This is a genomic window from Arthrobacter sp. ES3-54 (genome assembly GCF_029504395.1).
Taxonomy (GTDB): domain Bacteria; phylum Actinomycetota; class Actinomycetes; order Actinomycetales; family Micrococcaceae; genus Arthrobacter.
Genome location: NZ_JAQFIF010000008.1, coordinates 115,344 through 168,897 on the forward strand (window position 1 = coordinate 115,344; position 53,554 = coordinate 168,897).

Consider the following 53,554-nt stretch of genomic DNA (forward strand, 5'->3'; position numbering starts at 1 on the left):
CGCGGTGAGTGAGTATGCGGGACGGTTGTTCGACTACCACCGTCAGAATCCGGCGCTTGTTCGCCTCCTGCTGTGGGAGGCGCTGGCCTACCCCGAGGAGGTACCCGAAGAGCACCTGCGACGCGACAGCTATGGCGTGAAAACGGCGGTCTTCGAAGCCGGCCAGAACGACGGCACACTGACCGGGTCCATCCCTCCGGACGTGATGAACTTCCTCCTCCTCGCCGTCGCCGGCTACTGGGCAGCCCTACCGCAGGTGGCCCGGATGATCACCGACACCAACGCGAACGACGTGGACGAGACCGCCCGTCGGCGGACCGGTGTCGTGGAGGCCGCACGGCGCCTCACCGCGACCGACTCACCGAATCTCATCCAGGAGACCTCATGAGAATTCTCATCACCGGGTCAGCAGACGGGCTCGGACGCGCCGCGGCCGAGACGCTGCTCACCGCAGGGCACGACATGGTCGTCCACGCCCGCAACTCCCGCCGCACCGCGACTCTTGACCCGCTCACACGCCGCGGCGCCACGCTCGTCGTCGGCGACTTTACCGACAGAGAGGCCGTCCATGCGATCGCATCCGAACTCAACGAGCAGCCGCCCCTCGACTCCGTCATCCACAACGCCGGCGTGTGGAGCGGACCTGCGGTCATGCCGACCAACATCATCGCGCCCTACCTCCTCACCGCGTTGCTGAACGGGCCGAAACGGCACGTGTACCTCAGCAGCAGCTCCCACTTCGGCGGTCACGCCTCACTCAAGGACGTCGACTGGGAGGGCCGCCGGGCGGGATCGTACGAGGACAGCAAGCTGTTCGTCACGACTTTGGCCGTAGCACTGGCGCGCCTGCGCCCCGACGTGCTCAGCAACGCCGTCGATCCCGGCTGGGTTCCCACCAGAATGGGCGGGAAAGGCGCTCCCGACGATCTCGAACAGGGCCATCGCACGCAGGAGTGGCTCGCCACCAGCGACGACAAGGAGGCTCTGACCAGCGGCAGGTACTGGTACCACCGGCAACCACGTCAACCGCATGAAGTAGTCGCCGACGAGGCATTCCAGGATCGCCTGTTACAAGCACTGGCCAAGGAAACCAGCGTGACTTTGCGAGACCGAGATCAGCGGTAGCAACCACCGCTGCCCCCAGCGCGTCGAGCAATGCACTGCAGGTCGCGAAAGCACTGCGCTTAGATGACCGACTGGCCACTTAGCGCAGCAGTTTCCCGGCCTATTACCGCTGCGACTCACACCTTAACCAGACACCGCTAACTGTCTCATAACCCAAGTGTCGCAAAACCCATGCGATGCAAGACGACTCAAAGACCGTGCCGCAAGACTGGTTGCGGAAAGTGCCGTCCTGGCAGCACAACGCGGGGTCACGCAGCGCCCCTAAATGCTCTCTCGGAATGGGCTGTACGTGACCCCGCGTTGCTGTTAGCGCGGGGCTACTTCTGCAGCACCGGGCTCGGCGACATCTCCGCGGCCTGGCGCAGGGCCTCGATCATGCTGCGCACGTCCACGATGCCCTTACCCGCGATGTCGAAGGCCGTGCCGTGGTCCACGGAGGTGCGGATTACCGGCAAGCCCACGGTGATGTTGACGCCGGCCTCGATGCCCAGGACCTTCACCGGGCCGTGGCCCTGGTCGTGGTACATCGCGACAATCAGGTCGAAGTCGCCGCGGCCGGCCAGGAAGAACGCCGTGTCCGCCGGGAGCGGGCCGCGGGCGTCAATGCCGTCGGCCTGCAGCTTTTCGATGGCCGGGGTGATCTTCTCCGCTTCCTCGCCGTAGCCGAACAGGCCGTTCTCCCCCGCATGCGGGTTGATGGCGCAGACGCCGATCTTGGGGTTGGCGATGCCGGCGCGCTGCATGGCGCTGTAGCCGCGCCGGACGGTGCGCTCCACCAGGCCGGGCTCGATCTTGTTGATCGCGTCGATCAGGCCGATGTGCGTGGTGACGTGGATGACCTTGACCTTGGGCGTGGAGAGCATCATGGACACTTCCTCAATCCCCATGAAGTGCGCCAGCAGCTCCGTGTGGCCCGGGTAGACGTGCCCGGCCTTGTGCAGCGCGGCCTTGTTCAGCGGCGCGGTGCAAATCCCCTGCACCTCCCCCTTCATGCCGAGCTCGCAGGCGATCCGGATGTAGTGGTAGGCGGCGTTGCCAGCCTCGGCGGATTCCACACCCCAGGGCAGGTCGTGCGAGAGCAGTTTCGGATCAATCACGTTGATGCGGCCCGGTTCGAAGACGGCCTCGGCCACGTCCTGGATCTCCACGATGTCCGCCTGGACACCCAGCGCCTTTGCACCAAGTTCCAGCCGGTACACGTCCCCAATCACGATGGGGCGGCAGTCCCGGTAGGCGTTTTCGGCCAGCAGCGCGCCCACCGTGACTTCGGGGCCGACGCCGGCGCCGTCGCCCATGGTGACGGCGATGACGGGGCGGGTGTCCTGTGCTGTTGCCTTCAAATCGGTGGCATTCAACTCGGCTGCTTTCAAGACTGAATTCATGGTTTCTCCAGATTTTGCGGAAGGGTCGAGTGGTTTTTGGCGTGCGGTGCCGGCCGGTTCGGTGGCCCGGCGGCTTTGGATCGAGTGGTAGAGCTGCAGCAGGGCCTGGTCATCGCCGAAGCTGCCGGGTTTGGTGCCCACCAGCCTGCCGTCGTCGGCCAGGCTGACTACTGCCCCGTGCTGTTCGGCGCCGAGCGGCTCCAGCGCCCGGATGCCGAGGCGCTCCAGCACCTCGCGGGCCGTTTCGCCGCCGGTCAGGATCAGATCGGTCAGGACGACGGCGGCAGCTGGGCTCTGCAATTGCGTGTCCAGGACGTTCGAAACGAAGCGCCCCAGGTTGCTGACGATCGCGCCGGCCTCACGGGGATCCATCGTCTCGGCGAAGACGGTCAGGACCACCGGCTCGCCGGCGGCCAGCGCCTCACGCACAATACGGAGCTTGGGGGCCGTCCCGGGACCACGCAGTTCCTCCGGGCTCAACCCGATGAGCGAGAATCCTCCGGTCTGCAGCTCCCGCAGTTGCCTGCGTGCGGCCTCGGACGCGGAGCCGACGACGGCGAGCACCGGCCGTGCAGCACCGCTTTCGGCGGGGCCTGCGGTACTGGAGTCTCCTGCGGCAGCCTGCGCGATTCGCGCAGGGACCGGGAGTTCTGTGTTGGCCGCAGAGCGCGCCGCCGGCCGCACCGTTTGCGCGAGCACAGCGGCGATTCCGCCCGTGCCCACCAGAACGATCCGCCGGCCGCCGGCGGCATAGTCCATCTGCGCCAGAGCTGCGACCACGGCTTCCAGATCCGCCTTGGTTTCGCCGTCGGCCGCCACGGTCACGGCGTCGTCATTAGAGAACAGCTGCACGAGCCGATCGGCCAGGTTCGGCGAGCGCACCTCAGCGAGATCCAGTCCCTGAACGGAACTTTCCGACAGTGCGTCCGCCACGCGGGAGGGCGGCGCACTCGCCTCGGCCTTCCAGAGTCCGGCGTCTGCCAGCGACACTCCGTCCACGTAAGGACGTCCGTCCACTACGGTCCGCCGCAACTGCGGGAGTGCGCCGGCAATCAGTACGTGGTAGCCGAGGTCCGTCAGGGACGCCACTTCGGCGCCCACGTTCCCCCGCCACAGCGAGTCGATCTTCTTGAACAGCACCAAATTCTCGGACAGCAACGGCGAGCGCGCCGCATCCGGGCCGGCAATAGCCCCGGCAAAGACCCGGGCCACGGCGGCTGCGGCCTCCTCCGCGGAGGAGGACCTGGAATGCGTGTCAACGACAAGCACGTCGGAAGTCCCGGGAGACGAACCGTCCCGGTCTCCCGAAAGAACGTCGCCTGAAGGAAAGTCACCCGAAACAACGGCGTCCGAAAGATTGGCCCCCGAAAGAAGAGAGCCCACGAGGGCAGGATCCAGGAGAACCCGGGTGCTGAGCCCCTGCCGGGCAAAGCACTCCCCTACTTCAGCGGCGCCGGAAAAGTCGTCGGCCTGTATGAGCACTGTTGCCATGTCCCCTCCTCCCTTGGATCGAACTGGACGTTGATTTGGTATTGGAACTGGCACTTGAACTGGATTGCGGGCCAGCAAATGAGCTGGCAATAAAGCTGGCTATCGAGCTCTTCATCAAGCTGTCGATGTCTTCATCATGACACAACTGCGCGAATCGCGCTACGACTGTTGCGCAAAACGCGCATCCGTGGCAAGGTGATCCATGTAACACGGCGCAGGCCATCCGGTCCCCAGCCGTCCCCGTTCTACCGAGAGGTCAACGATGACCGTTCTTCCTCAAGGAAGTGAGATTTCCCGGCGCCGCCTGCTGCAATTCGGCGGATTGGCTGGACTTCTCCTGGGCACAGGCACCGTCGCCGGATGTGCCGGCCCCACCGGCCTGCCGGGCCCCAGCACCCTGACCCTGGCGCTCAACCGGTCCCTGGTCAGCCTGGACAACAAACTCAACCAGTTCGACGCCGCCGTCACGGTCCAGCGCGCCGTACGCCAGGGCCTCACCGCCATCGGCCCCGAAACCAAGCCAGTGCTGGTCCTGGCCGAAAGCTTCGTGATGACCTCGCCCACCACCTGGACGGTCCGGCTCCGCGAAGGCATCAAATATTCCGACGGCACTCCCCTGAAGATCGAGGACGTCGCAACGGCCCTCAAGATGTACCAGCAGGTCCAGGGCTCGTTCGTGGCCGGCTTCTTCCCCGAGTTCCCCACCGTTGTCCCCGTGGATGACCGGACGTTCCGGATGGAATCCAAGAAGCCCATCCCCATCCTGGATTCGCTCATGAGCATGATCCTGATCAGCCCCGCGGCCAAGAACAAGCCCGAAGAACTCCAGGACGGCGTGGGCACCGGCCCGTACGTCGTGACCAAGTTCAACCGCGGCGCCGGCACCTACAGCCTGCGCCACAACGAGAATTACTGGGGCCCGGCCCCCAAGGTGGACAACGTCGAGGTCAGGTTCCTCCCGGAGGAATCCAGCCGCGTCATTGCGCTGCGCAGTGGCGAGGTGGATGTCATCGACTCCATCACGCCGGACTCGCGCGAACAGCTGGCCGGACTTCCCGGCGTCGTCCTTAAAGAGGCATCCAGCCTGCGGCTGAACCAGATCTTCTACAACTTCCGCAAGCCGGCCGGGCACCCGTTGGCCGATGCCCGGGTCCGTGAGGCCCTTAGTTGGGCCATCAACGGCGAAGCGCTGGTCAAGGACGTGCTGGTGAACTCCGTCAGCCAGGCCGAGGGCGTCACTCCGTCCAGCCTGACCGGCTTCGCCAAGACCGGCACCTACATCTACGATCCGGAGAAGGCCAAGGCCAAGCTCAAGGAGCTCGGCGTCAACGACCTCAACCTGAAGATCATCTGGGAAACCGGCGAATTCGCGTCCGACACCTCCGTGATGGAGGCCCTGGTGGAGATGTTCGGCAACATCGGCGTCAAGGCTCAGCTCCAGCAGTTCGAACCCGGCGGCAACATCCTGGCCTGGCGCCAGGGCAAGGAAGGCGACTGGGACCTGCTGGGCAACGGCTTCAGCAGCCCCACCGGCCTGGCCATCACCATGATGCAGGGCATGTACGCCGGCACCGCGGAGAAGGAAAAGACCCGCGACACGTACCAAGGGTACGTGGTTCCCGCTGTGCAGGCCAAGATCCAGGCCGCCGCGTCCGAAGTTGATCCCGTCCGCCGGCAGCAGCTGATGGAAGTTGCCCAGCAGGCCATCTGGGAGACCTGGCCGTGCGCCTGGGCGTTCGTGCCCAAGTCCGTACTGGCCCACCGGGAGCGGGTGGGCGGCCTTTCGCTGGCGCCCACCAACTCCTACCCGCTTGCTGACGTCCGGCTGGAGGCCTGAATCATGACCAAGTACATCCTCAAGAGGCTCGGGCAGGGCCTGCTGACCGTGTTCCTCACGGTCTCCACCGTGTTCATCCTGGTCCGGCTGGCCCCGGGCGACCCTGCCGTGGCCTACGCGGGACCGCTGGCCACCACCGAAGAACTCGCCAAGGTTCGGGCGCAGTTCGGCCTGGACCTGCCCTTGATCCAGCAGTACTGGATCTTCCTGCAGCAGCTGTTCACCGGCAACCTCGGCACCTCGTACTCCTTCCAGGCCCCGGCCATTCAGGTGGTGCTGGAACGGCTGCCGTACACGCTGACCCTGGCCACCGCCTCCATCCTGCTCACCGCGGTGGTCGCCATCCCGCTGGGCGTCTGGATGTCCCGCAGGCCGGATACCAAGAAGGAATTCGGCGTCAACGTCCTGACCATCGCCGGGCAGTCCATGCCGGACTTCTGGACCGGCATCATGCTGCTCACCTTCTTCGCAGTGCTCATCCCGATTTTCCCGGCCTCCGGCTTCGCCACCTGGAGCGCGCTGGTCCTGCCGACCGTCACCATCGCCATCCTGCAGATTGCCCTGATCTCGCGGATGGTCCGGCGGGAAATGACCACGAATTTCGCCGCACCCTACCTGACCGTGGCCCGTTCCCGCGGCGTCCGGAATTCCCTGCTGACGTGGCGCTACGCCATGGGCAACTCCGCCATCCCGGTCTTCACCGCCCTCGGCACCCGCTTCGCGGCCATGCTCAACGGCGTGGTGGTGGTGGAAGTGGTGTTCGCGTGGCCCGGCGTCGGCTCCCTGATTGTCCGGGCGCTGGAAACCCGCGACTACCCGCTGATCGTGGCCACCGTTCTGGTTACAGCACTGCTGGCGGTCGGAGTCCAGTTGCTAATCGACCTCGCCTACCCCCTGCTTGATCCCCGCATTCGTCTTGGAAAGGCGGCCACCGCATGAGCCTCAGCGACACCGCAGTGCCCCCTGCAGGGGGACCCTCGGGCCTCCCCGACGAGCCTCCGGCCAGAAAGTCCTCCCCCAGCGCCGTCACCAAAGAGCTGATCGCCAAGGCCGGCGCAACCCGCCGTCGGGCCGGCGCCAAGTTCAAGATCCGCACCGGCGTCATCTGCACGCTGCTGGTGGTCGTTCCCATCGTGCTGGCCGCGTTCCTGCCGCTACCTGACCCCAGCCACCAGGACCTTGCCCAGCGCCTGCTTCCCCCGCTGTCCGAGGGACACCTGTTCGGTACCGACCAGCTGGGCCGCGACCTGCTTTCCCGGATCCTGCACGGCGGGCAGGTTTCGCTGACCATCGGCGTCCTGGCCGTGCTGGTGTCCGGCACCATCGGCATCATCTTCGGCGCGGCCGCGGGCTACTTCGGCGGCAAGCTGGACAGCGTGGTCTCCCGCCTGATCGAGGCGCAGATGTCCCTCCCGCTGCTGATGATGCTGCTCCTGGTGGTGGCCCTGTTCGGGCCGTCCATTCCGGTCATCACGTTCGTGATCGCCATCGCCCAATGGCCCGAGGTGGCGCGCCTGACCCGGTCCATGGTGCTCGTGGAACGCGAAAAGCCCTACGTCTCGGCCGCCCGGATCTTGGGCCTGCACCGCGTCCAGATCCTGATCCAGCACGTTATCCCGAACGTCATCAAGCAGGCCACGCTGGTGGTGCTGCTCCTCCTGGCCCAGGCGGTGCTGCTGGAGAGCGCCCTCGCCTTCCTCGGTGCCGGCCCGCAGCGGCCGTTCGCCACGTGGGGGCGCATCATCTCCGACGGCCAGGACTACCTCACCACCGCCTGGTGGCTGGTGACGGTGCCCGGCCTGGTGATCGCGATCATGGTAGTGGGCGTGAACCTGCTGGGCGACGGCCTCCGCGACCGTCCCCGCCGCAAGAAGAAGGGTGCTTGAGATGAACTTGCATTCGAAAATGACAGAACAGCCGCTTTTGGAGGTCCGCGACTTCCAGGTGGAACTCATCACCGACGCCGGCATTGTCCGGGCCGTGGATTGCGTCAGCTTCACCATCCATCGGGGCGAGACCGTCACGATCATCGGTGAGTCCGGTTCCGGAAAATCGACGACGGCGATGGGCCTCCTCCGGCTCCTGCCGGAGGACCTCGCCGTGATCTCCGGGTCGGTCCGGATCGACGGCGTGGACGTGATCGCCGATTCCAAGGCGATCGACAAGGTCCGCGGCAGGACGCTCGCGCTGATCCCGCAGGACCCCATGACGGCGCTGAGCCCCGTGCACTCAATCGGCAACCAGCTGTTCGAAGCCATTCGGATCGCCGGCGCGGCCTCGAAGGACAAGGGCGCCGTCCGGGCCCGCGCCATCCGGCTGCTGGAGCAGGTCCACATCCCCACCCCGGACCAGCAGTTGAAGAAATACCCGCACCAGCTCTCCGGCGGCATGCTCCAGCGCGTCCTGATCGCCATCGCGTTGGCCAGCGAGCCGCAGCTGCTGGTCGCCGACGAGCCCACGTCCGCCCTGGACGTAACCGTGCAGGCCGGCATCCTGGACCTGCTGCTCGAGCTGCAGGAACAGCGCGGCATCGGCATCCTGATGATTACGCACGACCTCGGGGTGGCACGGCTGATCTCGGACCGGATCCACGTCATGAAGGACGGCGCGTTCGTCGAGTCCGGCGAGGTCCAGCAGATCGTGGACAACCCCGCCACCGAGTACACCCGCAAGCTGCTCGCCGCCATCCCCGTCCTAGGCGCCTGGGACGAAACGCCGGCTGGCACCACCCTGACCACGACCGGAGCCAGCCATGAATAAGCCGTTCCTTTCCGTCGAAAACCTCGTGGTGGACTACCACGTCTCCGGCGGAACCTTCCGGGCCGTGGACGACGTCTCCTTCTCGGTGGAGAAGGGCAAGACGATCGCCGTCGTCGGGGAATCCGGCTGCGGAAAGTCCACTATCGCCAAAGCGCTCATGCGACTGGTCACGCCCACCAGCGGCCGGATCGAACTGGACGGCACCGACCTCGCGGCGCTGAGCGAGGCCAAGCTCCGGCCCCTGCGCTCCAAGTTTCAGATGGTCTTCCAGGACCCGTACGGTTCCCTGGATCCGCACCTCACGGCGCAGGAAATCGTGGCAGAGCCGCTGAAGCTTCAGGGTGTCCGGTCGCGGCGCGAGCGGCACAAAGCCGCGGCCAGCCTGATCGACCAGGTGGGCCTGCCGGCCAATTCCCTGGACAAGCACCCGTCTGAGTTCTCCGGCGGCCAGCGGCAGCGGATCGGGATTGCCCGGGCGCTGGCGTCCAAGCCCGAACTGCTGGTCTGCGATGAGGCCACCAGTGCGCTCGACGTCTCCGTCCAGGCCCAGGTGCTGCGCCTGCTCAAATCCATCCAGGACGAAACCGGCATCACCTACGTCTTCATTTCGCACAACCTCGGCGTGGTGCAGGAGATCAGCGATACCGTGATGGTCATGCAGCGCGGCAAGCTCGTGGAGCACGGAACAACGGCGCAGGTGCTGACCGCGCCGAAGGAGGACTACACCCGGCGGCTCCGCCGCGCCGCCCTCGACCCGTCCACCATGACCGGACTGAAGCCGCGGCATGTGGTCTCATCGCTCGCGCTGAAAACCGCCTGAGCTCGCCGACCGTCCACCCGCAATCCATCCCGTCAACGCAACCAGCCAACTCAACTCCGTCAATGCAACCGCGAGGAATCAACCAATGAGCATCCAGTCAGAAGGTACGCCAGTGGACGGCCTGAAGCTACCGATCTCCAGGCTCGTCCTGGGCACCATGACGTTCGGCGACACGGCCGATGAGGCCACCGCGGGACGGATGGTGGACGAGGCGCTCGCCGCCGGCATCACCACCATCGACACCGCCAACGCCTACGTCGGCGGAGCCACCGAGGAGATGCTGTCCCGCCTCCTCAAGGACCGCCGGGCCGACGTCGTCCTCGCCTCCAAGGCGGGCATGCCGCATCCGGACCACGGCCAGCACGCCCCGCTGTCCAAGGAGGGCCTGCGCAACAGCGTGGAAGGCAGCCTGCGCCGGCTCGGCACGGACAGCATCGACCTCTTCTACCTGCACCAGCCGGACCGGGCCACCCCGCTGCAGGAAACCCTGGGCACCGTGGCCGAGCTCGCCGCCGAAGGGAAAATCGGCGCCCTGGGCGTGTCCAACTTCGCGGCCTGGCAGATCGCCGACGTCATCCACGTGGCCCGCGAAGTCGGCGCACCGCGCCCGGTGGTCGCGCAGCAGCTCTACAACCTGGTGGCCCGCCGGGTGGAGGAGGAATACCTCGAATTCGCCGCCACCCACCAGGTCCACACCATGGTTTACAACCCGCTCGGCGGGGGCCTGCTGACCGGCAAGCACAGCTTCGACGCCCGGCCCTCCGAAGGCCGGTTCGGCGACTCCAAGCTCGCCGCCATGTACACCCAGCGGTACTGGGACAAGCAGCTGTTCGAGGCCGTGACCACCCTGGCGGGCATCGCCGACGGCGCGGGCGTCAGCCTGGCCGAACTGTCCCTGCGCTGGCTCGCCTACCGCAACGGCGTCGGATCTATGCTGCTCGGCGGCTCGAAGGTGGAGCAGCTGCAGGCCAACATCGCCGCCGTGGGCAAGGGCCCGCTGCCGGAAGATGTCTCCGCGGCGTGCGACGCCGTCGGCGCCGGCCTCCGCGGCCCCATGCCCGCCTACAACCGCTGACGTACCCCTAATTTCCCGAACTGAAGGCAGAAGAAACGACATGACATCCGAACTCGCCACAGAATTCGCCCGCAAGATCCGCGCCCGCGAGCAGGCCGTCGGCTACTGGGCCGTCCTGGACGCGCCCGTCGCTACCGAGCGCATCAGTCGGCTCGGCTATGACTACGTGGCGCTGGACGCGCAGCACGGGCTGCTCGGCTACTCGGGCGTGCTGAACGGGCTCATGGCGATCGACGCCGGGCACACCGCCGTCGGCATGGTGCGGGTGGAGGACAACAACTTCACCGCGATCGGCAAGGCCCTCGACGCCGGCGCCGTCGGCGTGATCGTCCCGCTCGTGAACACCGCGGCCGATGCCGCCGCCGCGGTCGCCGCGGCCAAGTACCCGCCGATGGGCGGCCGGTCCTACGGACCCATGCGCTCTGCCCTGCGGATCGGCCCGGTCCCCGCCGACGCCAACGCGGCCACCCTGGTCTTCGCCATGATCGAGACCCCCGAGGGGCTGGCCAACGTCAAGGAAATCTGCCAGACGCCCGGACTGGACGGCATCTACGTGGGCCCCTCGGACCTTGCCATCGCCGTGGGCGGCGCCTTCCCCGGCGACCCCGCAGTCGAAACGGAATTCAACGCCGCGCTCGAGACGATCGCGGACGCGGCAGCCGCCGCCGGAGTGGCAGCGGGCATCCACACGCCGGCTGGCGACGTCGCCGCGCAACGGCTGCGCCAGGGCTACACGTTCACCACCATCGCCTCCGACCTGACCCACTTGGAGCAGGTTGCCAAGGCCCACCTGGCTGCCGCCACCGCAAAGGACTGACCTGTGTATTCAACAGACGTGCCCGCAACTGACTCGCCCCGCACCGACTCGCCCGCCACTCAGGCTCCCAGCACCCAAGCTCCCAGCACCCAGGCTCCCGGCGCCCCTGGCTACACCACCATCACGCCCGACGGCGCGGTGAAGGAAGCAGGCGGCAGCCTCTACGCGTACCTGCCGGCGCCCACCGTGCAGAGCCACGCGGCCAACCTCCTGACGCTGCCGGACGGCCGGCTCGGCTGCGTGTGGTTCGGCGGGACCCAGGAAGGCGTGGCGGACATCTCCATCTGGTTCTCCGCTCTGGAACCCGGCAGCCGCCAGTGGTCGCCCGCCGAGCAGCTCTCCGACGACTCCGCCCGCTCCGAGCAGAACCCCATCTTGTTTGCCGCCCCGGACAACCGGCTCTGGCTGCTGTACACCGCGCAGAAGGCCGGCAACCAGGACACTGCCGAGGTCCGCCGCCGCATCTCCACGGACAGCGGCCGAACCTGGGGCCCGGTGGAGACCCTGTTCGCCGCCAACGCCACCGGCGGCGTGTTCGTCCGGCAGCTGCCGGTGGTGCTGCCGTCCGGCCGCTGGATCATCCCGATCTTCCGCTGCATCACAACGCCCGGCGAGAAATGGGTGGGCAACAGCGACGACAGCGCCGTCATGATCTCCGACGACGCCGGCGCCACCTGGACTGAGCATGTCCTGCCGGGCAGCCTGGGCTGCGTCCACATGAACATCCAGCCCGTGGCCGACGGGTCCCTCCTGGCCCTGTTCCGCAGCCGCTGGGCCGACTCGATCTACGAATCCCGGTCCACCGACGGCGGCACCACCTGGAGCGAACCCGTTCCCACCGAGCTGCCGAACAACAACTCCTCCATCCAGTTCGTCGCCCTGGCCGACGGCCGGCTGGCGCTGGTCTACAACCACAGCCGGGCCGAAGCCTCCACCGAGCGGCGGCTTTCGCTCTACGACGAGATCGACGACGACGGCCTGGCCGAGGAACAGGGGCAGATCACCGAACCGGTGGTCGCTGCGGGATCTCCTGCCGGAGCGGTTGCGGGCGATTCAGTTCAAGGAAACAGCGGCGAACGGAAGGCCTTCTGGGGCACCCCGCGGTCCCCGATGACTCTCGCGATCTCCGAGGACTCCGGCCGCAGCTGGCCCATCCGGCGCAACCTCGACGTGGGCGACGGCTACTGCCTGTCCAACAACTCCCGCGACGGCCTGAACCGCGAATACTCCTACCCGTCCATCCACCAGGGCCCGGACGGCGCCCTCAACATCGCGTACACCTACTTCCGGCAGGCCATCAAGTACGTCCGCGTGGATCCGCAGTGGGCCTACGACGGCACCGGCACGCCCGGCGAAACGGCTAACCGGGTAGACGACGGAAAGCAGTAATGGACGGAGAGCAGTAATGGACGGCGAGCAGTAATGGACGGGGCGCAGTAATGACCGAACCAACAGCAGCCACTGAGCTAACAACGGCCGGGCCGCACGCCGTCGTCACCGGCTGCAGCTCGGGCATCGGCAAAGCCATCGCGGTCCGGCTGCTGGCCGATGGCTGGCAGGTGACCGGGCTCAGCCGGAGCGAGCCCGGGCTCGGGGCGGGCTTCCAGTGGCGGCAGGCGGACCTCTCGGACCCGGCGTCCCTGGCCGCCTGCGTCGAGGACCTGCCTCCGGTGAATGCCCTGGTCCACGCGGCCGGCTTTCAGCGGACCGCGGTCCTGGGCGAGCTGGATCCTGAGGCGCTGGCCGGGATGTTCACCGTGCATGTGGCGGCCGCGAGCAGCCTGGCCAACGCCCTTGTCCCGCGGATGCCCGACGGCGGTCGCGTGCTCCTGGTGGGCAGCCGGACCTCCACCGGCTCCCCCGGCAAGAGCCAGTACGCGGCCACCAAGGCCGCACTGCTGGGCCTGGGCCGGACCTGGGCGCAGGAACTGGCACCCCGCGGCATCACGGTGAACGTGCTGTCCCCCGGACCCACAGACACGCCGATGCTCGCCGATCCGGGCCGGTCCGCCACACCGCCAAAGCTGCCCGCCCTCGGCCAGCTTGTGGACCCGGAGGACGTGGCGGCCCTCGCCGCATTTCTGCTGGGGCGCCACGGGAAGTCCATCACGGGACAGAACTATGTGATCTGCGGCGGCGCGTCCCTATGAGCGAACGCACAGTGAACGGATGCGCGCCGGGTCCGAATAACATGAGGACAGCAATGTACCGCTCGGTACAGCAACGGATGCGAGAGCAGCCGGTGAAGGAGAGCCAACGATGACTACCGCCAAAGCCAGGCGCGAAGAGATCTACCACCTCGCCGTGACCACGGGCCTGGCGTCCGTGGAGGAGCTGTCGCGGCATTTTGCCGTGACCGCCTCCACGATCCGGCGGGACCTGGCCCAGTTGAACGAACAGGGAAAACTCGCCAGGACCTACGGTGGGGCCGTGGCGCTCGGCGCGCACCCCGAGCCGTCCCTGCGGCAGCGGACCGGCGAGGCCTTCGAACAGAAACAGGCCATCGCCGCCTGGGCGGCCGCCGAAGTGAAGGAGGGCGAAAACATCCTGCTCGACGGCGGCTCGACCGTCGGGGCCATGGCGCACGCCCTGCGGGACCGGGAAAACCTCTCCGTCACCACTCCTGGCATCAACACGCTCCAGGAACTCGCCGATTCCCCCGGCATCCAGGTGGACTGCCTGGGCGGACGCCTCCGCGGACTCAGCCAGACCTTCGTTGGTCCCATCGCCGAGGCCGCCCTGGAGCGGATGAGCTTCGACCGGGTGTTCCTTGGCGCGGATGCCGTCACGGTGGACGCCGGCCTGTGCGAGGCCGACCAGGCCCAGACGCGCCTCAAAGAACTGATGGCACGCCGCGGCAACACCGTCTACGTCCTGGCGGATTCCACCAAGCTTGGCAAACGCCCGTTCCATGCCTGGGTGCGGCTTCCTGCCCCCTGGATCCTCGTCACGGACAACCGCGCGGACCCGGACCAGCTTGAGCTCTTCCGGCAATCCGGCGTGACGGTCCAACTCGTTGACTTGGCGCCGGCGCAGGCCGCCTGACCTGACTATCGACGTCGAACGGCTGTCCGCGTTTCCCTGAGGGAACGTGGACAGCCTTTTTGTTGCGCGGACCGGCCGCGAGCGCGCGCCGGCCCTCGCGTGCGTAGGCCCTGTTCAGGCAACCGCCACGGCGCCAATCTGCTGCATGAGGCTCAGGTTGTCCGTGGTGCCCCAGTGCTCGGCCACCTTGCCGTCCTCGACACGGATGATGTCAGTGCAGTCGAACTCGACGCTCTTGCCCGTTGCCGGGATGCCAGCCAGTTCGCCACGATGCGTACCCGTGAGAATCACATGGCATGCCTCCATGTTTCCGGCGGCCACCCTGGGCTCGATTTCCTTGACCTTGATGTCCGGGAAAGCCGTCCGCATCGTGTTCACGAAGTACTTAACGCCTTCCTTGCCCGGCGGTTGCCCGGGTAGGGCCTCTTCGTGATCCACATAGCTGTCCGCGGCCAGCTCATCAATCAGGGCGAGGTTTCCGCTCTCAATGACGTCCTTGTAAAACCGCTCAATCAATCCAACACCTTCAGACATTTCCGACTCCTTGTAGGCGAGAGACCGGAATTTAGATCCCCCCAGACCATTCCCCAGGAGGTCCTCCTTCTCTGGCACCCTCGACAGGCAGAAAGCCCGCGCAGAGCACCGAGACTTACTGTGGAGATGCCAGTGGGAATCGGGCGAAACGCCTCGTTAAGGCAGAAGATATTCCGGGGCTTCGAGGGTGTCAAGATGCCCTGATTACCGCGGTTCCCGGCCCGGCAGCGACACGGCAAACACCACGACGGCAAGGGGCCGTTCCGCGCGGAAGTGCCCCCTGCTTCAAAAAAACTTCTGCCCTTTACTTCGGTACGGCTACTTCGGTACGGCGCCGATTTGTTGCATGAGGGTCATGGTGTCCGTGGCTCCCCAATGCTCGACTACTTTGCCGCCGTCGACGCGGATGATGTCGACGCCGCTGAATTCGACGCTGCGACCGGTGGGCGCGACGCCCATCAGTTCTCCCTGATGCGTTCCGGTCAGGACCACGTACTGCGCCTCGAGATTTCCATCTACCAGCGCAGGTTCGGTGGTCTTAGCCTTGAGATCCGGGAATGCCGCCCGCATCGTGTTGACGAAGTACCCGACGCCGTCCTTGGCGGGCGACTGTCCGGGCAGGGGGTCGTGATCGACAAAGTCATCACTGACCAGTTCGTCGATGAGTTCGAGATTTCCGTCCCCGATCACCTCTGTGTAAAACCGCTTGATCAATCCAGTCCCGTCAGCCATTTCCAACTCCTTAAAGTGGATGAGACCGCAGCCCAAGTTTCCCACTCCGGCCATGGCACATCAACGGCTCGCGCTGCCGGCTGTCGTCGGACTGAGTTACCGCCGCTCCCGCCACGCCAGTGACACCATGAACACCACAGCGCCCAGCCCCAGCATCACAAACACCATCAGCCCCCAGTTCGCCTGAGTGACGCCGCTGCCGTAGAAGATGCCGATCAGCACCGTCGCCGTGATCGCGCCCAGGTAGCGGCAGGTCTGGAAGATCCCGGCGGCAACCCCGCGCTCCTCCGGCCGGGTGGAAACGTACATGCCCTGGCTTGAGGAAATGGCGACCACGCAATATGGCACACCCAGGAATGCGGTCAGCGCGAGCACCACCGGGATGGCGAGGGACACCGTCAGCAGCCACATCGCCGCCGACGCCACCATCAGCAGCACGACGCCGGCGATCAGCACCCGCCGCACGCCGAACCTGTCGATCGCGCGGACCGCGAACGGCGTCCCGACCACCGAGATCGCGGCCAGCGGCAGCATGAGGATGCCCACGACGCCGGGATCGTAGCCGCCGGCGGTCTGCAGTAGCTGGGGCAGGCCGAAGAACGCGAAGTAGTAGACGCCGTTGAACAGCGCGAAGCCCAGGTAGACCAGCAGCAGCGGCCGGTTGCGGCCCAGCAGCCGCAGGTCCAGGAAGGGCGGGCTGAACCGCAGTTCCCGCCAGGCGAACAGCGCCGCGAGGAGCAGCCCTCCGCCGAGCAGCCACCACCGGTAGTCGGGCAGCACATTCAGCAGCGCCATCATCACCAGCACCAGGGCACCGATGAAGGCCCCGATGCCGGGCAGGTCCGAATCCCGCACCAGCTCCGACACCCGGCCGCGCTCCCGGACACCGTCCGCCGGGGCAAAGCGCCGGACCACGAGGATCGCCACGACGGACAGCGGGACGTTGATGAGGAACAGCGCCTGCCAGCCCACGAGGCTCACCAGCAGGCCGCCCACCACGGGCCCGACGGCAGCCGCCGAGGTGTTCGCCATCTGGATCCGGCCCAGCGGCCGCGTGGACTTCACGTTCGCCTCCCGCGCCAGCGCCGCAACCATGACGACGGCGCTCGGGTAGGCGGTCGCAGTGCCGAGGGCCATGAAAGCCCGCGCCACGCACAGCAGCGCGAAGTTCGGCGCAAAGGGAGCGAGCGCACAGGTCACGGCCACCAGGGCCATGCCCAGCAGGAACAGCCGCCGCGGGCCGAAGCGGTCCGCGAGCCGGCCCATGAGCGGCTGGCCAGCCGCGGAGGTGAGATAGAACGCCGTGATCACCCAGGTGACCGTGGCGACGTCGAGCCCGAAGTCCTCGCGCAGCACCACGAGGGCGACGGCGATCATCGAGGAATTCAACGGGTTCAGCGACGTGCCGAGACTGAGTCCGGCGACGGCCAGGCCCGTCCGGGGAGAGTTGCTCACGGCAACAGTCTGTCCCACGGCCGCCGGTCCCGAAACTCTGTGACGCGTCACAGGACCTTGGAAAGGAACGACCTGGTCCGGTCGTGCTGCGGATCGCTCAGGATCTGCCGCGGCGGTCCTGCCTCCACCACCACGCCGTCGTCCATGAAGACCAGCGTGTCCGCCACTTCACGGGCGAACCCCATCTCGTGGGTCACCACGATCATGGTCATGCCGCTCTTGGCCAATTCCTTCATGACGTCGAGCACCTCACCCACCAGTTCCGGGTCCAAGGCGCTAGTTGGCTCGTCGAAGAGCATCAGCTTAGGATCCATCGCCAGGGCACGGGCGATGGCCACGCGCTGCTGCTGGCCGCCGGACAGGTGCGCCGGATAGGCGTCCCCCTTGTCGCCCAACCCCACACGCTCCAGGAGTTCATTGGCCCGGGCGGTGGCAGCGGCCTTGGAAAGACCCTTCACCCGCATGGGGGCGAGGATGATGTTTTCAATCGCCGTCAGGTGCGGGAACAGGTTGAATCGCTGGAAGACCATCCCGATTTCCTGGCGTTGGAAGGCTGCTTCCTTGAGCTTGAGTTCGTAGAGCTTGTCTCCCTTTTGACGGTAGCCAACGAGCTGTCCGTCGACCGAAAGCCGGCCGCCATCAACCCGTTCCAGGTGGTTGATACACCGCAGGAACGTCGACTTACCCGAACCGCTGGGCCCCACAATGCAGAGAACCTCCCCGGGGTCGACCTCCAGGCTGATCCCGCGCAAGACCCTGTTGGAGCCGAAATTCTTGGAAACCTTCTCCGCAAGAACCATAGGCGCTTCTGTCATCCTTTTCCTCCAAAGTCTGTGCCGAGCGGTGCACCCGGTCCGCCGGGCTCGCCTGGAACCGTCGGTGCCGGCGCGGACCCCGCGGGTTCCTTGCCTGTCTTGACCCGTCCGGTTCCCCGGGAGAACCGCTTTTCAATGAAGTGCTGGCCGACCATCAGGATGGAGGTGAAAAGCAGATACCAAAGGGAAGCCACAATCAGCAGCGGCACGGGAGTGAACGTCACGGCCGAAATGCCGCGGGAAACCCCATAGAGGTCGATGCTCAATGGAATCGCGGCCACCAGGGAGGTGGTCTTGAGCATCGAAATCACTTCGTTGCCGGTAGGCGGAATGATGATCTTCATGGCCTGCGGAACCACGACATACCGCATCGTCTGCCCCCAGGACATGGCCAGCGCCGTCGAGGCTTCCTCCTGGCCCTCATCCACGGACAGCAGTCCGGCACGCACGATTTCAGACATGTAGGCGGCCTCATTCAGGGACAACCCGATCACGGCAGTGATGAAGAGGTTGGTGAAAACCTCATTCGGGATGGTGACCCACGGCTCCGTGAATGGAATGCCCAGCGTGAATACCGGATAGATCAGGGACACGATGCCCCAGAAGACCAACTGCACATAGACCGGGGTTCCCCGGAAGATCCAGATATACAGCCAGGCGATGCTCTTCAGCACCGGGTTCGGCGAGAGGCGCATGATGGCCAGCAGCAGGCCGAGGACGATAGCGCCGATCATCGAGTAGATGGTCAGCCACAACGTCACCCACGCTGCCTGGCTGATCCGGCGGTCGAAGATGTACTTGCCCACGTCCGGCCAGCCAAAGTCCGAGCGCTGGGCGGCGTCCAGCACAAAGACCGCCAGCCCGAGCACCAGGACCACGGCAATCAGGATGCGCCAGGGGTGACGCAGCGGGATTGCGACGATCGCCTCCGGCGGCGCGTTGTCCGCGTCCCGTCCTCTGCCGGCCCGCGGCGTCCTGCCGGGTTCCGCCTCAATCATCCGGTCGGATTCCCGCTCGCTCATGTGCTATCACCCTTTGGCTGCCACGTTGAGGTCCGCCGTCTTGACTCCGCCGGCTTCCACTCCCCACTTGGACAGGATCTTGTTGTAGGTGCCGTCGTCGATCAGCGTCTGGAGCGCCTTCTGCAGGACCGGGGTGAACGCGCTGTCCTTGGCTACGGGCATCCCGTACGGCGCCACCTCAAAGGCGTCGCCGGCGGTCTGCAGCTTGTCCTTGGTCTTGGAGATCGCATAAAGAGTCACGGGCGAGTCGGCACTCATCGCGTCGACCTGTCCCACTACCAGGGCATTAGTCGCCTGGTCCTGCGCGTCGTACTTGAAGATGGTGATCGCCGGCTTGCCTGCATCCGTGCAGGCCTTCGACTTCGCCGGCACCTCGTGCGTGTCCTCATACGTGGTGGCCTGGACGGCGACCTTAAGCCCGCACGCGTTGTTCGGGTCCACGGTCTTGCCCTTCGGGGAGGCCCACTGAATGCCGGCAGAGTAGTAGTTCACGAAATCCACCTGCTTTTCGCGTTCCAGGGTGTCCGTGAAAGAGGACATGCCCATGTCATCCTTTCCGGCCTTCACCGCCGGAAGGATGTTGTCGAAGGTGCCGATGTCAAAATTGACCTTCAACCCCATGACCTTGCCCAGGGCGTTGGTGAGGTCTACGGACCAGCCTGCCGGCTCGCCGTTATCGTCTTTGAACTCGTTGGGCGGGTAGTTGTTGGCCATGCCGACGTTGAGCACGCCCGCGCTCTTGATTTTTTCCGGGAGCGACGCGGCAATGGAGTCATTCTTTTGCACGTCGACGGCGTCAGCGGTCCCGGTGGCCCCGTTGGTGGCGGCGGGTTCGCTGTTGTTGACGCAGCCCGAGAGCGAGAGCGCCGTGGCTATGGTGAGAACGGGAAGAAGGTATCGGGTGCGCATGGCTTCCTTAGCTGTTCAGGGATTCTCTAGGCTCCCGCAACGTTGCGGGAGGGCACTGTGTGCCTGGTTGTTCAGAACTCATAAATTCGTGCTTTCCGACGCTGTTGTCTCCAGAATTTCTCCGGAATGACGAATGTCCCGAAGAATTTCCCCTCCGCGAGCTTTCAGCTCGGAAATGCTTGAGACTCCCACTAACGTCATCGTACGCCGCAGTTCATCCGCGAAGATGTCTATGATGCGTCCGACGCCCGGCGAGCCGGCCGCCACCAGCCCGTACAGGTAGGCCCTCCCGATCGAACAGGCATCGGCTCCCAGTGCCAGCGCCTTGAGGACGTCGCTCCCCCGGCGGATCCCGGAGTCCACATAGATCTCGATCGAATCGCCCACCCGTTGACGTGATTCCTGGAGGACGTCCATGGGGCTCAGCATGTGGTCGAGTTGGCGCCCGCCATGATTACTCAGCTGGACGGCGTCCAAGCCAATACGGGAGGCCTTAGCCACGTCGGCCGGGTTGACGCAGCCCTTAAGCACGATCTTGCCGTGCCATGCCTGACGCAAGGCTTCCAGTTCCTTCCATCCGCTGGTCGCATCCGAGTGGCCAAGGATGTGCTGCCACATGGACGGAGTGACCACGGAGGTGGCCGCCGCGCTGCGCGGATCCAGGTTCGGGAAACTGATTCCGTCCGACTTCAGGAAGTTGACCCACCAGGAGGGACGGCGGGCGATGTCCGCGATGGTCGACAGCGTCAGCGCAGGAGGCGCGGTGAACCCGTTGTGAAGGTCCCGCTCTCGGGAGCCCAACGCCCGCGTATCGACGCCGACAATCAGGGTGGTGAATCCGGCAGCCTCGCAGCGCGCCAGTTTGTCCTCCAACGCCTGGGCGTCCGAGGTGAGGCCAAAGTTGAACCAGCGGTCGAGGTCCGGATGGCGCTCCGCGATGGTCTCCATCGGCACGGTGCTCAGCCCGGCCAGTCCGTAGGGGATGCGGGCACGGTCGGCGGCGGCCGCGACGGCGAGCTCGCCCTCGGGATGGAACAGGCGGGTGGCCCCGGTCGGGGTCAGCGTCAGCGGCAGGGCACTGCTTTTTCCGAGCAAGGTGGTGCTCGTATCGGGGCCGGAAACCGGACCCCAGGTGGGCATGAGGGCCCAGCTGTCAAAGACGGCTCTATTGCGGCGGAGCGTCACCTCGTCTTCAGATCCGCCGTCCAAATAGTCGAAGATTCCGGCCGGCAGGACTTTCCGTGCCGACTTCCGGTATTCCTCCACATTGAAAGCGTTGGCCAGCACCCGGCGTCGTCGGGATAATACGGGGGCTTTGACCTGGATGAGCTGCTTGGCTTCGCTGATTTTCAATGACGGCCTTCCACTGCGTTCGTACGTTATGGTTCAGCGTAGAAAGCGAAACCCCGCGCCACTATGGAGATCGCGACAAATTGAGGGGCACATGATTAGTAGCGAATGCCAAACCGCCTTTTTGGTGACGGCGTGACGGCGCTTCCGGCGGTGGAGCGGCATGCCCTGCCCACGCTGGCCGACGTCGCCCGCTCGGCGGGTTCGGAAATTCTCAGCCTCGTGGAAATGCCGGCCGATGACCGGCGGCTTGTCGCCGGCTCCGTGCTCTATGACTCCACCGCCCGGCCCACCAGGTTCCCGGGCGCCGTGGCCCTGGCCATCGGCCTGTCCCTCTCGGGGAAACGTCTGGGCACCAAAGTTCGGGAGCTCAGCGACGCCGGCTACGTGGCGATCGTCTACAAATCCAACGGCACCTCGGACGAAGTGTTGCGGGCAGCCGCCCGGGACAACGGGATGGCGCTTTTCCGGGCCTCCGACTCTGTGCCGTGGAACCAGCTCGCGGAGATCATGGATGCCGCCGTCATCCCGCACCGGCAATCCGGACGGACCCTGGTGGACATCCGGCCCGGCGACCTGTTTGACCTCGCCAACACGGTGGCGGCGCAAGCCGGCGGTGCAATCGCGATCGCCGATCCGGAGCAGACGATCCTGGCTTATTCGACCCTCCCGGACCAGCCCATTGACGAGACACGCAGGAGTTCCATCCTGAGTCTGCATGTGCCGCATTCCGTGGAGACGGATAAGGATTACCGCCGGGTGCATGCCGCCACCGATGCGCTGGCTGTGGCGACGCAGGATCCCCTGCTGCGGCGCACGGCCATCGCGATCCGGGCCGGCGACTCCGTTTTGGGCTCGCTCTGGCTCCTTGAACGGGCGGACCACCCCAACGAGGACGCCAACCGGATCCTGCGCGAAGCCGCCAACGTGGCCGCGCTCCACATCCTGCACAAACGGACCACCTACGTCTCGAACCTCACGCGCCAGATAGATCTGGTCCAGCCGCTGCTGTTCGATCCGAAACGCGCCGAACTGGCGGCCATCAGGCTCGGTATCTCGGCGCCGTCGATCCGTGTTGCGGCTCTGGGCGTCTGGCCGTCCGATGCCATCGCTGCCGAAACGCTGCAGTCCCGCCTCCGGCTCTTCGACACCATCCGGACCGCCTGCGCCATCCGGCTGCCCTCGGCCGTCTGCGGGCTCTCGGACAACATCGTTTACATCGTCCTGCCGCAAACCACCGAATCTTCACGGCAGTTCCAACGCAGCGCGCTACTGAAAATTGTGCAGAATGCCCGCCGGCTTCTCTCCCGCCCGGTCCTGGCGGCGATGGGCGTCGCGGCGACGATCGACCGTCTCGAGGAATCCCGGATCAACGCGGAACTGGTCCTTTCCGAGCTTGTGCGCAACGTCGCGGAAGGGCTCATAGCCGCCGATTCCGATGACATCGTGGCCGACGACGACTCCCTCGGTTCGCGTCTACAGCTGCGCCAGTTCGTGTCGGCGCTGACCGCCGCCGGCCAGCTGCCCGGGGCGCACGCGCTCAGCATCGCGGCGTACGACGAGCAGCATAAGAAGTCCTTCGAGGAGACCATCTACGCCTACCTGAGCTGCGGCGGAAACGCGATCGACGCCGCCAAATCGCTGGATGTGCACGTCAACACGGTCCGCTACCGCTTGTCCCGGGTGGAGCCGCTCTTCGGTATAGACCTCGACGACGCCGAGACGCGCCTGCTCGTGTGGCTGCAGTTATGGGCACGACACAACTAGTCGCTGGCTCACGCGGTTCAGGCTTGATCTGCCGCGACTCTGTCAGCCGGCTCTGTCAACGGGATCTGTCACCCGCCGGACGCGGGCGCGGTCGGCGCCGTCGGGTGCCGCCCCCAGGCCAGCTCACGGAGCCGGACCAGGTCCAGGGAGGGCTGGGCCGGCGGGACGCCTGGACGGTTCTGCGGAACCAAGACCCGCAGTGCGCGGGGTTCGATGCTGCACCGCACCGGCGTGCTCATCAGCAGAGCCTCGCCGTCCACTCCAACGGGAATCTCGGGCACGTCGGCGTCGACCACCACCTCCGCCGCGACCCGTTGGATCAGGCCGTGCTTCGTCGCTCGACGCAATAGGCCGACCGCTTCCCGGGTGCTGGCGGCGGAGAGCGCCACAGCGCCGAGGACACCGCGGTCCAGCCGGGTCCGGCGGCCCAGACCGGCGAGGTCGTTGCTGCCGTACGGACCATTGCTCACCAGCACCGCCTGCGGGCCGTCCACGGTTATGCCGTCCATCTGGGCTCGAAGTCGCGCACCCTTAGCGCCCCTGATGAGGTCCGGAAGCATCTCCAAAACCGTTCCGGCCTTGTCTTCGCGGTACTCCGGGCTCTGCACCACCTCGGCGTACACGCCAAAGGATGAGTTGTTGACGAAAGTGCGCCCGTTGATCTTGCCGAGGTCCACGTGAAGCTCAACCCCCTCCCGGAGGGCGTCCAGGCAGCCCGTCGGGTCCTCCCGGTCCAGACCGAGATCCAGGGCGAAATGGTTTCGGGTGCCGGCGCTGATCACCAGGAACGGAAGGTTGTGCTCGGCCGCAATGCCGGCCACCAGCGCCTGGGTTCCGTCCCCACCGGCCACGCCGAGCAGATCGGCCCCGCGCTCCACCGCTTGCCGGGCCAACGCATCGACATCCACCTGTCCCGGACCTTCAAGAAGCGCCACCTCGGCGCCGAGTTCCTCCGCCTTCCGCTGGAGATCGAACTTCACCACCTTGCCCCCGCCGGAACGCGGATTCATCACCAGGAAGGCATGCTGCCAGGTGGGAGCGGGGTACTCGGCCATAGCCTTGCCCTCACCCCTTTCCCGGAGGGCGGCGCGGGCACAGACCAACGCAACAAACAGCAGCGCAATAGCGATCACCACCTCCCGCAGCAGGCTCCCTTGGATGTACAGGGCCAGGATCACCAGCGGGGCGAGCACCGCGAGGGCCAGTGCACCCCAGCGCAGCACACCTCGGCTGATGAGGAACCAGTAGATCGCAGCCACGGCCACCAACACGGCGCCCAAGCCGGTTATGACCAGCGCAATGGTCCCTGCCAAACCCGCAGCCACCAGAGGCACAGCCACCGCGAGGATTACCGCGACGAACGCCGCCCTCGCCCACCACCGTCTGGTTTCCGGGACCTGCTCGATAGCCGGCATGACGGTCATGTCGCGCCCCCGATCTGCGTTACCCCGACGGCGGTCATCGTCCCGGCCTCCACCCGGCGCTCCCCTTGGCGCAATGGGCGCAGGCGCCTGAGCTCTCTGCCATCCCTCGAATTCACTTTCGGCCTCTCCTTCGCCTCGAATGGCTGCGGCCAACACAGAATCGGGCCGGCGGTTCAGGTCCTGATTTTGGCCACCGTCATCAAGATCGCCGAGTCTTCCTCGGCCTCCAGGCTGTGCAGCCCCGCCGGCACGATCAGCAGATCGCCGGCTTTTCCCTGCCAGGATTCGTTGCCGGCCCGCAGGCGCACACAGCCGCGGAGCACAAACACCGTCGCCTCGCCCGGGTTCTGGTGCTCGCTCAGCTGCGTCCCGGCCCTGAACGCCATGACGGTCTGGCGCAGAACTTTCTCGTGCCCGCCGAACACCGTGTCAGCGGCCCGTCCGCTTCCGGCCGCTAGGGCAGCCGCGATCTGCTGCCTGGCCAGGGCATCGATCGATATTTTCTGCATGGGCACACCGTACTCGCCTCACGCCGCGCTGCCGAGGGTCCTTCGCCCCGGAGTCGGGCCCGGACCCGGCCCCGCCCCGGTCACTGTTCCGGTCATGGGCCTCGGGCGACCATTCCCGGGTCGCCGGGACGCCCGGACCGGCGGAGTGCAATTGCAGCCCCAGTACAGCTCCGGCCCCAGTACGTGCCTAGTACGCCACTGGCCCCTAGTACGCCACCTGGAATCCCCCGAACTCCCCCGTCGCCGCCGAGACGGACTCTTCGACGTGCTCCACCCGGCCAGGCGCTTCCGGCGAGCGCAACCAGCGTCGCAGCTCCAGCACCACTGACTGCGGCCCCTCGGCCACGATGCCCACGGAGCCGTCCATGTTGTTCCTAACCGTGCCGCTGAGCCCCAGCTCCTCGGCCTTCCGGACCGTCCAGTACCGGAAGCCAACCGCCTGGACCACACCGGACACCCGCGCGTTCAGCCGCACGGGCTCACCGGAATCGGCCGGAAACTGCGCACGGTGTTTGTCAGTCATGCTCCCAATGTAGCGCCCACAATGGCGCCGATTTTAGTCACAGTTTTGCTCATACCGGGTTTGGTCATACCGGGTTTGGTCCTGCAGACATGGTCTCGCCACCCAGACACAAGAGGACCTTTGCCCCTTTTCGGGCGGCCGACGTCCGCGAAAGGCTGGTTGCCAGCACTGCTACAGCTTGTCGAAGACCCGGCAACAGCACACCGAAGTGCTCTTCCCCACCGGCGGTCACAACTGCCAGAACGGACAAGATAATGGCTGGACAATTCGAAATCTTCACCGACGCGGAATCTAAGGTCCGGTTCCGGCTGCTCGCAGCGGACGGGACCGTGTTGGCCATTTCCACAGCGTTCGACGACAAACGCCAGGCGGCGGACGGCATCATGGCCGTACGCGAGTGCGCCGGCACCGGGCTGATCCGGGAGGCCCGCAGCAACCCGTGGACCGGGCAGCGCGCCAGCAAGAGCGCCGCGCCCCCACCACGCCGCCACCGCCGGCACCTGCCCGCCGTGTAGCGCCACGTCCTAATAAACAGCCGGCCGTTCGGCCGGCTGTTTCACTTTGCCCGGCTGCGGTTTGCGGGAGCAGCTTGAGGGCGGCTCGTGCCCAGCTGCAGTTAATTCGCCGGTTCCGTCACGGTGCCTGTGACCGCACCCTTCGCGGGACGGAGGGACGTGATCATCTTCCGAACGTCCTGGTACTCCGCCGTGGTGGCGTACAGCTTCGCCTTCTCCAGGTACGGCAGCCCGGGGTCCCCCGGCGTCGTGTTCTTCGCCGGGTCATAGGCCTGGCCGAACAGCGCGCCGCTGGGTGGCCAGAGAAACAGCTGGAACATCGGACACGACAGGGGTCCGGTCTCCTCCGGCATCATGGTGATCCCGTACGAGGCGATGGTGGGCGGCGAAGCGTCCTTGGCGGTGGCATCACCGCGGCCCTCGAAGACGAAGCGGGGCACGGTCTGGTCGGCCACGCCGGGTTCGGTGAGGGCCTGCATCGGCTCCGAATCGATCAGGAGGTACGGCTGCTGATCACCGCATTCGGCGCCCGTGACTATGTTTGTGCGCAGCGCGGCCATCTGCTTCCCGGCAGCGTTCACAACGTCCACGAACTCACCGCCCAGCGGCGCCTCGCCCGCCGGGTCCCGGATCACCCATGTGGCCGGGTAGTCGAAACTCAGCGTCCCGTCCGACGTCGTGAACGTCTTCCACCCGGACGACGACGGCGGGGCCCCCGCCGCAGGTGAGGTGGCTGGCGTGGTGGTCCCGGGAGCTGTCCCCGTAGCTGCATCCGACGGCGGGGTTCCCTGCGTTCCCTCAGCGGTTCCCGACTCTGTGTTTCCCGACTCTGTTTTTCCCGGGGACGGGGCCCCGGTCGTAGCATCCGGCGCCGGCGCAGCGCCGGATGTCGCCGGCGGCACCACCGGCGACCCGCAGCCCGCCAGCAGCAGGCCTGCGAGGACCAGCCCCGAGACGAACGGAGCCTGAATTACGGTGCGCCGCTGCCGCCTCACCATGAACCCTGGCCGACCCTACTGCCCCGCCGGACGCAGCGAGGTGATCATCTTCCTGATGTCCTTGAATTCAGAGGTCTCCATGTAGGCCTCCGGGGTGTCGACATGCGGCTCGTTGCCTGGGCTGGTGTCGAAGGGGTTGTACACGCCTCCGAATGACGCTCCGCTGGGCGGCCAGGTGAAGAAATGGAAGATCGGACAGGCATCGGGCCCGGACGGTTTGGGCGCCGAGCTGATGCCGTATGCCATGACGTTGGCCTTCATGGGGTCCTTCTCTGCCGGATACAGCCGCAACTCAAAGATGAAGTGCGGCGTGACCCCCTGCTGGGCCAAGGCTGGAACGGGCACCAGATCGAGCACTGAGTAGGGGATCCGTTGCGTGCATTCCGAGCCCGTGGCCACGTTGGTCCGCAACGTGGCCAGCGACTTGCCGCCCGCAGTGAGGACCTCCAGGAACACCCCGCCGGGCGAGGCCTCGGCGCCGCGGTCCTTCACGGTCCACTCGGCCGGGTGGTCGAACTCCAGCTTCCCGTCGGAGGTCTTGACGGTTTTCCATTCCGCCGCCGTCGGCGCGGGTGTCGAGGGCGCGGAGGGCGGCTCGGTCGGCGCAACATCTGTTGCGCCCGGCGCAGACGTCAGCGGGGGCACGGAGGGCATGGACGGCGACGTCGGGCCCGGACCCGCAGGGCCGCCGCAGGCGCCGAGCAGTGCCGCAACCAAGAAACCGGCCGATGCTGCCGAGCCGAACGCCGCGAGTCGACGCATGTCACCCTCCCCCTGGGATTCAAGTGGTTCGACCATTGTGGAACGTCCGGGCGCAAAAGCAAGAGCCAAAAGTCCCGGGTTGGCGGCCAGAACCCGCCGGAACGCGCCGCAGCGTGCCGTGCCTGCCACCTTCTGCCGCGGCTTCTGCCGCGGCGTGACCGGACCCACGTTGACATCCCGACGATTTCAATTGCCCGCGGAAGCTTGCTAGAGCTTAACTAATGCAAGAGTTCCTGACACAAGCAATGCCGTTCCTGGCCATGGCCCTCGCCGTGGTTGCCGGACTCGTCCTGTCCTGGCTGGTGCGCAAGCTTGTGCTCCGGCTCAACCGCAGCAAACCGGAACTGCGCGAGACGTCCCGCGTGGCCCGGCTGCCGTTGCGCTTGTCGCTGTGCCTGGTCGCCGTCCGCATCGCGCTGGCCACAAGCAGCGGGGACCTCGAATGGCGCCACGGCCTGGACCATCTGCTGCTGATTGCGCTGATCGCGTCCCTGGCCTGGCTGGCCATCGCCATGCTGCTCATCATCGAGGCGATGGTCCTGACCCGGTACCGGGTGGACGTCGCGGACAACCGCCGCGCCAGGCGGCTGCGCACCCAGGTGATCCTGGCCCGGCGGATCGGCGTCGCACTGATCGCGGTGGTGGCCTTGGGCAGCACGATGCTGACGTTCCCCGCGATCCAGGCCCTCGGCGCCGGGCTCCTGGCCTCAGCGGGCGTGATCTCGATTGTCGCCGGCCTCGCCGCCCAGACGTCGCTGGTCAACGTGTTCGCCGGCATCCAGCTCGCCTTCACGGACGCGATCCGGGTGGACGACGTGGTGGTGGTCCAGAAGGAATGGGGCCGGATCGAGGAGATCACCCTGACCTATGTGGTGGTCCACATCTGGGACGACCGCCGACTGATCCTGCCCTCGACATACTTCACCACCACCCCGTTCGAGAACTGGACCCGGCGGCAGTCCGAGGTCATGGGCACCGTGGAGTTCGACCTCGACTGGCGCGCACCCGTCGAGGCGATGCGCGGTGAACTGAAGAAGGTCCTGGCCGAGACCCCGCTGTGGGACCAGCGCGTGGGGATCCTGCAGATCACGGACGCCACCGCCGGCTTTGTCCGCGTGCGCATCCTGGTCAGCGCAGCCGACAGCGCGTCCCTGTTCGACCTCCGTTGCCTGATCCGCGAGGAACTGGTGCTGTTCCTCCAGCAGGACCACCCGACGGCGCTCCCCCACGTGCGCCTCGAGTCGCTGCCCGCGGCGGCGTCCGCCAACGCCTCCTCCACCGCCGCCGACGCCGGGACGGGCACCAAGCGTCCGGGCAAGACTACCGCCACGGCCGAGCACCACCGGCACCCGGACCCGCACGACTCCCAGCTGTTCACCGGATCCATCGAGGCGATCCAGCGCTCCAAGGCCTTCTCGGGACCTGGCGAGGACGTCTTCGAGGACCGCGACAACGCCATCGCCTCGCAGAACTAGGCTGGGCCGGACCGCGGACCGGGCAGGGTCTTCCCAGCCTCCGCCAACTGGTCGATAATCAGACGTTGGCGGGTCAGCAGCAGCGCTGCCCCGATTGTCTGCAGGACCAGCTGAGGAGCCCCCATGACGGTCGAACAAGCCCCCGCGGAAACACCTAAGGCGGCTGCCAGCGATTGGTTCCAGAGCGCCGTCGTCTATCAGATCTATCCGCGCAGCTTTGCCGACTCAAACGGCGATGGCATCGGCGATCTCCGCGGCATCATCAGCAAGCTGGACTACCTGCAACGGCTGGGGGTCGACGTCGTCTGGCTCTCCCCGATCTATACCTCCCCGCAGGACGACAACGGCTATGACATCAGCGACTACCGTAACGTCGACCCGCTCTTCGGCACCCTGGACGAGCTCCGGGAACTGACCGACGGGCTGCACGCGCGCGGCATGAAGCTGGTGATGGACCTGGTGGTCAACCACACCTCGGACGAACACCCCTGGTTCGTGGAGTCCCGGTCCTCGAAGCAGAACCCGAAGCGCGACTGGTACTGGTGGCGGCCGCCGCGGGAGCCCGACGGTGGCGCCGGCCCGGGGCGCACCGCCGCGGAGCCGAACAACTGGGGCTCGGCGTTCTCCGGGCCCGCGTGGGAGTTCGACCAGGCCTCCGGGGAGTACTACCTGCACATCTTCTCCAAGAAGCAGCCGGACCTGAACTGGGAGAATCCCGAGGTCCGCGCGGCGGTCTACGAGATGATGAACTGGTGGCTGGACCGGGGCGTGGACGGCTTCCGGATGGATGTCATCAACTTCATCTCCAAGGACACCGCTCTCCCGGACGGGCCGGTCGCGGACGGCAAGCTCTTCGGCGACGGCAGCCCGTTCTACATCGACGGCCCGCGCATGCACGAGTTCCTGCAGGAGATGCACCGGGAAGTCTTCGCCGGCCGCACGGGCGAACTGCTCACCGTCGGCGAAATGCCCGGCGTGACCGTGGCGGACGCCATCCTGTACACCGATCCCGCCCGGGCCGAAGTGGACATGGTCTTCCAGTTCGAGCACGTGGCCCTGGACCAGGAGTACGGCGACAAATGGCGGCCCAAGAAGCTCCTGCTCACCGAACTGAAGCAGACCCTGGGACGCTGGCAGGAAGGCCTGGCCGAGACCGGCTGGAACAGCCTGTACTGGGGCAACCACGATCAGGCCCGCGCCGTGTCCCGCTTCGGCGACGACGGCAAATACCGCGAACTCTCCGCCAAGATGCTGGCCGGCAGCCTGCACCTGCACCGGGGCACGCCCTACGTCTACCAGGGTGAGGAACTGGGCATGACCAACATGACGTTCGGCGCGATCAGCGACTACCGGGACATCGAGGTCCTCAACCACCACCGCGAAGCCACCTCGCACCTCGGCCATACCGACGCCGAGGTCCTCGCCGCCCTTGCGCCGCTGAACCGGGACAACGCGCGGACCCCGGTCCAGTGGGACGCCTCCCGGCATGCCGGATTCACCACCGGGGCTCCGTGGATCGCGGTTAACCCGAACGCCAACCACATCAACGCCGCCGCCCAGGTGGACGATCCGGACTCGGTCTACAGCTTCTACCGCAAGGTGATAGTGCTGCGGCACGAAGAGCCGGTGGTCTCCCACGGGACCTTCACCATGCTCCTGCCCGACGACCCGCACATCTACGCGTTCACCCGGGCGCTGACCGGGCCCGGTTCAGACGGCTCCCCCGGCAGTCCCTCCGCCAGCCCGGAGCTTTTGGTTCTGGGCAACTTTTCCGGCGAGGAGCGCCACGCGGAGCTCGGGGACGAGGCCTGGCATGACGCCGAGCTGGTCTTGGGCAATTACCCGTCCGACGGGGGTTCAGCCGACGGCGGCTCAGCCGCAAGTGCCGTGCGGGGCGGCGGCGGCGGCTCAGCCGCGAATGCCGTGCGGGGCGGCGGTGCCGACGGCGGCTCAGCCGCGAATGCCGTGCGTGGCCGCGCTGCCGACGGGGGTTCAGCCGCGAATGCCGTGCGTGGCCCCGCTGCCGACGGCGGTTCTGGCACGGGCACGATGCGCCTGCGGCCATGGGAACTGCGGGTCTTGCGCCGGCGCAGCCGCGCCTGATTGCCATATCCGGAACACCAGCTGAGAAAGGAAGCCCGTTATGACTATTCCTCCGACCCCCGAACCCGATCCGTTTCCACCGGAGCCGGGCCCCACAACGCCGCAGCCGGAGCCCGGGGACCCGTTCCCGCCGGAGCCTGGTCCAGTCACGCCGCCGCCCGTTCCGGGGCCCGAGCCGGTACCCGGCCCCGCGCCCACGCCGTCACCGGAACCGGGGCCGTTCCCGACGCCGCCCAATCCCCTCCCGATTCCGGATCCCGGCCCGGTGCCGCCGCGGCCGGACCCGACCCGGTTCTAGCGGGCGTCAACCAGCGGTAACCCCGCGCAGGAACCGGCGTACCTCGGCGTTGAAGGCATCCGGCGCTTCAACGGCGCCCATGTGCCCGACGTCGGGTATCATCACGAGCGTCGAACCCGGGATCCGCCGGTTCATTTCGCGGGCCACGCTCGGCCGCGAGCGGACGTCTTCCGTGCCGTACAGCAGCAGGGTGGGCACCGCGATAGTGGGCAGGACATCGCGATAGTCGGCATGTGCGTTCGCGTTCAACAGTGCCCGCATGCCGCTTGGATGGAAGTCGGCCATGATGGCGCTGGTTTCTTGCACCGCCTCCGGATCAGCCCGGTCGGTGAACAAAGTGGGCAACCACGCGGGGATGAATTGCTCCGGCGGCTGCTCGAGTTCGGCTAGGACCTGTTCGTAGCGGCGCTCCACTTCCTCGGGCGGCAGGGATCCCGCCCAACCGGCATACGCCGAGGCCAGCAACAGCGACGCCGGGACGGACGGGTATGCCCGGTAGAACTCCAGCGCAATCCCGGAGCCCATGGATAAGCCGAGGATGTGCGGCCTGCCCGGCACCGCTTCCAGAAGAAATCCGGCCAGGGCGTCGGCCAGGTCCTTTCCGGTGAAGTCCGGCTGCGGATCGTCCGAGCCGCCGCACCCGGGCGCATCCCAGGCGAAGACCGTGTACTCGTCCGACAGCCCGTCGAGCTGCCGCCGCCAGATCCGGCTGTCTTCGTAGGCGCCATGCAACAGGACCAGCGGCGGTCCCTGGCCCGCACGCTGGTACCGGATGCGCAGGCCCGCAACCTCGACGGTATCCATGAGGCAATGCTAGGTCGGTCCGCGGTCCCCGGGCAGGCTCAGGACGCGCAAACCCACCCGCGACGCGCAAACCCACCCAGGACGCGCAAACCCACCCCGGACGCCCAACCCGCCCGCGACGCGCAAATGACCCTGCGACACCCGAATTCGGGTGTCGCAGGGTCATTTGCGCGTCGGCAGGAAGATCGGGTGTCGGTGCCTACCGCAGGACGATGTCCCGGGTGCGGTGATCGTACTGAATGACCAAGAGACCGCCGCCGTGGTGCACTTCGTGGTTGGGTCCGTCGAAGACGCCGAACGCGCCGTAGTTTTCGTCCCAGGAGCGGTTCAGGGCGATCTTGAAGGTGTAGAAGCCGGCAGGGATGTCAGCGGCGATCTTCCAGAGCTGGTCCACCTGGTCCAGTTCCATCTGGACTTCGTCATACTGCGGCGCCCAGTTGGCGGGCGCGCCGATCAGGACGTTGAAGTCACCGGCAACTGCGACGGCGTCCGGCTGCTCGATGGTTTCGACGCTGACAGCCGGGGTCGCCGCCGGAGCTTCGGCTGACGCAGCCGCGGGGGCCTCGGCAGCGGGCTTGCGCTTCCGCACGGCCTTGGCCACAGGAGCCACAGCCTCCTCAATGAGCTTGGCGGCCTTGCCGGCAACCTTGGAAGTTTTCGACGGGGCTTCGTCGGCGATGGCGACCGGCTTTGCGGCCCTCACCGGCTTTACCGCGGGAGCAGACGGCAGCGGGGTGCCGGCCGGAACCGCAGTACCGGCGTCGAGCGCGGCAGCGAAGGCAACAGGCTCGGCGAAAGCAACCGTGGCGCGCTGACCTTCATCGGTGATAGACCAGCCGGAGCGGCCCTTGACCAGCCAGCCCGCCTTGACCAGCTTGGAGGTGGCGGTGGTCAGCGTCTTGTGGCCACGGGGAATGCCGCCGCTGAGGAGTTCGCTTTCGTGGTCGTTGAGCGGTACCCGTGCGATTGCCTCGCCCAGTACGGCTCCGGCGTTCAGCTTCTCGCCAGTCCATACCTCCTCTGCCAGGACATCAAGCACGGCCTTTAGCCGAAGGTTGGTGTTTTCCGCGGTGTTCGCGCCCATGGGTCTCCTTTAGAAGCAATTGATCCACCTGCATTTTGCCAAGGAAAGGATGGTTTATGCGAGCGGAACCTGTTAACTCTGTGTGTCGTGACCCACTATGACAGGGCTGAGCGGAGTGCGCGAGGAACAAACTCACCGCTACCCGCGAGTAGCCTGACGCCGGAGTACTCTTGTCCGCCATGCCTCCTCCGGCAGTGCTGGATTCGGGGTGCCCGACCCGGCAGTGCTGGATTCGGCAGCGCTGGACCCGGCAACGCTGGATCCAGTAACGCTGGACCCGGGGAGCTCGCCGGCGGACAATGAGCCGTATTCGTCCCTGTTTCTCAGGAGCCGTTCCTCAGGAGCCGTCATGCCTAGATTCAAGGTCTGGCTGCAGCGTCACCGCCTCCCGGCGTTCTTTGTCCTGGCGTTCGCGATTTCCTGGTGCTCCTGGCCGCTCTACGCGGCCGGGCTGATGCCGCAGTTCGAATTCCTGCCGATCGGACCGCTCGCGGCGGCGCTGATCATCATTGGCCTCGCCGAGGGAAAAGACGGTTACCGAGCGTGGGGCCAGCGGCTGATCCGGTGGCGGGTCGGCTGGATCTGGTACGCCGTGGCCCTCCTCCTCCCGGCGATGATGGCGCTGCTCACCGGATTCGCAAACATGGCCCTCGGCGCGCCCGCTCCGGGGCTGGCAGAGGTGAGCTGGTCCGGGCTCCTGGCTGTCTTTGCCGTGCGGCTGGTCAATCCAATGGACGGCCCTCTGGGCGAGGAGCCGGGTTTCCGCGGCTATGCCGTGCCCCTGCTCCAGGCCCGGTGGAATCCGCTGCGGTCCGCGGCACTCCTCGGCGTTGTAGTGTCCCTCTGGCACCTTCCGTTGGTCCTCTTCGGCCAGCTCAGCGTGATCGGGCTGCCCACCACCTTCGCCATCACCTTCCTCTACGTGTGGCTGTTCAACCGCACCGGCGGAAGCGTGCTGCTCACCTACCTCTTCCACAACAGCCAGGGCACGTTCACGGTGGGTTCCTTCGGGTTCTCCGGTGCCGGGGCTGACCGGGCGGAACTCATCTACTTCGCCGTCGTGGTCCTTGCAGTCCTCACTACTGTTCTCCTGGACCGGAGTGCCTGGCGTGCGGCGCCTGCCTCCGCCATCGACTCGGTGCTGGTCCGTTCCGGATCAGATCCAATCCACCGCTGAGGAGGGATCATGTCTTCACCCCTGCCGTCCCATGCCGGGCCCATTGCCCTGGCCGCCGGCCTGGCCTTCGCCGCCGAGGACGTCTGGCGCCTGCTCGCGGCCGACCACAGCCTCGAGCGAATAGACATGATGCGCCAGACTCCGTTCCAGCTGGCCAACGCGTTCTACTTTGTGGTCTTCATCGGACTGATGCTCGCGTTGGTGTCCGTCTACATGAGGTACGCGGACAGCGCCGGTGGCCTCGGCGTCGTCGGCTTCTGCGCCGCCCTCATCGGCACCATGGATATGGCGGGAGACATGTGGTTCGACGGGTTTGCCGGTCCGTGGATTGCCGAAACCGCGCCCGACGCCATCCTCGCTGGCGGGTCCGGGATGCTGGTCGTCGGCGCCCTCTCCAGCTACGTGCTGTTTGCGCTTGGCTGGATCATTTTCGGCGTTGTGGGCTGGCGGACGCACATGTTCCCGGCGTGGGCCGGTGCGGCGTTCGTCGTCGCCGGGGCCCTAGGTTTCAACGTTGGCCTGCCGCCGTACGGGATTCCAATCGGCCTGACGATGGCCGCCCTGGGCTGGTGGATCATCCGCAGCGCCCGAGTGCCGGCCGGGCAGCGCCAAGAAGCCCGTTCCTAGGCACCGACCGCGGCCCAGGACCTTCCTTGGTGCCCAAGCATGGGTCAGTCCTCGGCGCTCCATTCGGCCCCGGTCTGGGCCATGAAGGCGGCTACAGCTGCTTCGGTGGTGGGATAGAAATGCTCGGGCTCGATTTCGCGGGTCAATCCGTACTTTTCGATCTTCTCCCGGGTCCTGTGCTTGAGCTCGGCGAACACCAGGGAGATACCCTTCGCGTTCAGCTCGACGTCCAGATCGAGCAATACGTCCGCGGCGGTGGTGTCCACGTCCGTGATGGGTTCGGCCGCGATGACGATCCACCGCGGCTTGGGTTCCGTTAGTGCCAAGTGCCGGATGTTGTCGCGGAACGGCCGGACGTTGGCGAAGAACAACGGGGCGTCCCACCGGTAGATCACCAGGCCGGGCAAGTGCTTCGCGTCCGGGTGGACGCGGATGTCGTGAAACCCCTCGTATCCCGGCACCCGCCCGATCACCGTCTCGTACGGCCACCACGCCCTGCGGAAGATGTTCAGAATGGACAGCCCCACCGCAATGCCGATGCCGGGCAGAACGCCCAGGAGCGCCACTCCGAGGAAGGCGGCCAGGCACAGGTAGAACTCGGTCCGTCTCTGGTGCCAGAGACGCACTGTCCCGGGGATGTCGGCCAGGGACACGGACGCGGTGATCACCACGGCCGCCAGAGCCGGCTGTGGCAAGTTCCGGAACAGCCCGGGAAGCAGCACGAGCATGAGGAGGACCAGCACGGCGCCCGTCACACCCGTGAGCTGTGTCTTGGAGCCGGAACGTTCGGCGACGGCGGTCCGGGAGCCGCTGGTGCTCACGGGGAAGCCTTGGAAGAAGCCCACGGCCAGGTTCGCGGCACCGATGCCGATCATTTCCTGGTTGCCATGAACCTCTTGGCCGGAGCGCGCCGCGAACGCCGTCGAATTCGAGATCGTGTCCGTCAAGGACACCAACGCAATGCCCAGGGCACCGGCAAACATCAGCCCGATGTCCGACAAGGTCACGTCCGGGATCGTGAACGGCGGGAAACCTCGCGGGAGTTCCCCGACCAGGGAAACGCCCTTACTGGCGAGGTCAAACAGCGAGGTCGCCGCGATCGCGAGAACCACCATGACGAGCACTGCTGGGACCTTGGGCAGCCACCGTTGCAGGGCCAGTATCAGCACAATCCCGGCTATGCCGACCGCCGCGGCGGCGCCCACCGTCTCGCCATTAGCCACGCCCTCGACGAAACCGACCAGGTCACCAATGAAGTTTTCGCTGTCCACCTTGAACCCGAAGAGCTTTGGGAGCTGGCCCACCAGGATGGTGATCGCGAGACCGTTCATGTAGCCGATCATCGTCGGTTTGGAGATCAAATCGGCGATGAAGCCGAGCTTGGCCACGGACGCGAGGACCATGATGAGGCCGACCATGATCGCGAGCAGCGACGCGAGCGCCACCGCCTTCTGCGGGTCACCGTCGGAGGCGACGAGCGGCAGGACCGTCGCGGCGATCATCGGGCCGAGTGCAGAGTCCGGTCCCAGCACCAGAATGCGCGACGGGCCGAAGACCGCATAGGCGAACAGACAGAGGATGGTGGTGTACAGCCCGGTGATCGCCGGCAAACCTGCCAGTTCCGCATAGGCCATGCCCTGGGGAACGAGCAACGTCGCCAGGACGACTCCGGCGACGACGTCCTTTCCGAACCAGTCCTTCTGATATGTGGCGGGGACGTCGAGTCCAGGCATCACTTTGCGCAGCGAGCCCATGCGCCGCTGTCCGGTCTTCGTCATATCTGCACTCTGCCGCGCGGCACCGCCCCGGCGCATCCCCCGGCAAGGGTGACCCGGCCCAGCCCGGACGGACGCCGTGGGGCTGCTGCAACCCGGGGCAAATCCCGCCCGACCATCCGTTGTGCCGCCGACCCGATGGGCCTAGAGTGGCGGTCTGCCAACTGCGTGCCGTCCCGCTGCCCGATCAGGTGCCGGAGGCCGTCCCCATTGTTCTGATTCAGGAGAAATCTATGGAATCCCGTACGCTCGGTTCGCTCACCGTCTCGGCCCTGGGTTTGGGCTGCATGGGAATGAGCGAGTTTTACGGCCACGGCGAGGAAAAGGAATCCGTCGCCACCATCCAGGCCTTTCTCGACGCCGGCGGAAGCCTGCTCGACACTGCGGATATGTACGGCCCGTTCACCAACGAGACGCTTGTCGGCCGGGCTATCGCAGGCCGGCGCGACGACGTCGTCCTGGCCACCAAATTCGGCAACGAACGCCGGCCCGACGGATCCTGGGTAGGCATCAACGGCTCCCCCGACTACGTGCACGCCGCCTGCGATGCAAGCCTGCAGCGGCTGGGCGTGGATCACATCGACCTGTACTACCAGCACCGGGTGGACAAGACCGTCCCGATCGAGGACACCGTCGGGGCCATGGCTGAGCTGGTACAGGCCGGGAAAGTCCGGCACCTTGGCTTGTCCGAGGCCAGCGCCGGCACCGTGCGCCGGGCCCACGCGGTGCACCCCATCACCGCATTGCAGACCGAATACTCGCTGTGGGAGCGCGAACCGGAAACGAAGGTCTTCCCGGTTCTGGCGGAACTGGGCATCGGATTTGTCCCCTACAGTCCGCTGGGTCGAGGCTTCCTGACCGGCCAGTTCCGCAGCCCGGATGATTTCCCGGCGGACGATTTCCGCCGGCACTCCCCGCGTTTCCAGGGCGAGAACTTTGTCCGGAATTTGCAGCTCGTGGATCGGGTCAAGGAGTTGGCGGACGCCAAAGGCTGCACTCCCGGGCAACTGGCACTGGCTTGGCTGCTGGCCCAGGGCGAGCACATAGTTCCCATCCCGGGCACCAAGAAGCGTGACCGTCTGCGGGAGAACGTGGGCGCTGCCGACGTCGAACTCTCCGCCGAGGACCTGACCCGTCTGGACGAACTGGCTCCGGCCGGGGCTGCGGCCGGAGCGCGGTACCCGCACATGGACTCGATCGACGACTAAAACGGCAACCCGGGGTCACCAGACCCCCACGTTGCGCTGTTGCCCTATCAGTTATGGTTCCCAACCCCGTTTTAGCGACCATAAGTGATAGGGCAACTGTGACCTCAGTGCCCTGACGCGGCCAGTTCGGCCAGCAGCTCGGCCTTGCGTTCCTCGCTTGCAAAGGACGAACGGATCGAGTTCGCCGCCATCCGGACGCAGTCGAACTCGGACAGGCCGATAACCGATTTCAGCTGCGCGAAGTTGTCGTCCACGTACCCGCCGAAATACGCAGGATCGTCCGAGTTCACGCAGACGTTCAGCCCCGCGGCGAGCATGGCCGGCAGCGGGTGCTCAGCCAGGGTGTCCACCGCCCGGAGCCGGACGTTGGACAGCGGGCACACGGTCAGCGGCATGAGCTCGTCCACCAGCCGCTCCACGAGTTCCGGATCTTCCATGCACCTGATGCCGTGGTCGATCCGCTCCACTTCGAGAATGTCAAGCGCGTCGATGATGTACGACGGCGGGCCCTCCTCGCCGGCGTGCGCGATCCGGTGCAGCCCGGCATCCTTGGCCCGGGCGAAGAGCCGCTCGAACTTGGCCGGCGGGTTGCCCACCTCGGCGGAATCGAGCCCGATTCCGGCGATGGGGGCGTCCATGGCGAGCAGCTTCTCCAGCACTTCGAGGGCGGATTCCTCGGTGAGGTCGCGCAGGAAGGCGGCGATCAGGAGGGTGGAGATGCCGAACTCTTCCTGGGAGCCGGCCAGCACCGAGGCCACGCCGTTGACGCACGTCTCCAGCGATATCCCGCGGGACAGGTGGGCCTGCGGGTCCAGCATGATCTCGGCATGCCTGACCCCGGCGAGCGCCGCCCGGGTCAGATAAGCCCGGGTCATGTCGGCGAAGTCCTGCTCCGTCTGCAGCACGGCCATGTTGGCGTAGTACAGGTCCAAAAAGGACTGCAGGTCCGTGAACTCGTAGCGCGAGCGCAGCTCCTCCAGGTCCGCGTACGGCAGTTCGATCCCGTTGCGTTCCGCCAGCGCGAAGATCAGCTCCGGTTCCAGCGTTCCCTCAATATGCAGGTGCAGTTCCGCGACCGGGAGCGGGAGGGGTTCGCCGGCTTCCGGTTCTTCGGGTTCTTCCGGCTCTTTCTCCGCATTCTCCGCAAACCGAGTCTCGTCGTCGTACGTATCCATCCGGTAAGGATATGCCCGGTGCTGCCCTGAGCGGATAGAGTCGAACCAATGCAAAATACACAGCATGCTTCCCATTTGCCGCGCCCGGCCGACCGGGATCTAATCCAGGATCTGGTTCCCGGCAATCCGACGGACGGTTTTGTCCGGGTGCGCGGTGCCCGGGAGAACAACCTGCGCAACGTGGACGTGGACGTGCCCCGCGATGCGATCGTCGCCTTCACCGGCGTCTCCGGCTCGGGCAAGTCCTCCCTCGCCTTCGGCACCATCTATGCCGAGGCGCAGCGCCGCTACTTCGAGTCCGTAGCCCCCTACGCCCGCCGGCTCATCCAGCAGGGGCACAACCCCAAGGTGGAAATGATCACCGGGCTGCCGCCCGCCGTCGCGCTCCAGCAGCGCCGCGGGACGCCGAGTTCGCGGTCCACGGTGGGCACGCTCACCACGCTGTCCAACTCGCTGCGCATGCTTTTCTCCCGCGCCGGCAGCTATCCCGACGGCGCCGGGCAGTTGGACTCGGACGCGTTTTCTCCGAACACGGCCGCCGGTGCCTGCCCGGAGTGCCACGGCCTGGGGATCGCGCACACCGTCACGGAGTCCTCCCTGGTGCCGGACACCTCGCTGAGCATCCGCGACGGCGCCATCGCCGCCTGGCCCGGGGCGTGGCAGGGCAAGAACCTGCGCGACATCCTGACCCACCTTGGCCACGACGTCGACACCCCCTGGCGGAAACTGCCCAAGAAGGACCGCGACTGGATACTGTTCACCGAGGAACAGCCTGTAGTGGAAGTGACGCCCCAACGCGACCGCGTCGCCAAGCCATACAAGGGCCGGTTCTGGAGCGCCAAGAGCTACGTGCTGCATACACTCGCCGATTCCAAGAGCACCACCATGCGCGACCGCGTGCTGCGCTTCATGGAAACCGGCCCGTGCCCGGTCTGCGGCGGCGCCGGCCTGACCCCGGCCGCCCTCGCCGTCACCTTCGCCGGACGCACCATCGCCGAGCTCAACGCCGTCCCCATGACGGAACTGGCGGGCATCATCCGGCCCACCACCGAGCTCACCGAGGCCGGGACTGCCTCCCGCAAGCAGTCCTCCGGCGAGGGCAACGAGGTGGCCGTCGCCATCACCCGCGACCTCCTGCAGCGCGTCACGGTGCTGCTGGACCTCGGCCTGGGCTACCTCGCGCTGGGCCGGTCCACCCCCACGCTCTCCCCCGGCGAAATGCAGCGGCTCCGGATCGCCACCCAGCTACGCTCCGGCCTGTTCGGCGTGATCTACGTGCTGGACGAACCCTCCGCCGGCCTGCACCCCGCCGACGCCGAGCCGCTCCTCGCCGTCCTGGACCAGCTCAAGTCCTCCGGCAACTCGGTGTTCGTGGTCGAGCACAACATGGACATCGTCCGCCGCGCGGACTGGCTGGTGGATGTGGGTCCCCGCGCCGGTGAAGGCGGCGGGGAAGTGCTCTACAGCGGACCCGTCTCTGGCCTCGCCGGGGTGGATGCGTCCGTCACCCGGCCGTTCCTGTTTCCGAATGGTTTCCCTGACGGTTCCGGTATGACGGACGACGGCGGCGCTACCTCAGCGGCCAGCCCTCGCCACGGCGCGGATGACGGCGGCGGTTCCGCCGCGAGCGGCATCCGCCGGGAGGCTGCCGGCTGGCTGGAGTTGCGGGACATCAGCCGCCACAACCTGCGCGAACTCGACGCCGACTTCCCGCTCGGCGTCCTAACCGCCGTCACCGGCGTCTCCGGCTCCGGCAAGTCGACGCTGGTCAGCCAGGTCCTGGCCGAAGTGGTCGGCGCCCGGCTGCACCCGGAATCCGGCGCCGGGGCGAGCCCCGCTGGTGAGGACCTGGAGTCCCAGGCCGGTGAGCCCACCGGCCCGGTCAGTGTTGGACCGGTCTCGGGCCTGGACCAGCTGGACCGGCTGGTCAAGGTGGACCAAAAACCGATCGGCCGCACGCCGCGCTCCAACCTCGCCACCTACACCGGCCTCTTCGACGCGGTCCGCAAGGAATTCGCGGCCACGGACGAGGCCAAGGCGCGGGGCTTCGGCGCCGGGCGCTTTTCCTTCAACGTTGCCGGCGGCCGCTGCGAGACCTGCCAGGGTGAGGGCTTCGTCGCCGTCGAACTGCTGTTCCTGCCCGGCAGCTACGGCCCCTGCCCCGAGTGCCATGGCTCCCGCTACAACCCGGAAACCGTGGAGGTGACCTACCTCGGAAAGAACGTGGCGGAAGTGCTGGGCCTGACGGTCAATGCCGCCGCTGAGTTCCTTGAAGGCGTGCCGGCGGCGGCGCGCAGCCTGCAAACGCTGCGCGAGGTGGGCCTGGGCTATCTCCGGCTCGGCCAGCCGGCCACCGAGCTCTCCGGCGGCGAGGCCCAGCGCATCAAGCTCGCCACCGAACTGCAGCGCGCCCAGCGGGGCCACTCCCTCTACCTGCTGGACGAGCCCACCACCGGGCTGCATCCGGCCGATGTCCAGCTGCTCATGGCCCAGCTGCACCGGCTGGTGGACGCAGGCAACACCGTCATTGTGGTGGAACACGACATGGATGTGGTGGCTGCAGCGGACTGGGTGATCGACCTCGGCCCGGCCGGCGGCGACGCCGGTGGCCAGATCGTGGCGATCGGAACCCCCGCCGCCGTCGCGAACTCCAAGAACAGCCGGACAGCTCCGTACCTGGCCGCGATGCTCGGGGGCTAACTCACGCTTATTGCGAGCATCAGCGGCGAGACAGGCAGCGGCGAGCTGGGTTATAGCGACATGATAACGGCAGAAACGGCAAAAATAACGTCTTGATAACGGGCCGGGCCTGGCTTAGCCTAGTGTGCAATGCCCGCAACCGGGCAGTGCATGCCCGGTGCTACCACCACCAGATACTGCCCGACCGGTAGACACCGCATATGACCTCTATTGTCAGGGGCGGGCAGTGGCGCGAGAACGTCCGGGGACGGACCGAGCGCTGGTGGCCCTCAGGAGCATCTGACCATGAAAAAATCCACCTATGGCACTGCCGCGCGCCGCGGCATCACTCTTGCGGCCGTCTCGATCGCAGGCGTCGCGTTGTCCGCCTCGGCCGCCAACGCGGCCGTCCCGACCACAGCCCCCGCCTCCACCTGGGATTCGCTTGCCCAGTGCGAAAGTGGCGGCAATTGGGCCACCAACACAGGAAACGGCTACGCGGGCGGGCTGCAATTCAGCCAGTCGACGTGGGCGGCCCACGGCGGCACGGGGTCCGCGGCGAACGCCAGCCGTGAGCAGCAGATTGCCGTCGCCCAGAAAGTGCAGGCCAGTCAGGGTTGGGGCGCGTGGCCGGCCTGCGCAGCGAAACTGGGTCTGCGCGGAGGCGCCGTGGCTCCACAGAGCGCAGCCACATCACGACCGCGCGCCGCGGTTGCCGTCCCGGCCAAGGTGCCTGTCCGGCATGCGGCCCCCAAGGCAGCCGTCCCGGCACCCCGCCATGTTACACCGGTGGCTCTGAGTGGCCAGACCTACACCATCCGGAGCGGCGAAACCCTGAGCACAATCGCCGAGAAGCTCAGCCTCGCCGGAGGCTGGCGCTCGCTGGCCGACGCGAACACAGCGACCATCAGCAACCCCCACCTAGTGTTCCCGGGCCAGGTGCTGCAGCTTCCCGGATAGGGCACTTGGTAAGGCACGGCTTGTTACCGGGCTCTGCTCGTTAGGGCACTGTTTGTTAAGGCACGGGCCGTTACAGCACGGGCCGTTAACAAGCGCGACGCCGGAGCGATCCCGCAAGGGGACGCTCCGGCGTCGTCGTGCTTGAGCGAGCCGTGGTGCTCGGTGAGCCGCGGCTTCTCGGATGAGCCGTGCTGCTCAGGTGAGCTGTGCGGGCTCAGGCGGCCTGAGGGATCTCGCGGACAATCTGCAGTTTCCACGCGGCGTCGTCGCTCGTGTCCAGCAGGGCCACCGTGCCCATGGCTAGGTGCAGGGCCACACGCTTCGCGGCGAGAAGCTCAAGGTAGAGGTTTTCATTTACCCGGGCAGGGGCGTCGATGACGTACTTCACGGCGTCGCGGACCTTGCGGTAATTGTCGCTCCGTTCACGGTGCAGATGCAGTTCGAGCATGCGGCGCTGCCGGATCCGCGGCTCGTGACGGTTCAGCCAGGACACTGCGGCGTGGACTGCAACTACCAGGGTCAGCGAGACCGCGTAAATCCACCAGCCCGTGTTGAGCAGAAAGAGGGGCAGGTTGGCGATCGCTACAACGGCGATGCAGAGGCGCAGGGCCACTATCCGCCGCATGGTCAGCGCGAACGATGCCATTGCGGCGCGGAACCCGTGCTGTTCCTTACGGGCTGCCACCGGGTCAAGAATGACTTCCTCGAGCACCAAAATGCCGTTCGCTTCCGGGCCGAGCAGTTGTCCGTATTTCGGTACAAACGGCGCAACAGGGGCTGGATTCATGGCGTGTCCTCCGGGCGGCATAGATGGGGTCCTGCTATATTACGCCCCGCCGTAATGAGCTGTCTGCTTCATTCCAAAATGTGAACATGCGCACGCGTGGTCCTGTGCAATTGGTGGTTTGGTCATGTGGCCTCAAACTGGAGAGATGCAGACTTTCCTCCCCTTCCCCGATTTTCAGCAGAGCGCCGCGGCTTTGGACCGCGTGCGGCTCGGCAAGCAGCGCGTTGAGTCGTTGCAAATCCTGCGTGCGCTGGTGATCCCGGAGTACGGCTGGCAGTCGCACCCGGCTGTCCGGATGTGGATGGGGTACGTTCCCGCGCTGACAATGTACGGCCTGGCCATGGTGGATGAATGGACGGCCCGCGGCGGCGAAGACACCACGCGCGAGAAGATCATGGAGTTCGCCCCGCAGGCGGCCCACCCCGACTACGCCGCCAAGATCCCAATGCCGCCGTGGCTGGGGAATGCGGATTTCCACCTCAGCCACCGGTCCCGGCTGATCGCCAAGGATCCGCGGTTCTATACGAAGGTATTCCCCGGCACGGACCCGGACCTGGAGTACGTCTGGCCGGAACCGAAGCACGAGCTTGTGCCCGAGGATCCTGCCGGGGACCGCATGTGGGTACTGCGCCTGCCGCTCGGCGACACCGATCCCGAGCAGCTGAAGACTGTCAGCCTGCCGCCGGTTGGCCGGAGCAAGGCCCCCGCGGAAGATGACTACCAGTTCGTCTACGCCGAATCAGGCTCCCGCCGGCCGGGCAAGGTGCGCAAGCTACCCCCGAAGCAGCTCGTCAAGAAGCCCACCCGCAAGCGCCAGCAGCAGGAAGAGGCGTTCACCACTCTTCCCGGCAACTCCGTGGTTGCCATTCCGGTCAACGGCGGCAGCTCCTTCGCCATCGGCAAAGTTGTGGGCCGTCCGATCACCGTTGAGGGCAACTTCGCCCGCAACTTCGAGGTGGACGAGATCGTGGACCGCTCGGTCTTCGATTACCCCGCATTGATGCAGGACCCCCGGGCCTTCTTCCCGATTCCGGCGAGGTAGCCGGACGACGCCGGTTGCGGGTCCGGCGTCGGGCCCCGCCTGCGCAGGCGCGCCATCTCGGGTCCGGCGTCGGGCGTCAGGCCGGGAGGTCAGGGGCATCAACAGGTGACGGACTGCGTCAGCGGCTCCCCCGTCCACAACCCCACGCTAGCTGTCAGAGTGAAGGTGTACGTACCCCTACCGTTGCCCTTACTGAGCAACGTCGCCCCGTGCGAGGTGTCCCCTACGGCGATGACGGACACTGCTTGGGAGTCATTCGGCGAAGTAATGGTCGCCGTGTACCCCGTGGCACGGCTGACTGTGGTGAAGCTCGTGAAACTGATGGAAGCCCCCTTCTTGCCTTGGATGGAGGTACATTCCAGCGTTCCGCTGATCGATGCCGGCGCAGGGACCTTGTAAGTTCCAACCGTGAGGGCGGCGGTCGTCTTGGCTGTGAACGACGCATACGCCAGCCCGGGAGCGCCCAGCACCAGAGCCACAGCTACTGGGACGGCCAGCAGTCCGCGCAGACGCACCAGCCAGGGGGCCTTGACCCGAGAGGCTACTGGAACGGACTGAGGGACGTTCACTGTTTGCGCTTCCTGTGAGAGCTGGCGATCTAATAGCTCCTACTCTGGCAAGGCAGCTTCAACCCAACGCCGCGAAAAACTTCAACATTTGCTCAAGAAAACCTGTTAGCCTGAATCCACTGTGACGCTTGGGGTTTTTGTCACACGCTGTGACGCATGAGGTCCCAGCCGCGTGCAGGTCTCATTGTTTTAGAAGCTGGGGTTTGGGTGGTTCCGTGACTCAACTGCGAGCAGTGGTTGTAGATGACGACGCCGACGTTCGACTGCTGCTGCGCCGGACGCTCGAGATGCAGGGGTTTGCCGTTTTTGACGCCGCCTCCGGGTCCGACGCGCTGGTGAGCATCCAGGAAATGTGCCCCGACCTGGTGACCCTGGACCTCAACCTTCCCGATCTCGATGGCGTCGAAGTGTGCCGTCGGATGCGCAAATTTTCCGAGGCTTACGTGGTTATGATCACGGCCCGGGCGGACGAGATAGACGAATTGATGGGCCTGGAAACTGGCGCCGACGACTTTATCAGCAAGCCCTTCAGCCCCCGCACCGTCCAGGCCCGGGTGACAGCGGTAATGCGCCGCCACCGGCCAACCCCGCAACGCCCCACGCCGCAGCGTCGGGCTACAGACTTCATGCCTCGTGCAACTGACGCATCGTCAGCCGGGACCCACGACTCGCCGCGCCGCCGGGCGAGCGACGCTGCGGCGATCACCGACGCCGTGTCCGCCCCGCACACGCCACCGCGCCGCCGGGCAAGCGACGCAGCGCCCGGCAACCCTTCCGGCGATCCAGGCGTCGCGGCAGGACAAAACAGCCGTAGCGACGACGCCCGCGTCCTCCGGCACGGTCCGTTGCTTGTCGAGGCCGAAAGTCGGGCGGCCTCCATTGACGGCGTCGAACTGGTGCTGACCCGCACTGAATTTGATCTCTTGGAAGCACTGACCGGTGCGCCGCGTCGAGTCTGGACCCGGAAGGCCCTTCTGACCAAGGTGTGGGGCACCGAATGGCCCATGGATGAGCACCTCGTGGAGGTGCATATCGGCAATCTACGTAGGAAGCTCGGCGATAAAGGCCGCGAACCACGGTTCATCCGCACGGTACGAGGCGTCGGCTATCGAATGGCGCCGGCCGAAGGGGTGGGCTAGCTGGCCGTGCCACCGCCAGTCCGCACCGCCGCAGGCTCAGGGATGACGCGGCAGTCAGTGCTCGCGGAGTACGGACTGCCTCGCCTCGAACCGCTCCCGGCCACAACCGGCACACGGGCTCCGGATACGCAGGGTCAACTCCAGAAGCTGCTGATCCTGGCGACTACCACCACCGGCATACCGTTCGCAGCGGTCAACATCATCACCGCGGACCAGCAGCACCATATTGCCGCCGAAGGGATCGACCCGGGCGTGTGTTCCCGCGAAGATTCGATGTGCAGCCGGGTCTTTCTCAGCGGCCGGACCACCGTGGTGCCCGACGCCTCCCGGGATCCTGTATTTCGAAACCATCCCTTTGTCACGGGCCAGGTTGCCGCCGTCCGGTTCTACGCTTCAGTCCCTCTCACCACGGCCGAGGGTTTCGTACTGGGGTCGTTGTGCCTCTTTTCGCCGTCGTCCGCGGAACTTACTCCCGGTCAGCAGACGACACTGGAGATCATCGCGTCACAAGTGGTGGAAGTCCTCGAACTGCACCACCATGCCCGGATGCTCGCCCGGAGCCTGGAGGAGGCGCGCAACAGCAACGAACTGCTCGAATCGTTCGCTGCCCGCATCAGTCATGACCTGCGCAATCCGCTGACCAGCGTTATCGGGTTCACCGAACTGGGCGAACTGCAGAGGCCTGAGGATGCGGACGAGTTCCGCATTATCGGCAGGACCTCACGCCGAATGCTGGCCATGGTGGACGACCTGCTGTCCTTTTCGCGCATCGGTGGAGCGCTCCGACGCCGGCCGGTGTCGCTCTCGGCCACAGTCAGCGACGTTTCAGAGAACCTTGCGGCGGATATCAAGGAAGCCGGGGCCGAGATCGAGGTTTCAGATATGGTCCTGGAGGCGGACGCCGAGCAACTGCGCACGCTGTTGCAGAACCTGATCCACAATGCCGTGACCTACCGCAGGCCTGGCACCCGGCCGCGAATCCTGGTCACCGCCGTCGCTGTTCCTGACGGCGTGACGGTCCGGGTGACGGACAACGGCAAGGGCATCCCCGCGGAAAGATGGGGCCACGTTACCGAACCGCTGACGCGTTTACACCGCGAAGACGACCCGCCCGGTTCCGGTTTGGGGCTGGCAACATGCGTCCGGATCGCGAAGGCCCATGGCGGACGGCTCAGCATCGGTTCGGGTCCCGACGGCGGAACCACCGTGTCAGTTGTCCTCCCCGGGTCGGCCCCGGAGGAATCTGCTGGCTGATTGGGCCCGGTAGCGCCGCATAGTGAGTGGGCCGGATGGCGCTGCAGGTTGACGGGAGCGTCGTTCTCTCCAGCAGCGGTGCCGTCAGGAAATGAGGAGTTTGCTCGCGTGCTGCGCGAAGTCCGCTGCGTTGGCGTCGAGGACTCCGGCGGCAACCCGGGCCGCGCCGAGATCGCCCGCCCGGATGCTCCGTTCGACCGCCCTGCTGTGCCCTTCAAGCTGAACCGCTCCGGCCATCGCTGCCGAGGTCGCCACGCTCAGGACCGCCGCTAAGGCACCCCCGCTTTTGCCTTCGAGAAGGCTGCGATGGATGCATGCCAGGCTGTCCGGCAGGCGCTGGACGAAGCGGCTGACGAAGCCGACTGCGGTGGAGCGAGAGTCCAGTTCGTGGGCAAGCCTGTCGATCTGCCGGGAATCCAGGATGACGCCTGATCCGGTCATCCCCTGCTCTTTTCGGAACCGGCGCCCGTGGCGTCTTCAGCGGCATCGTCCCTGACAAGCGATTCGGTGGGCAGCGTTGCGGTGTCCAGCGATTCGGCGGGCAGCGCCTCGGTACCCGGCTCGGCAGGCTTCTTCCAGATCGCCGTCAGCACCACAACGACGAGCAGTGCAGAAGCGCCGTAGAGGAGCACGGACTGGACCAGCGGCTGACGCAAGGCTCGGATGGCGTCGCCAAGATGCGGCACGACGCCCGCTTGCGTGTAGACGTAGTCCTCGGAAAGCACGGCAACCCACGGGTCGGCCCCCGGGTTGGCGTCACCCTTGGTGATCACGGACGTCGTGCCGGCGTCGCGTTTGATGCTGGCCACCCGGTGGGTTTCAATCCGGTGATCGTCAATCGGAATGCTGTAGGTAATGACGTCGCCAACCTTCAGCTCGGAGACCGGCGTCTTCACGCTGACAACGACGTCGCCCGGGTTGATCCCCGGCGACATGCTCCCGGTGAGCATGGTTGACGTCTGGTAGTTCAGGAAGTGCGGCCCGACTGCGAGAAAGAGGAATACCAATGCGGCGACGATGAGGAGGATCGTGACCGCCGCGCGTCCGGCCACGGCAACAGGCTTGGGCACCACACTGCCGCGAGCGTGCGGCGGCCGCTCGGCCCGGCGTCGTCCGTGGTTGGGGAGTGCGGCGTTGCCCTGGACATGAATGTCCTGGGCGGGGCTGTGCTGGACATCGCTGTCCTGGGCGGGGCCGTCTGCTGGCGGGAGGTCGACGGAGTCCCTGGGACCTGCGTTGATTACTGCGCTCACGGGATCGTTCCTCCTGCCGGGGTGAATAGTACGCATAAAACCGGGGACTCAGTCCGGCCGAGACCGGGCCGGACTGAGTCCCCGAGACTGGCTACTTGTTGGTGGCTCCGCGGGTTGCGGCGTTGAAGGCGAAGGCGACATTGCTGTTCAGGCCCTGGAAGGAGTCGTTCGCAGCGATCGGCAGAGTCAGCGTGACCCGGAGGAAATCGGTCTTTGCGGCGGTCGTCGACGTCAGGCCCGACAATGCCATGTTCTGTCCGATCACGGCACGCTTGGCAAGGACCACGGCGCCCTGCACGGGCGTGCCCGCAGAATTACAGGTGTACGGGCCTGTACCGGATCCGGTCCAGGCAACCGGGCAGCTGTCGATCTGCAGCTGCAAACCGTTGGTTCCGTCTGTGGTCAGGAGGCTCGGCGACGTCGTGCTGGTGGTGAGAGTGATCGCGGCCAGATCGATTGTGCCACCGTTGACCAACTTGAGTGTGCGTTCCATGGTGTCGCCCGGGATCACCTTGGCCGCTTGGATGTTGAGCGTGCCGGCGTCGGCGCCAGTCAGGGTTACCGTGGCCGAGTCGACGGCGGCGGAAGCCGAAGTGCTGGCGGTGAAGCCACCGTAGGTACCCATCCCGGCCACGCCGGCAGCTGCGGCGAGGAGGGCGGCGGAAGCCAAGACCTTGCTGGACGTGGACTTGAGGTTGAGACCCATTGGATTTTCCGTTTCGTGGAGCCGGCCCTGACTGGCCGGGCGACGTATGTTGTGTCCGCCAGCCCCCTGGCTGACCCATACAACGATGCCCGGCCTCCTTCAAGGCAATGCTTCAGCGGGCTACAAGATCACTTCAAGATTTTCTCAAGTCTGTCCGTGGGGCTTCCCGAAGGCTGGCAGACTGGCCTCATGACTGTTCTGCTGGCCGGTTGCGGCGACCTGGGCACTGAGGCCGGACTGCGTTTCGCGGCCGCAGGCCACCGCGTGGTGGGGTGGCGCCGGTCGCCGGCGAAACTTCCGGCTGCCATCGAGGGGGTCGCAGCTGACCTGAGCTCCGACGAGCTGCCGCCCATCCCGGCGGACACCGCCGCCGTCGTCGTCGCGATTGCCGCGGATTCCCCGACTGAGGATGCCTACCGGACCGCCTACGTGGACGGCCTCTCGAACGTGCTGGACGCGGTCCTGGCGTCCGGCGCAGGCGTCCGCCGGATCCTGTTTGTGTCCTCGACCGCCGTCTACGGCGACGCCGGCGGCGGCTGGATCGATGAACGCACGACGCCGGAACCTGGCGGGTTCTCAGGCCGCATCATCCGCGAAGCAGAGGAACTCCTCTACAGCCGCCTGCGCGGCACCGGCATCACCCCGGTTGTGCTGCGGCTCGGCGGGATCTATGGCCCTGGCCGGACGCGGCTGATCGACCAGGTGCGCGGCCGAACCGCGGTCATTCCGGCTGCGCCGCGCTTCACCAACCGTATCCACCGCGACGACGCCGCCGCCGCAATCGTCCATCTGTGCACCATGGATACGATTCCTGCGCCCGTCTATCTGGGCGTGGACAACGAACCGGCCGAGCTGGGCGACGTGCTGGGCTTCCTGGCCGCTGAACTGGGACTCCCCCGGCCGGCGTCGGAGTCCGCTGGCGCAACTGGCGGCGACCCGGCGGGCGGCGGGTCGGCGGGCGGCGGGTCGGCGGGCGGCGAGCCGTCGCGCGGCGGAAACAAGCGAGCTAGCAACGGGCTGCTCCGCAGCACCGGATTCGAGTTTCAGTACCCGAGTTTCCGGGAAGGCTACCGAGCAGTGCTCGCCGGCGTCGGCGTCCGGCACCCGTAAGGTTTTGAATCTCACTGCCCACTTTCTCCGAGGGGAACCATGGATCTTCAGCACATTATCGAGACGGCCGGCCGCTTCATGGACTTCGCTGGCGTGGCCGTCATGGTGATCGGCGCCCTCGTGTCCATCCCCATGGCGCTGCGGGGATTCCAGCCCAGGCGCCTGCCCTCGGAATCCGAACCGCTCTCCGTCTACCGCTCCTACCGGCAACTGCTGGGCCGCTCCATCCTCCTCGGTCTGGAACTGCTGGTCGCGGCCGACATCATCCGGTCGGTCGCCGTCACACCGACATTCGAGGGCGTCGGCGTGCTGGCCATTATTGTCCTGATCCGTACCTTCCTGAGCTTCTCGCTAGAGCTGGAAATCACCGGACGCTGGCCCTGGCAGACGCAGCGCGAAGGCTCCTCGGCACAATCGGCTGCCGGCTGAACCCTTCCTGGTGTTGAGGCGTCCGATTAGGCTCGGGGCATGACAGACTACGCGCGTTCTCTTGCGTCCAAAGCCACCGAACTGCTCCGTCTCCACCAAGCCCCGGAGATCCTCCAGATCATCAACGTCTGGGACGCGATCACCGCCAAAGTGGTCGGCGATGTTCCAGGCACCAAGGCGTTGGCCACCGCCAGCCACTCCATCGCGGCGTCCCGCGGCTATGAAGACGGTGAGAAAATCCCGGTGGACGAGATGATCGCCGCCGTCGGGGTGATTGCCACAGCTACGTCGCTGCCCGTCAGCGCCGATCTCGAAGCGGGCTACGGGAACCCAGGGGAGACGGTACGCAAGGCGATTGGCGCCGGCGCCGTCGGAGCCAACATCGAGGACCAGATGCGCCCACTGGCCGATGCCGTTGCACAGATGAGCGCTGCAATGCGCGCCGCCAAGGCCGAGGGCATTGAATTCGTCCTCAACGCCCGCACCGACGCCTTCTTGAAGGGCAAGGACCGGGACCCGGCAGCGGTACTGGCCGATGCTATTGAGCGCGGCCGCGCCTTCCTCGATGTCGGCGCGGCCACGGTGTTCGTGCCGGGCCTGCTGGACGAGGCTACTGTCACCGCACTGGTGGAGGGAATTGGCTGGAACAAAGTGTCGGTCATCAACGTGCCCGGATCCCTGGCCCCGGCCAAATTGCAGGAACTTGGCGTGGCCCGCATTTCCTACGGCCCGTGGACCCAGCGCCTGGCGCTGACGGCGCTGGCCGACGCGACGGCGGAGCTGCTGGCCGGCGGGGCGCTGCCGGAAGGCACCCGGGCACTGAACTGACCTTCGTGTCCCGAGCCTTCCCACCATGCCGACTTATGTCGACTTTTGTCGACCGATGCCGACCGAAGTGAGCTGATCCGATTGGGCGTAAATCCTTGGCCTGATGCACCCGAGCTTCCGGTGCCGATCATCATGGACCAGCGGTGGATGGACGCCGTCTTCCTGCACTGGCGCATCCCTGAGGCAGTATCGGCGTCGTTCATGCCGCCGGGCGTCGCGCCGGACGTCTTCGACGGATCCGCCTGGGTGGGGCTAATCGGCTTCCGCATGCAGCGTGCCGGGCTTGGCCCCGGCCCCGGCGTCCCCTATTTCGGAAGCTTCAACGAGATCAACGTGCGCCTCTACTCCCGGGAGTCGGACGGCACCCGTGGCGTAGTTTTTCGCAGCCTGGATGCTTCACGCTTGGCGGTGGTGCTGGCCGCGCGGGCGGCCGGGATTCCCTATGTGTGGTCGCGGACGAGCTTCCTGAGTGCCGCTTCATTGGATTCCACAGGGCGCACGGCCGGCGCCGGGTCGGCTGGAGCGGATGGGGCCGGAGGTGCCGGATCGGCCGCTGGGTCGGTTGGGACCGGAGGGTTCGGCTCGACCGCTGGAGCCGGGTCCGGCGGGGCCGCTGAAGCCGGTGCGACCGCTGGAGCCGGAGGTTCCGGCGCGGCCACTGGAGCCGGAGGGACCGCTGGAGCCGGGGGTTCCGGCGCGGCCACTGGAGCCGGAGGTTCCGGCCGGACTGCTGGGTATTCTGTGCGCCGTTTCCGTGGCGGTGCCCGGAGCGACTTCGCGGTCGTCCCGGAGCTCGACGCCGCAGCCGTGGATCCCCTGTCGATCCACCTCACGGCCCGGTTCGGTCTGCATTCCAGGTTCAGGGGCAGAACCCTATACATCCCCAACGCGCACAGTGCATGGCCGCTGTACCGGGCGGACCTGACCCTGCTACAGGACGAACTCGTCGGCGCGGCCGGCATCCAGGTCGCCGGACCACCAGAGTCCGTGCTGTTTTCGCCGGGGGTCCGCACCCAGTTTGGTCGGCCACGGGTCCTTAACAACGCGGCGTAAGTCCTCACTCATAAGTTTCTGGTGGGGTGATGTCGGCGATCGCACAGTCCTTTAGCTATCTAATCTTTGCGCAAGCCGCGATCGATCCCACACCCGTTACGTAGGTTTTCGATCTCGAGTCCCCCACCCGTTAAGACGATGTAGGAGGTCATGTCCACCTGGCCGCCGCGTTCACCACAGTCGAGTTGCGGCGGATCTTCCTGACGACAAACCCGACCGAGGCGATATCGCCGCCGTTGCCAAGGTGCTCACTATAATGATGCTCCTATAGGCGTCAATGTTCGTTGAGCCAGTTTTCGTAGCGTTGGTGGAAGACATCGTCCCGGCTGAGCCCGCGTTCAAGCCGGGACAG

At 66.4% G+C, this 53,554-nt stretch carries 50 protein-coding genes (1 of these 50 running past the window's edge); 29 read left to right on the forward strand and 21 right to left on the reverse strand.

The window, feature by feature from the left end; genetic code table 11:
- Together M2428_RS15100 and M2428_RS15105 are read left to right on the forward strand one after the other, a co-directional pair.
- A protein-coding gene (locus M2428_RS15100; RefSeq protein WP_277526772.1) for a TetR family transcriptional regulator crosses the window boundary here: on the forward strand, positions 1–388 show its 3' portion. The gene continues 233 nt to the left of window position 1, outside the view; the window shows 388 of its 621 coding nt (coding positions 234–621); its start codon lies beyond the left edge, outside the window; the stop codon is at positions 386–388.
- On the forward strand, positions 385–1,125 hold the full coding sequence (locus M2428_RS15105) for an SDR family NAD(P)-dependent oxidoreductase (protein ID WP_277526773.1): 741 nt from the start codon (positions 385–387) through the stop codon (positions 1,123–1,125). Before M2428_RS15100 ends, M2428_RS15105 begins: the two co-directional genes overlap by 4 nt.
- A 317-nt stretch (positions 1,126–1,442) precedes the next feature.
- Here the strand turns inward: M2428_RS15105 and pdxA are convergent, their stop codons facing one another.
- Entirely contained in the window at positions 1,443–3,998 is a 2,556-nt protein-coding gene (pdxA, locus tag M2428_RS15110; protein ID WP_277526774.1) for a 4-hydroxythreonine-4-phosphate dehydrogenase PdxA, read from the reverse strand.
- Between the two features lie 262 nt (positions 3,999–4,260).
- Here pdxA and M2428_RS15115 point away from each other — a divergent pair, with 262 nt between their 5' ends.
- From M2428_RS15115 to M2428_RS15160, 10 genes are all read left to right on the forward strand, one after another.
- Complete coding sequence (locus M2428_RS15115) at positions 4,261–5,835, forward strand: ABC transporter substrate-binding protein (protein ID WP_277526775.1); 1,575 nt, start codon at positions 4,261–4,263, stop codon at positions 5,833–5,835.
- A 3-nt stretch (positions 5,836–5,838) separates the two neighbouring features.
- Entirely contained in the window at positions 5,839–6,774 is a 936-nt protein-coding gene (locus tag M2428_RS15120; RefSeq protein ID WP_277526776.1) for an ABC transporter permease, read from the forward strand.
- Positions 6,771–7,721: an ABC transporter permease gene (locus M2428_RS15125; RefSeq protein ID WP_277526777.1), complete on the forward strand. Its 951-nt coding sequence runs from the start codon at positions 6,771–6,773 to the stop codon at positions 7,719–7,721. Before M2428_RS15120 ends, M2428_RS15125 begins: the two co-directional genes overlap by 4 nt.
- A gap of 19 nt (positions 7,722–7,740) precedes the next feature.
- Entirely contained in the window at positions 7,741–8,595 is an 855-nt protein-coding gene (locus M2428_RS15130) for an ABC transporter ATP-binding protein (protein ID WP_277526778.1), read from the forward strand.
- Positions 8,588–9,415 carry an ATP-binding cassette domain-containing protein gene (locus tag M2428_RS15135; protein ID WP_277526780.1) on the forward strand — a complete coding sequence of 276 codons (828 nt, stop codon included), beginning with the start codon at positions 8,588–8,590 and terminating at the stop codon, positions 9,413–9,415. The genes M2428_RS15130 and M2428_RS15135 overlap by 8 nt, the downstream gene beginning before the upstream one ends.
- Positions 9,416–9,500: 85 nt before the next feature.
- Positions 9,501–10,490, forward strand: coding sequence for an aldo/keto reductase (locus tag M2428_RS15140; protein ID WP_277526781.1), 990 nt, complete (start codon positions 9,501–9,503; stop codon positions 10,488–10,490).
- Between the two features lie 40 nt (positions 10,491–10,530).
- The gene (locus M2428_RS15145; protein ID WP_277526782.1) at positions 10,531–11,307 is read left to right on the forward strand and encodes an aldolase/citrate lyase family protein; all 777 of its coding nucleotides are present in this window, start codon (positions 10,531–10,533) and stop codon (positions 11,305–11,307) included.
- A gap of 120 nt (positions 11,308–11,427) precedes the next feature.
- Positions 11,428–12,696: an exo-alpha-sialidase gene (locus M2428_RS15150; RefSeq protein ID WP_277526825.1), complete on the forward strand. Its 1,269-nt coding sequence runs from the start codon at positions 11,428–11,430 to the stop codon at positions 12,694–12,696.
- 50 nt (positions 12,697–12,746) lie between these two features.
- Positions 12,747–13,457, forward strand: a complete 711-nt coding sequence (locus M2428_RS15155; protein WP_277526783.1) for an SDR family oxidoreductase — start codon at positions 12,747–12,749, stop codon at positions 13,455–13,457.
- 109 nt (positions 13,458–13,566) lie between these two features.
- Positions 13,567–14,352 carry a DeoR/GlpR family DNA-binding transcription regulator gene (locus M2428_RS15160; protein WP_277526784.1) on the forward strand — a complete coding sequence of 262 codons (786 nt, stop codon included), beginning with the start codon at positions 13,567–13,569 and terminating at the stop codon, positions 14,350–14,352.
- A 114-nt stretch (positions 14,353–14,466) separates the two neighbouring features.
- On the opposite strand, the gene M2428_RS15165 is transcribed toward M2428_RS15160, so the two are convergent.
- From M2428_RS15165 to M2428_RS15195, 7 genes are all read right to left on the reverse strand, one after another.
- Positions 14,467–14,886 carry an ester cyclase gene (locus tag M2428_RS15165; protein ID WP_277526785.1) on the reverse strand — a complete coding sequence of 140 codons (420 nt, stop codon included), beginning with the start codon at positions 14,884–14,886 and terminating at the stop codon, positions 14,467–14,469.
- 318 nt (positions 14,887–15,204) lie between these two features.
- Positions 15,205–15,618 carry an ester cyclase gene (locus M2428_RS15170; protein ID WP_277526786.1) on the reverse strand — a complete coding sequence of 138 codons (414 nt, stop codon included), beginning with the start codon at positions 15,616–15,618 and terminating at the stop codon, positions 15,205–15,207.
- A gap of 96 nt (positions 15,619–15,714) precedes the next feature.
- Complete coding sequence (locus M2428_RS15175; RefSeq protein WP_277526787.1) at positions 15,715–17,073, reverse strand: MFS transporter; 1,359 nt, start codon at positions 17,071–17,073, stop codon at positions 15,715–15,717.
- Between the two features lie 47 nt (positions 17,074–17,120).
- On the reverse strand, positions 17,121–17,888 hold the full coding sequence (locus M2428_RS15180; protein WP_277526788.1) for an amino acid ABC transporter ATP-binding protein: 768 nt from the start codon (positions 17,886–17,888) through the stop codon (positions 17,121–17,123).
- On the reverse strand, positions 17,885–18,910 hold the full coding sequence (locus M2428_RS15185) for an amino acid ABC transporter permease (protein WP_277526789.1): 1,026 nt from the start codon (positions 18,908–18,910) through the stop codon (positions 17,885–17,887). The genes M2428_RS15180 and M2428_RS15185 overlap by 4 nt, the downstream gene beginning before the upstream one ends.
- A gap of 6 nt (positions 18,911–18,916) precedes the next feature.
- Positions 18,917–19,819 carry an ABC transporter substrate-binding protein gene (locus tag M2428_RS15190; RefSeq protein ID WP_277526790.1) on the reverse strand — a complete coding sequence of 301 codons (903 nt, stop codon included), beginning with the start codon at positions 19,817–19,819 and terminating at the stop codon, positions 18,917–18,919.
- 78 nt (positions 19,820–19,897) lie between these two features.
- On the reverse strand, positions 19,898–21,172 hold the full coding sequence (locus tag M2428_RS15195) for an alpha-hydroxy acid oxidase (protein ID WP_277526791.1): 1,275 nt from the start codon (positions 21,170–21,172) through the stop codon (positions 19,898–19,900).
- A gap of 105 nt (positions 21,173–21,277) precedes the next feature.
- Here M2428_RS15195 and M2428_RS15200 point away from each other — a divergent pair, with 105 nt between their 5' ends.
- A complete protein-coding gene (locus tag M2428_RS15200; RefSeq protein ID WP_277526792.1) occupies positions 21,278–22,936 on the forward strand; it encodes a helix-turn-helix domain-containing protein in 1,659 nt (552 codons plus the stop codon).
- A 68-nt stretch (positions 22,937–23,004) separates the two neighbouring features.
- Here the strand turns inward: M2428_RS15200 and M2428_RS15205 are convergent, their stop codons facing one another.
- The 3 genes from M2428_RS15205 to M2428_RS15215 all read right to left on the reverse strand — a co-directional run bounded on the left by M2428_RS15205 (position 23,005) and on the right by M2428_RS15215 (position 25,392).
- Entirely contained in the window at positions 23,005–24,360 is a 1,356-nt protein-coding gene (locus tag M2428_RS15205; RefSeq protein ID WP_277526793.1) for a diacylglycerol kinase family protein, read from the reverse strand.
- A gap of 173 nt (positions 24,361–24,533) precedes the next feature.
- Positions 24,534–24,869 carry a cupin domain-containing protein gene (locus tag M2428_RS15210; protein WP_277526794.1) on the reverse strand — a complete coding sequence of 112 codons (336 nt, stop codon included), beginning with the start codon at positions 24,867–24,869 and terminating at the stop codon, positions 24,534–24,536.
- Between the two features lie 205 nt (positions 24,870–25,074).
- Positions 25,075–25,392, reverse strand: coding sequence for an acylphosphatase (locus tag M2428_RS15215; RefSeq protein ID WP_277526795.1), 318 nt, complete (start codon positions 25,390–25,392; stop codon positions 25,075–25,077).
- A 254-nt stretch (positions 25,393–25,646) separates the two neighbouring features.
- Between M2428_RS15215 and M2428_RS15220 the strand changes: the two genes are divergently transcribed.
- Positions 25,647–25,907: a DUF1508 domain-containing protein gene (locus M2428_RS15220; RefSeq protein WP_277526796.1), complete on the forward strand. Its 261-nt coding sequence runs from the start codon at positions 25,647–25,649 to the stop codon at positions 25,905–25,907.
- Positions 25,908–26,008: 101 nt separating this feature from the next.
- On the opposite strand, the gene M2428_RS15225 is transcribed toward M2428_RS15220, so the two are convergent.
- Positions 26,009–26,905, reverse strand: coding sequence for a hypothetical protein (locus M2428_RS15225; protein WP_277526797.1), 897 nt, complete (start codon positions 26,903–26,905; stop codon positions 26,009–26,011).
- Positions 26,906–26,920: 15 nt separating this feature from the next.
- Positions 26,921–27,667, reverse strand: coding sequence for a hypothetical protein (locus M2428_RS15230; protein ID WP_277526798.1), 747 nt, complete (start codon positions 27,665–27,667; stop codon positions 26,921–26,923).
- Positions 27,668–27,888: 221 nt separating this feature from the next.
- Here M2428_RS15230 and M2428_RS15235 point away from each other — a divergent pair, with 221 nt between their 5' ends.
- Positions 27,889–29,142 (forward strand): mechanosensitive ion channel domain-containing protein, encoded by a 1,254-nt coding sequence (locus M2428_RS15235; protein WP_277526799.1) that lies wholly within the window; start codon positions 27,889–27,891, stop codon positions 29,140–29,142.
- Between the two features lie 123 nt (positions 29,143–29,265).
- A complete protein-coding gene (locus M2428_RS15240; RefSeq protein ID WP_277526800.1) occupies positions 29,266–31,245 on the forward strand; it encodes an alpha-glucosidase in 1,980 nt (659 codons plus the stop codon).
- A 304-nt stretch (positions 31,246–31,549) separates the two neighbouring features.
- On the opposite strand, the gene M2428_RS15245 is transcribed toward M2428_RS15240, so the two are convergent.
- Positions 31,550–32,347 carry an alpha/beta fold hydrolase gene (locus M2428_RS15245; RefSeq protein WP_277526801.1) on the reverse strand — a complete coding sequence of 266 codons (798 nt, stop codon included), beginning with the start codon at positions 32,345–32,347 and terminating at the stop codon, positions 31,550–31,552.
- Between the two features lie 199 nt (positions 32,348–32,546).
- Complete coding sequence (locus tag M2428_RS15250) at positions 32,547–33,431, reverse strand: glycosidase (RefSeq protein ID WP_277526802.1); 885 nt, start codon at positions 33,429–33,431, stop codon at positions 32,547–32,549.
- Between the two features lie 349 nt (positions 33,432–33,780).
- Between M2428_RS15250 and M2428_RS15255 the strand changes: the two genes are divergently transcribed.
- Both M2428_RS15255 and M2428_RS15260 read left to right on the forward strand, forming a co-directional pair.
- Positions 33,781–34,608, forward strand: a complete 828-nt coding sequence (locus M2428_RS15255; protein WP_277526803.1) for a CPBP family intramembrane glutamic endopeptidase — start codon at positions 33,781–33,783, stop codon at positions 34,606–34,608.
- A 9-nt stretch (positions 34,609–34,617) separates the two neighbouring features.
- Positions 34,618–35,235, forward strand: a complete 618-nt coding sequence (locus tag M2428_RS15260; RefSeq protein ID WP_277526804.1) for a hypothetical protein — start codon at positions 34,618–34,620, stop codon at positions 35,233–35,235.
- Between the two features lie 44 nt (positions 35,236–35,279).
- Here M2428_RS15260 and sulP read toward each other — a convergent pair whose 3' ends face one another.
- Positions 35,280–37,013, reverse strand: a complete 1,734-nt coding sequence (gene sulP / locus M2428_RS15265; RefSeq protein WP_277526805.1) for a sulfate permease — start codon at positions 37,011–37,013, stop codon at positions 35,280–35,282.
- 230 nt (positions 37,014–37,243) lie between these two features.
- Here sulP and M2428_RS15270 point away from each other — a divergent pair, with 230 nt between their 5' ends.
- Positions 37,244–38,218 (forward strand): aldo/keto reductase, encoded by a 975-nt coding sequence (locus M2428_RS15270; RefSeq protein ID WP_277526806.1) that lies wholly within the window; start codon positions 37,244–37,246, stop codon positions 38,216–38,218.
- 104 nt (positions 38,219–38,322) lie between these two features.
- On the opposite strand, the gene M2428_RS15275 is transcribed toward M2428_RS15270, so the two are convergent.
- Positions 38,323–39,393, reverse strand: a complete 1,071-nt coding sequence (locus M2428_RS15275; RefSeq protein WP_277526807.1) for an adenosine deaminase — start codon at positions 39,391–39,393, stop codon at positions 38,323–38,325.
- A gap of 48 nt (positions 39,394–39,441) precedes the next feature.
- Between M2428_RS15275 and M2428_RS15280 the strand changes: the two genes are divergently transcribed.
- Together M2428_RS15280 and M2428_RS15285 are read left to right on the forward strand one after the other, a co-directional pair.
- Complete coding sequence (locus tag M2428_RS15280; RefSeq protein WP_277526808.1) at positions 39,442–42,093, forward strand: excinuclease ABC subunit UvrA; 2,652 nt, start codon at positions 39,442–39,444, stop codon at positions 42,091–42,093.
- Between the two features lie 285 nt (positions 42,094–42,378).
- On the forward strand, positions 42,379–43,032 hold the full coding sequence (locus tag M2428_RS15285) for a transglycosylase family protein (protein WP_277526809.1): 654 nt from the start codon (positions 42,379–42,381) through the stop codon (positions 43,030–43,032).
- A 214-nt stretch (positions 43,033–43,246) separates the two neighbouring features.
- Here M2428_RS15285 and M2428_RS15290 read toward each other — a convergent pair whose 3' ends face one another.
- Entirely contained in the window at positions 43,247–43,819 is a 573-nt protein-coding gene (locus M2428_RS15290; RefSeq protein ID WP_277526810.1) for a hypothetical protein, read from the reverse strand.
- A gap of 145 nt (positions 43,820–43,964) precedes the next feature.
- Between M2428_RS15290 and M2428_RS15295 the strand changes: the two genes are divergently transcribed.
- The 4 genes from M2428_RS15295 to M2428_RS15310 all read left to right on the forward strand — a co-directional run bounded on the left by M2428_RS15295 (position 43,965) and on the right by M2428_RS15310 (position 47,823).
- Complete coding sequence (locus M2428_RS15295; protein WP_277526811.1) at positions 43,965–44,861, forward strand: MSMEG_6728 family protein; 897 nt, start codon at positions 43,965–43,967, stop codon at positions 44,859–44,861.
- Positions 44,862–45,092: 231 nt separating this feature from the next.
- Positions 45,093–45,260 carry a hypothetical protein gene (locus tag M2428_RS15300; RefSeq protein ID WP_277526812.1) on the forward strand — a complete coding sequence of 56 codons (168 nt, stop codon included), beginning with the start codon at positions 45,093–45,095 and terminating at the stop codon, positions 45,258–45,260.
- A 385-nt stretch (positions 45,261–45,645) separates the two neighbouring features.
- Positions 45,646–46,569, forward strand: coding sequence for a response regulator transcription factor (locus M2428_RS15305; RefSeq protein ID WP_277526813.1), 924 nt, complete (start codon positions 45,646–45,648; stop codon positions 46,567–46,569).
- Between the two features lie 42 nt (positions 46,570–46,611).
- Positions 46,612–47,823: a GAF domain-containing sensor histidine kinase gene (locus M2428_RS15310; RefSeq protein ID WP_277526814.1), complete on the forward strand. Its 1,212-nt coding sequence runs from the start codon at positions 46,612–46,614 to the stop codon at positions 47,821–47,823.
- Between the two features lie 84 nt (positions 47,824–47,907).
- On the opposite strand, the gene M2428_RS15315 is transcribed toward M2428_RS15310, so the two are convergent.
- From M2428_RS15315 to M2428_RS15325, 3 genes are all read right to left on the reverse strand, one after another.
- The gene (locus tag M2428_RS15315; protein ID WP_277526815.1) at positions 47,908–48,264 is read right to left on the reverse strand and encodes a hypothetical protein; all 357 of its coding nucleotides are present in this window, start codon (positions 48,262–48,264) and stop codon (positions 47,908–47,910) included.
- Positions 48,261–49,076, reverse strand: a complete 816-nt coding sequence (locus M2428_RS15320) for a signal peptidase I (RefSeq protein WP_277526816.1) — start codon at positions 49,074–49,076, stop codon at positions 48,261–48,263. Before M2428_RS15320 ends, M2428_RS15315 begins: the two co-directional genes overlap by 4 nt.
- 91 nt (positions 49,077–49,167) lie before the next feature.
- On the reverse strand, positions 49,168–49,782 hold the full coding sequence (locus M2428_RS15325) for a TasA family protein (protein WP_277526817.1): 615 nt from the start codon (positions 49,780–49,782) through the stop codon (positions 49,168–49,170).
- Between the two features lie 189 nt (positions 49,783–49,971).
- Here M2428_RS15325 and M2428_RS15330 point away from each other — a divergent pair, with 189 nt between their 5' ends.
- The 4 genes from M2428_RS15330 (at position 49,972) to M2428_RS15345 (ending at position 53,202) form a co-directional block, all read left to right on the forward strand.
- Positions 49,972–50,892 (forward strand): NAD-dependent epimerase/dehydratase family protein, encoded by a 921-nt coding sequence (locus M2428_RS15330; protein WP_277526818.1) that lies wholly within the window; start codon positions 49,972–49,974, stop codon positions 50,890–50,892.
- 39 nt (positions 50,893–50,931) lie between these two features.
- Complete coding sequence (locus M2428_RS15335) at positions 50,932–51,321, forward strand: DUF1622 domain-containing protein (RefSeq protein WP_277526819.1); 390 nt, start codon at positions 50,932–50,934, stop codon at positions 51,319–51,321.
- 39 nt (positions 51,322–51,360) lie between these two features.
- Complete coding sequence (locus M2428_RS15340; RefSeq protein WP_277526820.1) at positions 51,361–52,149, forward strand: isocitrate lyase/phosphoenolpyruvate mutase family protein; 789 nt, start codon at positions 51,361–51,363, stop codon at positions 52,147–52,149.
- 132 nt (positions 52,150–52,281) lie between these two features.
- Complete coding sequence (locus M2428_RS15345) at positions 52,282–53,202, forward strand: DUF2071 domain-containing protein (RefSeq protein ID WP_277526821.1); 921 nt, start codon at positions 52,282–52,284, stop codon at positions 53,200–53,202.
- The last annotated feature ends 352 nt before the right edge of the window (positions 53,203–53,554 follow it).

Excerpts from the sequence above, each read along its gene's own strand:
- M2428_RS15300 (WP_277526812.1), top strand. The coding sequence starts at position 45,093 with ATGACGGACACTGCTTGGGAGTCATTCGGCGAAGTAATGGTCGCCGTG.
- M2428_RS15180 (WP_277526788.1), bottom strand. The coding sequence starts at position 17,888 with ATGACAGAAGCGCCTATGGTTCTTGCGGAGAAGGTTTCCAAGAATTTC.
- M2428_RS15345 (WP_277526821.1), top strand. The coding sequence starts at position 52,282 with ATGGACCAGCGGTGGATGGACGCCGTCTTCCTGCACTGGCGCATCCCT.
- M2428_RS15260 (WP_277526804.1), top strand. The coding sequence starts at position 34,618 with ATGTCTTCACCCCTGCCGTCCCATGCCGGGCCCATTGCCCTGGCCGCC.
- M2428_RS15255 (WP_277526803.1), top strand. The coding sequence starts at position 33,781 with ATGCCTAGATTCAAGGTCTGGCTGCAGCGTCACCGCCTCCCGGCGTTC.
- M2428_RS15295 (WP_277526811.1), top strand. The coding sequence starts at position 43,965 with ATGCAGACTTTCCTCCCCTTCCCCGATTTTCAGCAGAGCGCCGCGGCT.
- M2428_RS15270 (WP_277526806.1), top strand. The coding sequence starts at position 37,244 with ATGGAATCCCGTACGCTCGGTTCGCTCACCGTCTCGGCCCTGGGTTTG.
- M2428_RS15315 (WP_277526815.1), bottom strand. The coding sequence starts at position 48,264 with ATGACCGGATCAGGCGTCATCCTGGATTCCCGGCAGATCGACAGGCTT.
- M2428_RS15230 (WP_277526798.1), bottom strand. The coding sequence starts at position 27,667 with ATGCGTCGACTCGCGGCGTTCGGCTCGGCAGCATCGGCCGGTTTCTTG.
- M2428_RS15205 (WP_277526793.1), bottom strand. The coding sequence starts at position 24,360 with ATGACCGTCATGCCGGCTATCGAGCAGGTCCCGGAAACCAGACGGTGG.
- pdxA (WP_277526774.1), bottom strand. The coding sequence starts at position 3,998 with ATGGCAACAGTGCTCATACAGGCCGACGACTTTTCCGGCGCCGCTGAA.
- M2428_RS15130 (WP_277526778.1), top strand. The coding sequence starts at position 7,741 with ATGACAGAACAGCCGCTTTTGGAGGTCCGCGACTTCCAGGTGGAACTC.
- M2428_RS15285 (WP_277526809.1), top strand. The coding sequence starts at position 42,379 with ATGAAAAAATCCACCTATGGCACTGCCGCGCGCCGCGGCATCACTCTT.
- M2428_RS15215 (WP_277526795.1), bottom strand. The coding sequence starts at position 25,392 with ATGACTGACAAACACCGTGCGCAGTTTCCGGCCGATTCCGGTGAGCCC.
- M2428_RS15220 (WP_277526796.1), top strand. The coding sequence starts at position 25,647 with ATGGCTGGACAATTCGAAATCTTCACCGACGCGGAATCTAAGGTCCGG.
- M2428_RS15160 (WP_277526784.1), top strand. The coding sequence starts at position 13,567 with ATGACTACCGCCAAAGCCAGGCGCGAAGAGATCTACCACCTCGCCGTG.
- M2428_RS15210 (WP_277526794.1), bottom strand. The coding sequence starts at position 24,869 with ATGCAGAAAATATCGATCGATGCCCTGGCCAGGCAGCAGATCGCGGCT.
- M2428_RS15125 (WP_277526777.1), top strand. The coding sequence starts at position 6,771 with ATGAGCCTCAGCGACACCGCAGTGCCCCCTGCAGGGGGACCCTCGGGC.
- M2428_RS15340 (WP_277526820.1), top strand. The coding sequence starts at position 51,361 with ATGACAGACTACGCGCGTTCTCTTGCGTCCAAAGCCACCGAACTGCTC.
- M2428_RS15235 (WP_277526799.1), top strand. The coding sequence starts at position 27,889 with ATGCAAGAGTTCCTGACACAAGCAATGCCGTTCCTGGCCATGGCCCTC.
- M2428_RS15280 (WP_277526808.1), top strand. The coding sequence starts at position 39,442 with ATGCAAAATACACAGCATGCTTCCCATTTGCCGCGCCCGGCCGACCGG.
- M2428_RS15225 (WP_277526797.1), bottom strand. The coding sequence starts at position 26,905 with ATGGTGAGGCGGCAGCGGCGCACCGTAATTCAGGCTCCGTTCGTCTCG.
- M2428_RS15115 (WP_277526775.1), top strand. The coding sequence starts at position 4,261 with ATGACCGTTCTTCCTCAAGGAAGTGAGATTTCCCGGCGCCGCCTGCTG.
- M2428_RS15135 (WP_277526780.1), top strand. The coding sequence starts at position 8,588 with ATGAATAAGCCGTTCCTTTCCGTCGAAAACCTCGTGGTGGACTACCAC.
- M2428_RS15240 (WP_277526800.1), top strand. The coding sequence starts at position 29,266 with ATGACGGTCGAACAAGCCCCCGCGGAAACACCTAAGGCGGCTGCCAGC.
- M2428_RS15310 (WP_277526814.1), top strand. The coding sequence starts at position 46,612 with ATGACGCGGCAGTCAGTGCTCGCGGAGTACGGACTGCCTCGCCTCGAA.
- M2428_RS15290 (WP_277526810.1), bottom strand. The coding sequence starts at position 43,819 with ATGAATCCAGCCCCTGTTGCGCCGTTTGTACCGAAATACGGACAACTG.
- M2428_RS15335 (WP_277526819.1), top strand. The coding sequence starts at position 50,932 with ATGGATCTTCAGCACATTATCGAGACGGCCGGCCGCTTCATGGACTTC.
- M2428_RS15145 (WP_277526782.1), top strand. The coding sequence starts at position 10,531 with ATGACATCCGAACTCGCCACAGAATTCGCCCGCAAGATCCGCGCCCGC.
- M2428_RS15120 (WP_277526776.1), top strand. The coding sequence starts at position 5,839 with ATGACCAAGTACATCCTCAAGAGGCTCGGGCAGGGCCTGCTGACCGTG.
- M2428_RS15185 (WP_277526789.1), bottom strand. The coding sequence starts at position 18,910 with ATGAGCGAGCGGGAATCCGACCGGATGATTGAGGCGGAACCCGGCAGG.
- M2428_RS15275 (WP_277526807.1), bottom strand. The coding sequence starts at position 39,393 with ATGGATACGTACGACGACGAGACTCGGTTTGCGGAGAATGCGGAGAAA.
- M2428_RS15250 (WP_277526802.1), bottom strand. The coding sequence starts at position 33,431 with ATGGGCGCGAACACCGCGGAAAACACCAACCTTCGGCTAAAGGCCGTG.
- M2428_RS15140 (WP_277526781.1), top strand. The coding sequence starts at position 9,501 with ATGAGCATCCAGTCAGAAGGTACGCCAGTGGACGGCCTGAAGCTACCG.
- M2428_RS15165 (WP_277526785.1), bottom strand. The coding sequence starts at position 14,886 with ATGTCTGAAGGTGTTGGATTGATTGAGCGGTTTTACAAGGACGTCATT.
- M2428_RS15155 (WP_277526783.1), top strand. The coding sequence starts at position 12,747 with ATGACCGAACCAACAGCAGCCACTGAGCTAACAACGGCCGGGCCGCAC.
- M2428_RS15200 (WP_277526792.1), top strand. The coding sequence starts at position 21,278 with ATGCCAAACCGCCTTTTTGGTGACGGCGTGACGGCGCTTCCGGCGGTG.
- M2428_RS15170 (WP_277526786.1), bottom strand. The coding sequence starts at position 15,618 with ATGGCTGACGGGACTGGATTGATCAAGCGGTTTTACACAGAGGTGATC.
- sulP (WP_277526805.1), bottom strand. The coding sequence starts at position 37,013 with ATGACGAAGACCGGACAGCGGCGCATGGGCTCGCTGCGCAAAGTGATG.
- M2428_RS15245 (WP_277526801.1), bottom strand. The coding sequence starts at position 32,347 with ATGGATACCGTCGAGGTTGCGGGCCTGCGCATCCGGTACCAGCGTGCG.
- M2428_RS15105 (WP_277526773.1), top strand. The coding sequence starts at position 385 with ATGAGAATTCTCATCACCGGGTCAGCAGACGGGCTCGGACGCGCCGCG.
- M2428_RS15330 (WP_277526818.1), top strand. The coding sequence starts at position 49,972 with ATGACTGTTCTGCTGGCCGGTTGCGGCGACCTGGGCACTGAGGCCGGA.
- M2428_RS15190 (WP_277526790.1), bottom strand. The coding sequence starts at position 19,819 with ATGCGCACCCGATACCTTCTTCCCGTTCTCACCATAGCCACGGCGCTC.
- M2428_RS15325 (WP_277526817.1), bottom strand. The coding sequence starts at position 49,782 with ATGGGTCTCAACCTCAAGTCCACGTCCAGCAAGGTCTTGGCTTCCGCC.